Source organism: Pseudomaricurvus alkylphenolicus (assembly GCF_011683955.1).
GTDB lineage: Bacteria > Pseudomonadota > Gammaproteobacteria > Pseudomonadales > Cellvibrionaceae > Pseudomaricurvus > Pseudomaricurvus alkylphenolicus.
Genome location: NZ_JAAQPI010000012.1, coordinates 173,015 through 230,685 on the forward strand (window position 1 = coordinate 173,015; position 57,671 = coordinate 230,685).

A 57,671-nucleotide genomic window follows, 5' to 3' on the forward strand; every position below is an offset into this window, starting at 1 on the left:
CCCAAGTGATCATGTTGGACTACCTGTTCCCAAGAGACTTGATAAAAGCTGTGACGAAACACCGTATCACCGGATTGGCTGCGGTGCCCCCCCTATGGAACCAATTGGTAAAGTTAGACTGGCCGGAGGAAGCGCAGTCCAGCCTTCGATACCTGACCAATACCGGCGGAGCAATGCCTAAAGCGACTACGTCCAAACTGATACAGGCCTTGCCCAACACCTCAATTTACCTGATGTATGGTCTCACGGAGGCGTTCCGCTCGACCTATCTATCACCAGAAGAGATACACCACCGACCTGGCTCCATTGGAAAAGCGATCCCCAATGCGAAGGTCATGGTGGTGCGAAAAGATGGCAGTCCCTGCCTCCCCAATGAGCCTGGCGAACTTGTACACATGGGGTCTCTGGTGACTCTTGGGTACTGGAATGACCCGGCAAAGACGGCAGAACGATTCAAACCGGCTCCTTCTCAACCGGGTGAACTGCCTTTGGCAGAGACCGCAGTCTGGTCTGGAGACCGTGTCTACAAAGACGAAGACGGGTTTTTTTACTTTGTCAGCCGCAACGATGAGATGATCAAAACCTCGGGCTACAGGGTAAGCCCCTCAGAGCTTGAAGACGTATTACACCAATCCGGATTGGTTGAGGATGTTGCCGCACTGGGGATACCCCACCCGGAATTGGGACAGGCTATTGTTGTGGTCGCCTCCTCAACTTCCGCCACAGCAGATGATATCAAACAGGCCTGCTTGAGAGAGCTACCCAGTTACATGCAACCACATATCATTGAGTTGATGAGGCAGCTGCCGAAGAACACGAACGGCAAATTGGATCGCAGTGCACTGAAAAAGCAGTATTCCAAGCGCTCACGGGAAGAAAATCCGGAGACCAAATGAAGAAGTCACAGCGAACCCACGTCAAGATGCGCCAGTTTCCGGTTAGAAACAATGTTCTCTGTGTCAATGACACACCTATCACTGAGATCGCACGTCAAATTGGACATACCCCTTTTTATGTTTACGACAAGCGTTTAATAACGAGTAGAATTCAGGAGCTGCGGAAGGCGCTCCCTCCACAGCTGCAGCTCCACTACGCCATAAAGGCAAATCCCATGGCTGCTCTGGTAAATCACATCAGCACTCTCGTCGATGGACTGGACATTGCTTCTCTAGGGGAAATGCGCATCGCCGAGGGCGCATCCACGTCAGCAGAAAACGTAAGCTTCTCCGGCCCTGGCAAAAGTAACGAGGAACTTCGGGAGGCGCTAGCCTCCGGAATCACCATAAACATAGAATCACAGTGGGAACTGCAGCGTTTGCTTAGAATGAGCCAGGACGCCGGTAAAGTGCCCAGCATAACTATTCGTGTTAATCCTGACTTCGAGGTTATCGGCTCCGGCATGCGAATGGGAGGTGGCGCACGACCATTTGGTATTGATACTGAAAAAATACCCCAGGTCGTTCAAGAGGTTGAGGCTGCGAACGTCAACTTCCTCGGCTTTCACATTTACTGGGGATCACAAAACCTCTGTGTTGAGCATATTCTCGCCGCCCAAAAATCTACGCTGGATCTCGCCAGACGTCTTTCACAATTTTGCTCCAAACCTATCCGGTTGCTCAATATCGGGGGAGGACTCGGCATTCCATACTTCCCTGGAGACCAACACCTGGATCTAGAGAGCATCGGCAGTGGACTGGGAAAGATTCTGCAGCAATACCCTGAATTCAACGAATGTAATATTATTATTGAATTGGGCCGATATATTGTCGGCGAGGCAGGCTTATATGTTTGCGAAATTATTGATCGAAAAGAGTCGCGTGGCGAAACCTTCCTGATTACCAATGGCGGCCTGCACCACCACTTGGCCGCTTCCGGTAATTTCGGGCAGATAATTCGTAAGGATTATCCCGTATGCATCGGCAACAGAATGCAGGATAGCAACAAAGAAAAGGCCGTTATAGTTGGCCCTTTGTGTACACCTCTAGATATATTGGCCAATAAAATCGAGCTGCCAAAAGCAGGGCCTGGGGACTTAGTGGTTGTATACCAATCAGGCGCTTACGGGCTAACTGCTAGCCCACAGGACTTTTTAAGCCACCCACGAGCCGGCGAAGTGCTACTGTAGCCACCAAGTTCAAAGTAAAGAGTACTATTCTGTGAACGACATCAAGACCCAGGATCTATTTGGTTGGATTCAATTCGATTCAATGCCCCAAAAAGGAGCCGAAGGCATCACCGCCATGAAGCTGGCAGTTTCGTCTTCCGCTTTGGAAACCAGAATCGATCCCCAATTTTCACTTGCGACCAACGGCAGCACGCACTCATGCAAGGACACGCTGATTGTGGCTGCTATTGTGGGCTCTCCCTTTTGGAGCGATCCAGCGCTGCAAGACCTTCACGACCAATATGACGCTGCCCACAGCCTGGTACAAGCCTACCAGGCTTATGGTGACGAATGCCTCTGCAAACTACGAGGGAGTTATGCTCTGGCGCTTGTCGATCCCGTTAATAAACGAGCGCTGGTTGCCACTGATCGTTTCTGCCAGCACAGCCTATATTATCAAGTTATCGATCGGCAATTAATCTTTGGGACTTCAGCCAGGGTTGTAGTTGCACACCCTGACGTCAATGTGGCTCTCAATGCCCAAAGCATCTACGACTACATCTTCTTTCATATGATTCCCAGTCCTGTCAGTATTTATAAAGGGCTACATAAACTGCAGGCCGCCTCCGTGCTGACGCTGGAACAGGATTCTGTCTCTAGCCGCAGCCACTGGTCCCCGACATTCACTGAAACCAATAACCAACCCTTTGAGTCCAAGCAAGACTCCCTTCAGTCCGCCCTCAGACAATCCGTTAAACGCCAACTGCAACAGTACGAAGGCAAAAAGATAGGTTCCTTTTTGAGTGGGGGGCTGGACAGCTCCACAGTTACCGGACACTTGGCCGAACTCACCGAGAGAAGCGCTCCAGCTTTTTCCATCGGTTTTTCGGCCGAGGGCTACGATGAGATGGCCTATGCCAGAACAGTTTCCCGCCACTTCGGCGTTGAACTCCACGAGTATTACGTGACACCACAAGATGTCACCGACGCTCTACCGAGCATTGCCACCAGCTATGATGAACCTTTTGGGAATTCATCCGCGCTACCCGCGTGGTTTTGCGCTCAAATGGCCTCCAGGGAAGGCATGGATCTGCTGCTGGCCGGCGATGGCGGTGATGAGTTGTTCGGCGGAAACGAACGTTACGCAAAGCAGCTGGTATTTGAACGTTTTTATCATTTACCACCTATTGGAAGAAGTGCACTGGAATGGACTATTAATCGTCTCCCTACGTCGCCCAAATTGCTGCAGAAAGCGAAAAGCTATATTCAACAGGCGAAGATTCCGCTTCCAGACCGTTTGCAAACCTACAACTATCTTCAAAGGCATAACCCATCTGAGGTCTTCACTTCAGACTTTTTGGCAAATATCGAGACTGAGCATCCTTTTGCATTATTGCGGGACAATTATTTTCAACTTACTGACATTCATCAGCTTAATGCCATGATGCGCCTTGATTGGCAATTTACTTTGGCTGACAATGACATCCGCAAAGTAAGCCATATGTGTTCTCAATCAGGTATAGAAGTAGCTTACCCTATGCTTGACGATGACCTTGTAGACTTTTCATGCAAAATACCGAGCAGGGAAAAGCTGCTCAAAGGTAACTTAAGAGACTTCTATAAGCGGTCTCTACGGGGCTGGTTGCCTGACGCAACTATCGACAAGACAAAACAGGGCTTTGGTCTTCCCTTTGGGGTATGGCTCAAAGAACACACGACCCTGCGCAATCTGTCAGACGACTTACTTGAGTCGCTCAAGACGCGAGGCATCATCAGAATCAAATTTATTGATGAAATCAAACGACTACACCGATCGACCCACGCTCATTATTACGGTGAGCTTATTTGGGTCTTGATTATTCTTGAAGCATGGCTTAACTCTCAAGAGAACCTCAAAACCTAAGAAGATAGAACTGAATTGCTTTTGTCGGGATTGATACTAGAAAATAGAATAATTACCCACAAAATGATCACAATTCTTTGAATTAGACCTCGTGTGGCAGTTGACTGATCAAGAGATGGTGAGGATTCACAGCAATCTGGGGATTAAAAGGACAAACTTATGCTAAAGGGCATCAACTACTATTATTCTAGATTTGGTATTTCTGGAGTAATTAGCGCCATCAAATCAAAATTAACAGATTCCCACGACCTGTTGAAAGTTGAACTGGAGGACATCAAGGCTCCGTTTTATTTAAGACTAAGAACTAGCGATTTCCCAACCTTTGAGCAAGTCTTCATTCAGAAAGCCTATTCGTTCGATATAAATCGCCCTCCCCAAATTATAATAGACGCCGGAGCAAATATCGGTTTAGCCTCAATTTACTTCGCAAACAAGTTTCCAAAGGCGACAATTATTGCACTCGAACCAGAGAAAAAAAACTTTGAGCTACTTAAATCAAATACATCCACATACCCGAACATAACTCCTGTTCATGCAGCCTTGTGGCACAAGAATGAAGAAATAGATCTTATAGACCCCGGGCTCGGCAATTGGGGCTTTATGACTGAAATGAAAGCTGCGCCTCACAAATTGAAGGGCAGCACTTGCCACTCTGTTAAAGCATTAACCGTAGATAAAATAATGCAGATCTTTGAATTAGAGAGAATTGATATTCTAAAGATTGACATTGAAGGCGCAGAAAAAGAAGTGTTTAGCGACTCTGCCGCCTGGATAGAATGCGTGGACTCAATTATCGTAGAATTACATGAACGAATGAAACCGGGCTGCAACCGTAGCTTTTATAATGGCTCGAATGGCTTTAAAGATGAATGGGTACAGGGCGAGAATATATATCTATCAAAAGGAAATTGTTTGGCCATGCACTCTGGCTAGCTAGCATACAGCCGTCTCAGTTTGGAATACCCGTGACTCTACTGATATCCCACAAGGAAATTGAGAGGGGCCCGAGAATATAGATTTACATTCTCATTTACTGCTATTAGCTATTTGGCCATATCCGAATAAATTTTCTTCATCAGCGAGCTGAGCTCAAATTTATTACCCTTGGGCAGTGATGTAAAATATGTACTACAAAGCTCATATTCTTTGGAGGCAAAACATCTATCAAAATAATCTTTTTTCCATTCGGATAGTGCGTTCTTCGTCTTCTCCATATAACGCGATGGTATTTGTTCGTTATCAACTAGCATTTCCAAAATCTCAATTCTGTGCAGATAGTTCTTTAGAGCATTGGAGGACATATTTGAGCCATGCTTCCTGATATTGACAGTCACTTTTTTGTCACAAACCACCCTACCATATATCGCCAGACGCCTCGCAAAGTGCGCATCCTCAGATTGCCGCCTACCAACCCTGAGATCCATCCCCCCTATTTCATCATATGCCTTCCTGGAAAAAGCCATGGCGGAAGCGTAGCCCGGCTGAAATTCTAAAAACGCCAAATAACAGTGTTCATTCATGAGGTACAAGTCCTTTGATTCCGACTCCAGGTATCTCTCCCAATAGCCGGCGGGGGCGGCCTGGTGCCGTTCGTAGCCGGTCAAACCCTTGTCATCAAAATCCACGAAATTGGAAACCACAAAATTTACATTGTCAAAGGACTCTATTGCACTGCTCACACGTTTAAGATGATCGGGGAGCCATATATCATCACTATCCAAAAGCGCCAACCAGTCTGAACTTGAATTCTGAATTGCATTAAATCTGGTAGCTACAAGCCCTTGATTCTCCTGTTTAAAATACTTGATGCGAGCATCACCAATCTCTTCAATCAAGCCTTGAATATCATCCACCGAACCGTCGTCTTGTACAATAATTTCGACCGGCTGGTGGGATTGTCCCAAAGCAGAATTAATGGCCTCCCTTAGCCAATCAATTTGATTGAAGGTTGGAATAATGACGGAAAAGGTTGTATTCATTCCGATTTCCCTTGAGTTGAGAGACTATTTCTGACCAAGTTCCGCTTGACTTCCGTGTACAGGCTCTCCAACTCCCCAAGGAGATGGCTATCAAACGCAAAACCGGAATAGTCCGTAGTTTCCCGTTTGACCGTTGAGAATTTCAAATTCCCAGAAAGGTCACCCGTGTTTCCCACCCCCGTGAGCTTCTGTGTCTTGAAATTGGGCTCTAGGGGTTCATCCAAATCTAGGAAGTTCGTTATATCTGACAAGCACTGATCCGTTTCTTCACGAAGGGATTCTGCGTTGTAATATAGAAATTCATTAAGGTTCACTGAAAAGTCATTGAGGTACTTTAGTCTCCGAGAATAGTATTCAGAAGCTCCTCTGACCGTGCAGAATTCATGAGACGGATCTACCTGTTCATACAGTTTTATGATACTTGGTATAGTGGTATTGGGCTTTCGAAGCGTCAGAATAACTTTACACTTTGAATTGTTCAGCAAGCTTGAGCTGACAAAATGACCATTATGTAACACTTTATCGAACATGTACTTAGCCCCTCCGGATATTTTATGTTGAGAGGCATAGCGCAATCTCTGTCGCACAAAGCTTTTCCAGCTATAGTAGCCAATGTGCATTTCAAAATACCCTTCAATTTGGGGATTGCTCGCCAAAATATGTCCTATTAAGCTTGTATTTGCTCTCATATGACTAAGCAGCAAAATGGGCTTCAACGGCTTTAACACCCTTGGTTGACGAACAATCGTTTTGAAATGTTTGACTATCTCCAACGCTCAACCCGTCCAGCATGAAGTATGTTGATGAAAGAAAGCTCTGATGAGTAATCTACATCACCGCTGAGCCAATCCACGCCCCGCTACACCTGCCAATGTTTAAGCTACATGCGATCCCATTTTCGCCCCAGGCCTTATGCTCTCCAAACTGATGTATATATCAATATCTCTCACATTTTGGATTCTATAAATTTAGCCAAGCTACCCACCGTTTCGAATATCTCAGCTTCGAGTTCCTCATCAAATATTTCGCAATCAAGCCGCTCTTCAAGAGTAGTGACTATGGCAACAATCGTCAGGGAATTAAACTCCGGCATCGCTCCCATCAAAGGAGTCTCGGGTACGAAACTGTCTGCCCTGTCTCCCTGTTCGAGACAGACTTTCACTACGTCTTTTGCTATTGCTAAGGCGTTCATTCTATTGCCTATGGTACTTTGTGGGTTGCATGGAATGACAAGAATTCGATCGTTTTTTCGTATTCTTCTGTCGCTCGGCCAATCAGATCATCCGTTAGTTCAATTTCAGTGTAATCCGTCTTTTTTGTTTCAATTTTTCCTAAACTCAGCTTTCCAGAAAGATCGCCAGCGTCATTTTTGCCACTAAAATGGAAGTTACTGAATCGCGACGACAACGGACTTGATAGATCCAACCAACGAGTCATACTTTCCAGTAGTGCATCGGTGTCACTGCGAAGCTGATCGGCATTGTAATAAAAGTATTCATTCGCTGTCGCAGCTATAGCCCGCAATGATTCGAGCCGAGTGCAGTAATATTCACCAACTGTGGCAACATCACAATACTCGTGACCCGGCCTCTCTCTTCTAAACTGGCTTACTGCACTTTTGATCGTTTGAACAGGCTCACGAACAGTAAACATGATCTTAGCCCCTCTTTGATTCAGCAGATCCATATTGACATGATAATAGTCGTGCAAAACTTTATCGAAGATGTAAAGCGCATCAGACTTTATGGGGTGATGCCTGTAAAATAAGAGCTTCTGCCGAACAAAGCTCTTCCAACTGTAATATCCGTTGTGCATTTCATAATATCCGGAAATCTCATCATGAGAGCCCAATATGTGCCCACAAAGACTGGTATTGGCTCGCATGTGGCCGAATAAGAACAATGGGCGGTGATGCCGAAAAACAGCTGGCTTTGTCACAGCTGTATATAAATGATCTAATAGCTCCATCTGCCTGTTACTCAAATATTGCACGCAGCGTCAAGTAAGTCGACTTCGCCAGCCAGGGGAGGGTCGGCAAAATTGCAAACCCCTGCCAAGCATAACGAGCCGCCAGTTTATAACGTTTTTCAGATTCTAGTAACTGCGCCAAGTGCTTTAGTTGATAGCCTTTACCCCTGGAGCAAAACTCCCTGATTTCAGAGGATTTGGCGGTTAGGGCGCCCTTTTCATAGACCGACAACTGATAGATTCGTTTCCTATATTGAGGAAGCTTCGTCGATACGTTCTCAGATTTCTGCAAATCCGGCACCCGGTGATATGAGACCACGGCTGGGTTCAATAGAATGTGCTCAGCCACATCAATCCCCCTGAGATAGGCGTCCCGATCCTCTTCGTAGCCAAGGTTTTCATCTATTCCCCCAATACTTGTGTAAAAGTCTCTCCTAAATATTGTACAGTTTAAATGAGGAAAACCTCGACTTGTTAGTAAGAAAGGAGGCTGAACAACCCTCGTGCCTTCACTATCAATAGCTACTGGCAGCCGCGCCGTGAGATCATTAATCCATGGATTTGGTAAGATCTGAGTCCCCTGGACGTCAAAGGCCTCTTGATTGGTCAAAAAAAGATCAACCTCACCCTCGTAGTTCTGTATTGACCGTTTCGCTCTGGACAGGTGTCCATGATCGCTCCAGTAGTCATCATCGTCGAGAAAACACAGGTAGCGACCACTAGCTTGGGCTGCACCATAATTCCTGGAGTAGCCAGGTCCATGGCCGTTGGCACGATGAACCAAGTAGTGGAACTGCGCATTCTCGTACTTTTTTTCCAATTTCCGATATTCGGCCAAAGTCTCATTAGTGGCCCCATCATTCACCACGATGATCTCCGTGTCCGAACAGTCTTGGCCTATGGCCGACTCCAAAGCCTCACAGAAAAGTGATACGCGATTTCGAGTCGGAATGATAATCGAGAAAAAAGGTACTCGGGAGACATCATTTCTATAGCTTTTAGTCACTATAATGGTCCAATTGGAGAGTCTTTTTGGTAAGTCAGCGTCTTACCTGCTATAGCTTTGACGCAAGATTTTACACGGTTATAACACAGAATATAGTCCTGCTTCGATTGCCCATATGGATCTGATATCTCTATGTCTGCCGATTTATGACAATCCCCACCTCCCAACAGAAACGTATAGCCACGAGCCCACGGCTGATCCCTGATTATTTCCTCATAATGGGATTGTTCCATTACGAATATCAGATCTGCTTGGGCGATACCCTCTTTCGTCAGTACTGATGATTTGAATTTCTGAGTGGATAGCCCATCGCCTTGCGCGATCTCGCACATAGTCGAATCGATACTTCTACCTCCTGGGGAGTGAAAACCAAAAGACAACTGGGAAATTTCTGAACCCCTAGGTAATGCGCGGTCGAAAAGCAAACCCGCAATCGCACTTCTATTTATATTGCCATAACATACAAAGACAATATTCTTGGCTCTCGACAGAGCAGCCTCCACCTCCCCAGTGCGCCATCGCCTGAGCTGCCAACTAAGCCTTCTTCGCGTAGACAACAACGCACGCAGCCTTTCCACATACGAAACGAAAATGTCTATCACTTCTCTGATACCCGGCAGAGGATCGGTGTAACGCTGAACATCAAAGCGATGTCGGCGTGAAAAGATCAGGCGGAGGCTATCGTATAAATCATTCTTGGTCGGTAGGACATCTAGCGCTTTAGGGGCAGCCTTTCTGAGCACAAGTTCATGCCAGTGAATGTCACTGGTCAAACGCCGTCCAAAGACACCTGTAGAATAATTTTGGGGGAAATCGGTTTCGCCATTTACCCAATAGCGATATAGCATTAAAGGGAAATTGGCGCCAGAGGCCTCAGCCAGTGGAAGGGAGCCCCAAAATCGACCATTTACCTCCATAAAGTGCGCGCTTCCGGAGTTTCGATCTAGCTTATACTCCACCATTGCCACCCCATCCCATGACAGTCTGTCAATCAGCTTGGCAGTCTGTTGATAAAGTAATGGATCGAGATCTACACTCTTTCTTAGACTACTTCCCCCGCCAGTCAGTGGTACCTCATGAACACGTTCATGTTGAAAAGCGTAGAGAATACGCCCTTTGTCCGCCAACACCTCAACCCCGACACCAGTACCTTGCACATATTCCTGGAGAATGACTTCGCCATACTTCAACGCAGCGCCACTCAAGTTATGGAGATCAGCTGGAGAAAAAGCGTACTCGACCTTCAATTGGGAACGGTGATCAAAGGCTGCTCCCATTGAGCGCCCCGGTTTGACTACTACGGGAAATGAGAGTTTGTTCTCTATTGGCTCCAATTGGTTGATATTGGTGATCGAGTGATGCCTCGGCACCTCCATCCCAAGTTCTTGAGCGATGGTAAAAGTGACCTGCTTATCAAGTACGCTAGAGAGAGCTTCGCTCTTAGCCATCGCGATTGGAAAGGGAGAAAACTGCTCTCTCGAATCATGAATAAGATTTAGAGTTCTTTCTGTAACCGGTATAATCAAGTCATAAGCGTGTTGCTTTAAGTGACTAAGTAGCCAAAGCACAAAGCATTCCGGACTTGCCAAAGGGTTAGGATATTGCCATGAAAAGTGGCAATATTTAGACCGTGAGGCTATGGATTTGTCGATGTGAGATCCAACTTCTACTTCAGACACCTGTCCTGCAAATGACCGCACAATAGAGAGAGCGGATACCATGTCGCCATCTAAGACAAGAACTTTGCCGTTTGTCACCCCAATCTTCTCCTTCTACATTTAAGATGTGCTCTATTGCAGCATCGAATCATATGGCAACGGTGTTCTAACTCCGAGCTCGAAATCGTGCACGTAGCTTCTCGAATCTTTCCTGGACCACTTCCAGACAGAAGAACTCTATTGATTTTGGTCTGCCTACCAGTATCCAAAGTATCAATAGCAACCCAACATATACTGTTCCACCGACCATCACTGCGCCCGCCAGCATCAGAATTAAATTGAGCTCCGGCAATAGATTTTGCGCCAAATCTATATAGTATCGCACGGTTACCGCCATAATCAGCGATGCAAGTAGTGGCCTGGATACTACCTGAAAAAAATCATATACCGATAGAGATAGTCGCTTTGAGACCGGAAAAAACACAAGAGGTAAAACCACGAATGAGGTAATCGCGTAAGCCCAAACCACACCCTCAATGCCATTTAAAGGTAAAAGATACAGGCTCAAAGGCACAAATATCAAAAGCTTGATTGCCGTCAGGCGAGCCAACTTTGATATCGCACCTATGGCTACGTAGATGCCATATACCTCAGATAATGCAGTTAATCCTGCGGCAAAAGCTAGAACTTCCATTAACGGAATAGTCTCACTCCAAGCATCTCCTAGAGCTAGCGGAACAAGTAAATGAGTTATTGAATATAGTCCAAATGAAGCTGGAAGAACGATGGCCACAATGCCGGAAAATGTGCCAAGAAAGCTCTGTTTTAACTTCATGAGGTTGTTGCTCAACTTCGCGTAGCCAGGAAAAGCTGCCCTATTAATCGGCACAACAATGGCGGTGGTGGCGGCAGAACAGATATCTTTTGTAACAGTAAGGTGCCCCAGGGCAGCGGTCGGCAGAAATCTCCCAACGATAAATTGAGGTGCACTATTGTAAGCGAAGTTCAATAAATTATTTGCGAACATCCATAATGAAAAAGAGGTCAACTCACGATAACTCGCAAGGCTTAGTCTTGGCCGATAGTGATGCATATAATAGCTTAATGCGACAGTGTAAAAATTAGTCAATACAGAGCCAATGACCAGGGCCCAATAGCTCCTGAGGATTACTGCAGATAATACCGTCACCGTAAAGCTGACTAATTTACGACTGACCATGAAGGTGAAGTCCTTATTGAACCTCATCTCCTTTCTAAACGCTATAATTCCTATATTTTCAAAACCCGTAACTGCCATGCCAATGGCTAAGAATCTGAGAACCTCTGCCAGACGGGGTTCATTAAAAAATGATGCCGCTGAATCGGCAACAAGAGCCAACATGCTCGCGGCGAGCAATGCCATGATGATCTTGAATGTCCATGCTGTATCGTATAAGTTTCTGCCTGCATTTTGATTCTGGATTAATGCAGCGTCCACTCCAATGGCTCGAAACACATCAATAAAGCCTACGACCACCATGCCAATCGCGATAATCCCAAAGTCAGCGGGGATCAGCAGCCTGGCTAGTATTATGGTGGAAAATACACTGATAAATTTTTCAACAAAACGAAAGAGTACAGTCCAATAGGATCCCTTAGCTATTTGCTGATTAACGCTAACATCGGTCATTCCGCTTTTTCTTTGCCTCAGCAACTTTAGATTTACTGATTATTTTTATTTTTTAACAGTTTCGCCAAGCCGTCCAAAGGATAATTTAGCGACTTTGCGCGGCTCGCATAGGATGAGGCCAGCTCGTAGTTACCTAATTTATAGGCTGCTAATCCAGCAAAATACACGTTCTCTGCCACCTTTCCTTTTGCGAACTCATCAGCCTGTTGGAAATATTCTAGCGCCGATTGAAACTCACCACTGCTGTATGCAAGCATACCTCGAGTAGCGGCAATACGGTGGTGGTGAGGATGAAAGACAGCAATGCTATCCAGCACCTCAGAAGCTCCACCATATTTCCCAAGCTCCGAGAGCGCTATCGCCAGAGAACTAACCATTTCAACCGTCCACCAGTGGCTGGGATCCATCTTGCTGAAACTGTATTGTATATCCCGAATCGCTTTTTCCATTAGACTGCGCTTTTTCTCAAGCTCGGGTGTACTCTTTGCGCGCAGTATTCTGATTGCTCCCCCGCAGTAGTGCCACCCGCCCACCAGGGCGATTACGTGCATGTCTTCTTCGGGTAAATTTACTGCATACCCCCGGCGCACTGCCGGATCCTCAACTCGAGAACTCAAAGCGGCCCTGCACATTGGAGTCGATGCCATGTACTCCATAGAAGTTGGAGTAAACTTGTATGCATGCGCGGAAATTGTAATGCTTGACAGAAGTATCATTAGCACTGCATGTAGTTTTTGAGCTTTGACGGCTTTAAGACATATCCAGGTATGCATAATTAGACCCCAAGCACGGTTCTGCTCCTGCTTCCAAGGAGCAGTCTACCTAGTGATAGAATTTGGACACAGGCCACACTGACCAGTGCAACCAACAATATATATATCCAGAGTTCACCTGGAAAATGACTGGGAAGCCCTATTACCGGCAAACCCAATTTCAGGGCTGCAAGTACATAACCATGTATAAAGAAAATCCCAAAACTCAGATCGCCAAGCTTTCGAAAACTGCTCCTGACCTGCTGGTCGAATTTGAATAATGAAACCAGCAATACGGGTATAAATAGTATTTTGAACAAAAAGATGAAGTGTACTTGCTCTCGAAAATAAATGATGTTCATCGAGAAGCATAAAATTGATGCCCCCCAGAAAAATACAACTGACTTTCGAAAGAAATCCATGAACTCATCATGAAACTTACCAACCACCATTCCAAGCCAATACACTGAAAACAAGTAAAGCGCTTTTGATGGAACCGACGCGAACAACGGATCACCTATCATTGCCTGTAATCCACTTCTGCCTAATAAAGCCGAAAGCAGCAGAAATACGGGCAACAATAAATACACTTTTGGCCTTTTATCCAACCATAACAATACTGGCGCCAGCAAATAGAATAAGCTAATCGTTGGTACAAACCAAAATGGCGCCAAATGCTTGCCGGTAATAAGGAAAGCTAATGCTTGCTGCCACTTCTGGTATTCATAAAGGTACTCAGGTACATCTTGACGAATTAAGTAGATCGATGCGTACAAGGCAGGGATAGAGAGAATCAGGTAAGGTAAGATGACGTTTTTGAGTTTGTTAATATAGTATTTCTTCAATGTCACCTTTGCGGACAGATGCTGAAACAATAGTCCTGCGATAAAAAAGAACCAAATTGAAGACTGGTTAAACAAGGTGTCAAATAGCTTGTATTCAATAGCAGATGCATCCCAATCTAACGAGTGAATACAATGCGCACCAACAATACCAACAATAGCAAGACCGCGAAAGCTATGTACGTGAGATAAAAACATGGTCTTATACTCTTTGCTCTGCTGTGACGCAAACTGAATCCTTGGGACTCACTACTCTATAATCCTTATCGTATCCGAATGTATCGAAATCCGGCTTAAAACGAGTATAGATTTGATCGGATACCTCAGGGCTCAAATATTCCGCCAACTTCCCCCTACGTGACCTATTTTCCTGTGGTAGAGCAACATCCGAGAGACCAATTGCGCTCAATATGTCGCGCAGCTCGTCATCCATATCCATTTCCATGTATAGCAACCTATTTACCACCAAATTGTCCTTGTGACTGATAGCTTCGGTTTGCAATTGAGTAATATGAACCCAATCATGAAGAGAACTGGGCTGAGGAAGCTTCTTCAGCACTTCTCCGATGGACAAGTGCTGGAGTGACTTTAGATACTTCCAGGAAGAAATGAATTTATCATAGGGGTTACGAACTATTGCAAACCTGTCACACTCATAGAAGAAGTCCGGATACTTAGACGCGATAAAATCGAGGGGCCTAAAAGGTACTCCAGCTCTCGATCTCAAGCGATAGAGCAACGTTGATGCACTATTTAGTTCGTAAACATTGTTTTCCTGCTTTATTGGTGTTTTTCCGTACGGGAAAAGTGCCTCCCTCACGCAAATCACACGATTGTTTGGGTCTTCCAATTCAGCAAGAGAAGTTCTGGGGTGAACATAGTAAATAGCGCCTCTCTCCTTCAGAACACTCTCCAAGGATGTTCCGGCACATTTCGCCTTTTTTATCCAGATAATTTTCTTATTCATGAATCACCTAGAGGTATTCTTTATAGAAAACGCCAAACTGGTTTCGAAGGTTTCTTTGATCTTCACAGAACTGATGTTTTAGCGATGCTCGTACATCTGGCTCAAGTTTGGGGATGGGTTTCGTTATAAGGCGCTTTGCCGCATTTTTGACAGATTCCGGCAAGAGATCACTTGCAGCATTTGCAACATTGGAGCGGATGAGAAACCTTCCCATAGCCCCATAGTCTCGACTCGAATTTTCGTGCCTGTTCTCCTGCAATTTTTGCTCCGGAACACCGATAAATTGCTCGCAAACATTCACGCTATGGCTCTGATCCCTGATGAAGTCCTCAAACTTAAGAATCAAGAAGCTTTCTTTTGGGTTGTATTTGACGAACGAACAGAGCTGTTCAAAATAAAGACTGGTTTCAATATAGAGCGGATCTCTACGAATGGCATCAAGAAAATCCAATGTCTCATATCCAAACTTTCTGTTATGCCAGTAATTGGAGTACATTCGGCTCACTGGGTCTCTTATCAGATAGATGTATTTGGCTTCTGGATGATCTTCAGAGATTTTCGAGGCAACCTCCTTAAGCCTTTGGCGACCCGGCTTGAATTGCAATGACGCATCAGTGAGTGGTTGCATGGAATAGGTTGTCGAAGCATCCACGCAGACACGCTCGGGGTATTCAAACTTCGAAAGATACCAATCTTTACCACGCTCAAAGTTAACTGAGTAGAAATTCGGTTCTTTGGGTTCTGAAACGCAGACATTATCATTCTGACCAAGCAAAGCGGCTAACGTCGTTGTTCCGGCTTTTTGAGCGCCAAGAACAAACACCATGTTGTCCATCACATCTTTTTTCATTAATTAAATCTGCTATATTTCTTCAAGATCAACATTCTTCAACGACTTAATCAGCCTTTTGGATAATTTCAAATACAAGTCACGATCGAAACGGTTCGAGCCAATAAAGTGACACAGTCTGGAACTGGAATACTCTTCACTCTGATCCCCCTTATAAAAGGGATAATGTTCAAATGGAAGTACGTAGGCGTTATCCATTGATGCAATTAGGTAATTTGAAGCCACTTGCTCGCCACCCCATTCACCCCATTTCTGTGCACCGATATGAGATTCCATTTCGCGACTATAGTCCACTAATTGTTGCATGCGTACGCCATTCTTGGCAAAACCCGTAAATGCGGCGCACCCTCTGACGTATAATCGATTCGCAGCATTTTCAAACTGGCCCATGGCCTGCTCTGCTTTAACTTGGACATGGCTTTGCGTCCAACCTTTGACGACTTCAGCCAATTCCGTCATAGATACAACCTTGGCGGTGGGATTTGCCACCAATGTAAACGACCTCCCTTTTTTGACACAATCTATAACATCCACAGGTTCGTTCAGCGTCAATGTGTCCGCATCCAATTGGATTACATAGCTGTCGTCCAGATGATTGACAATAGTGGTCAGCCTTTCCCAACACCCTCCCTTGGGCAATCGTTCATCACGGACCTCATCAATAGGGAGAATCGAGACTTCCGGTACGCAACTACGAAGCACCTGACATCCTTTCTCAGAAATATGATCAGATACTACGATAATTCTTTTGGGAGACAGGAAACGACAGAATGAGGCTAGTGCCAGCAAATACATATTAATGTCGGCTTCTTGTAGCTGAGTTACCAAACTGAAGGTGGAGCTTCGATCGAGTTTGACATTCGCACATTGCCTGACAGCACGGGTCAACAGATTGAAACGCTTTGTCTTCAGTTGTTTGCGAGCATTGTAGAACATGGTTCCCCCTACCTTCGATCTTCTACACAGTCAATTGCTATAGTCTTATTGGGCATTGTGAGTATTCTTCAATAGTCGATACAGAAATTTTGATGGATGTTTATCCCATGGCGTAAATCTCGGCAATCTGAACATATCAGTGGTGGACGACGCCGCTCCCCAGTTTGTAGCTACGGCACCGGTAAAGCCCGAGGATCGGACGATATCTACATGTGTGTTATCAAAGTCTTCGGTATAGCGTCCGTTTGGATAGGCGAAGAAGTCAACAGGCTTTTGCAGTAGTTCTTCCAGAATCTGTTTGCTGCCCACAATTTCTTTTTTGGCATCGGTCTGCTGTAGTGTATTTAAAATTGGATGACTCATTGTGTGTGCCCCAACCTCGATATTGAATTCGTCAAGCTGTTGAAGTTGTTTCCGTGACATCATCAATTGCTTATTACAAGGAACTGCGAACTCCTCGACGATCTCAACTACCTGCGTCCGTTCCTTTGTAGGTAGGTGTTTGATTTTTTTGATCAAGTGCTTGGCTGCCAGATGCCTGCTATTCGGGGAAGACATGTCTAGGACACCTAACGAAGCATTTCTGAGATCCCAGGAATCATTCTTACTTGAACGAACCGCCTCAAGAATACGATCATTCCACATAATCCCGTCGCCAATAAAATCGGTGGCAACGAAAATGGTTGCCGGGATTCCCATTCGCTGCAAAATTGGTACCGCGTGAGTCAGGTTGTCGAGATACCCATCGTCAAACGTAATACACGCTGCGTTGGTTGGCAGTCTATTCTCCTGAAGAAGCTCCATCGCTCGCGACAGACTTAGCGGGACAAAATGCTCGCGAATCACCCGCATTTGCCTCTCGAACTGCGATATCGTGGGCTCATCTGGATGCAAATAGTCCCATTGTTCAAAGACCTGGTGGTATATGAGTATGGAAAGGCTAGAACCACCGGTACCTATGACTTTCTTAATAATACTATTAATCATGACACTGTTTCATCATCCGCTGGCCACCGAACTGTTTGGGGTGTTTGGGCAGCATTTCGGTCTTGTGGGAAGTGGGCAATGCGCGTTCAATTAGTACGCGCATAATCACCGCAATAGCAACCAAATGCCAGGGAAGGTCAAAATAAGAAAGGCTTAAAAATGCACCTCCACTGAAATATGCCACCAGACTCACCTTGATCATTCTCGCCAACATGGGCAGTTCCAGCTTGACTCGATCATCCAGTTGGGTCTCCGCACTCCTTCGTATAACAAACGTCAGGCTCGACCATGTCAATTTGAGTATCAATATAAAGAGTATAAATCCTATCCAGCCGTGATCCGCAAGGACACTGAAGTATATACTGTGCGCTACGAAAACGCCGATAGCATCCGGGTTGTAAATGTAGTAAGTTGCTTTAGACCAAGAGTTAAACCCCCCCCCCAGAAAACGATCATTTGCCACATTAATACTGTATTCCCAAGCATCGATTCTAGACATCGCGGAAGGGTCATTTTCGTAGTCCGCTATGCTATTCATCCTATCGTGCCAGCTTTGCGGCATAAGTATGGCTCCGATACCGAGAACAAAGCCCAGAACGATACCGCTGATCAATTTGGTATTACTTTGCCACCAAAAGTAGGCCGCAACTGCTGCCAGTGCAACTAAGGCCCCTCGCGATTGAGATCCAACGGCGGATGCCAGGCTGAGTACAGTTGCTACAAGCATGAGATGCCGCAGCCATTTCTTTTTCTCAGACCACCACAGATAATACATCAAGGGTATAATCATCAGAGTCGCCAGCCCTAACGCATTGTTCTCCCGGATAAAGCTGCCCTCTGGACCATAAACGCGGAATCCTCCTCCCGTCGTGATGGTAAAAAGCCCTCCTTTGATACTGTAGAAGCCAATAGAAAGCGTAATTACCCATATGAGCCACTTGAGGCGATATTCGCTCGTGATTAGCATCACTGTCAGAAACGTCACGAGCTGAATCTTGACAACCCTTGAGTAGTAATCAAATGCAGCGTCACCGTTAATGGCAAACATAGTTGACAGCGTCATCCAGAACAGAAAGAACACCCAGATAACCACGGTTTTATTCATCGGTAAGGTCTTCTTTTCATTGCTGAAAAGTAGCGCTACGAGTAGAGTCAGAGCAACTATTTGAGCAAAAGGCATTGTATATGCAAACCCCCACGTGAGCCGGTGGGGATTCATATAGCTCAACCATGCCCAAGCAAGGATGCCAATCCAAGGCCGTTTAAGAATAAAGGGCAACACTCCAAAAACAAGTGCTGTCACCAGGATGTCACGCACGGACATTCTCCCAAGGCCATAGAATAGCCCTATACATTTTTGTATTCTCTAAACCAGGTTACGAACTTGGCTATTCCGTCATAGATATCAGTTACAGGTTGATATCCCAGTTCAGCTGTTGTTTCATCGATATTTGCACAGGTCAGCGGTACATCCCCTGCCTGCATGGGGAATTGCAGCTGCTCTGCCTTCTTGCCACACGCCTTCTCAATTGCATCAATAAACACGCAGAGTTCAACCGCATTATTGTTGCCCAGGTTGTACACGCGAAAAGGCGGCAGATCATAGACAAAATCCGGTGAAGAAGCTTTATCTGGAACACTTTTACGCGGTACTTTCTCCGCTGCCAAAAGAATTCCTCCGACAATGTCATCTACATAAGTAAAGTCACGTTTCATCTTGCCGTGGTTAAAGACTTTGATTGGCCTGCCCGCCAGTATCGCGTCTGTAAACAGCCATGGAGCCATATCCGGGCGCCCTGCCGGTCCATATACAGTGAAAAATCTCAGTCCAGTCATTGGTATCTGATAGAGATGCGAATAAGAATGAGCCATCAGCTCATTTGAGCGTTTGGTGGCCGCATATAAAGACACTGGTTTGTCAGCCCTCTCCGATATAGAAAATGGTGCTGTTGCATCACTTCCGTAGACAGAGCTTGAAGAGGCAAAAACCAGATGTTCTATGTCTGCATGGCGACAGCCTTCCAGAACGGTCATCATCCCTACAAGATTACTATCCAAATAGCTGTAGGGCGAATCGATGGAATAACGAACGCCGGCCTGTGCTGCCAAATGTATGACGACTTTGATTTCAGTATTTCTAAACAAATCCGCCATTTTATCGCGATCAGCTATATCCAGCTTGACAAACTGAAAGCTCGAATAAGCTCTGAGCTTATCGAGACGATACTGCTTTAGAGAACTGTCGTAGTATTCATTTAGATTGTCGATCCCCAAGACCGTTTTGCCCTGTTGCAGGAGTCGCTCCGCTGTAGCCATACCTATAAAGCCGGCTACACCAGTTACGAGGTATTCGACACTTTTCATTTTTGCTACCTGATCCTAAGGATTAAACTTGTTTGCAGGCCTGCGAATCACTGCCGACCTTAGTGTTCGAAATGCGTTGGAATATCGAAAGCAGGCCTTTTACGGTTTCATCCCAGGAGTAACCCAGTGCATACTCTCTCACCAAGTCTCTATTTGGCGGGTTTCCTTGCATTGCCGATAACGCATTTACAATTTCAGTCGGGGTTCGATGAGGCAATAGAATGCCTTTCGACTCCTTCTGAACTACCTCCGGTGTGCCTCCGGTAGGAGCCGCGACAACGGGGCAACCACAAGCCATCGCTTCCAACAGTACGTTTGCCCAGCCTTCGTAACTGGAGGCCAGCACCATATAATCCGCTGCGGAATAGAGTTCCACCAACGCTTCCTGGTTAACCTCGCCCAGCATTCGGACTCGATCTTCCAATCCAAGATCCGCGATTTGGTTTTTGAGCTCTTGTTCCAGCTCACCTTTTCCTGCGATCAACAATTGGGCTTCAGGAATCTTGGACACTGCATCAATGACCAGCTCATGCCCTTTGCGACGGATCAGTCCACCAACGCTGACTACCGTAAGCGCTGTCATACTCCATTTTTTTCGAAGTTCTTCCCGACCTAAGGGCGTAAAAAAATTGACATCCACTCCATTTCTCATGACATGGATATCGGTTTTGATGGGACCCAGTCCTGCCAACTGATCCTTCAGCATTTGGCAAACCGTAATATTGGCATCCGCTGCATTGGCCGCCCAGAGGATAAGTTTTCTTGGGAGCCAGGATTGACCCAGCAAGTTAACATCACTGCCGCGAGCTGTTAGGGTTAGCGGTTTACCCAGCAATTTAGCAAACATGGCCACCGCAACGCCGTCGGGGTAGAAATAGTGGCCATCTACAATGTCATAAGTATGCTTTGGTATCTTTCTTGCCACCCACAAAATAGAAAGCAACATAAAAAACGGTGTCAGCCAAACACCAACTTTAGGAATAACCAGATAACGAGGATGCTCCAGTTCGATACCTTGCCTGACTTCCCGCTTGGGCACTCGGCTGTAGGCTCGGTATTTTTTCGAGACAAAAGGTAATTTCGCCAATAACTTTGGAAACCAAGGGACAGGAGCGATTACCCTGGCAGACACCTCGCCGGACTCAATGAGTTTACGCAGTCGGGCTTCCACAAAAATACCGTGTTGAGGCTGTTCTTGATTGGGATACAGACTGCTGACAACCAGTAGATTAATCATTCGCAAACAGACTCCTTGGTTTGGGTTGTCAACATCAGCTCGACAATCTTGTCTGCATTTGTCCGCCAATAAAGCTGTCGATCTTCGATTAGCATTGCTGCACCGGCACCCAGTTTGCTCCTCAGTTCATCGGACAAGCAAAGTGCCTCCAGCTTATTCGAAAAGTCTTCGTTATTCTTTGGATCAAATAACAGTCCGTTTTGTTCGCTGTCTAGAATTTCTCTGATATTTTCTGTATCGGGTGCCAATACCGGCTTACTCAGTGCAAGGTACTCAAACAGTTTGAGTGGGGAAGCGTATGCAACCACATCCGGTTGCAATGCGATATCGAAACTGCTCATGTAGCTGGAGACATTCTCTCTGTCCACAACACCAGTAGTAATCAGTTTATCTTCGATTCCGAGTGTCTGCGCTCTTTGCTTAACATCCTTAAGCGCGGGTCCATCACCAACTACCAACATAACCCAAGGTTTGTCTTCATGCTTCTTAAGCACATCCACAACCCGCTCAAGGCCGTGCCATTCTCTAACGAACCCAACAAACCCCAACACCAGCTTTCCACAAAGGTTCAATTGTCGGCAGATTTCTGCATTTTTTTCTACTTCATAAAAGTTCTTTTTGTTCACCCCATTAGGAATAACCACAATCTTGTTGGCGTCAGCACCGCTGGATTCGATGATTCTGCCTAAGACACCTGTAACTGGCAGGAGAAAGTCAGCGTTTTTCCAGCAATAGGTTTCGGACCACTTCGCCAACCGTGAGAGTGACAATCCGCCGTGTTTGCTTCTCTCGTCCAAGAGAGGGGAATTAACCTCCAACAGCAAAGGGATATCAAACAGCTTTTTGGCCCAGATGCCCGATGGAAAGAACAAGTTGTACCTTTCGTAGATCACATCGGGTCGGTGCTTAAGTACGGCAATGGAGATCTTTAAGAAGTCCCAGAAGCAGTATAGGAATTCCGCGACTTCGTGAAGCGAATCCGGCAACAGCCGGCGAATCCGTTTGACTAATGATGAGCTTTCTCCAAAGCTTTTGGCATCGGTCGACTCCGGTGCGACCACAATGATTTCATGATCGGATTCGGTTAGTGCACTAATGATTTCCTCAATATGCACATATTGGCCATCTTTTGATGCTATACGATGGTGGTAAAGTATCTTCATCTGAGCATCCTGTTAGCCGGCCATGACCGCAGGGCTTTCGGATTCGGTCCTGGTTTCGTTTTCCAGGAATGCTTCAAACATAAATAGGGTCCAAATTGGAGTACTGTGCTCGCCCATCCCCGACAAGTGCTCGTCGACCAGCCTGGTGACGGTATCCATATTGAATAAGTTTGAATCCGCTATGCAGCCATTTAACAGGCGCTGCTTTAGTTCAGCGCGCAGAGGCCCACGGAACCAATTAGCCAGCGGCACACCAAATCCCATTTTTTTGCGATACAGAACATCATGGGGCAAATGATCTTCCATCGATTTCTTGAGGAGATACTTGCCCATTGAGCCATTAAGTTTGAGTTTTGGATCCAGCGTCGCCACCCACTCCACCAACTTGTGATCCAGCAAGGGTACACGGACCTCCAAAGCATGGGCCATACTCGCCCTGTCCACCTTGGTCAGAATATCTCCGGGCAAGTAAGTCTTGATATCAATATATTGAATGGTGCTCAGGGGGTCTGATCTCGAGCATTGGTCAGCGTACTTCTTAAACACTTCAATTGCCTGATAGCCCTGAAGCTCACTCTTTAACGAATCGCTGTAAAGTGAATTTCTCAAATCATCAGACACGACAGAAACGGAATGAAGATAAGCTTCCAAGGAGTGTTTCGCCAATGCCTGAAACGTGGTTTTGGCTCGGAATATTTTTGGCGCCCAGTCCGCCTTGGGGTAGAAGCGCCCCAAGGTCCCAAACAGATTCCTGCGGAGAGGGTAAGGCAAGATACCTCTTAATTTTTCCTCTTTCATGTGCCACGTATGTCTTCGATAACCCGCGAAGTGTTCATCGCCTCCGTCACCGGACAGGGCTACCGTGACATGCTTTTTAGCAAGTTCGCACACTCTGTAGGTGGGAATGGCAGAGCTGTCAGCATAGGGTTCATCGTACAAGGATGCCAGGCGATCCAATAATCCGAAGTCATCACTTTTTACGATTTCTTCGTGGTGGTTTGTTTTATAGCGATCCGCGACTGTTCTCGCGTAGTCAGTTTCGTCAAAACTGCTGACATCGAAACCAATTGCACAGGTATTTACAGGATCGTCTTGCAGACCCGCCATCATCGCAACGACCGAGCTGGAATCAACGCCACCCGACAGAAATGCACCAAGTGGTACTTCCGATACCAATCTGATATCAACTGCCTCGCGAATCCTGTTGACCAGTTCTTCCTGAAGCTGCTGTTCTGTCGCCGTTTCGCTGTGATTGAACTCCAGGTCCCAGTATTGCTGAACCCGTGGTTGTTTACCCCGTTGCAGCGTTAAGGTATGGCCAGGGCTTAGCTTACTGACCGATTTGTAGATAGACCTCGGCTCAGGCACATAACCCAAAGCGAAATACTCTTCAATGGCATAGGGGTCTATGGCTCGCGGCAGCTCATTGATGCACATCAGCGCTTTCAGTTCAGAGGAAAATGCCAGCATGCCGTTTGGCAGCAGACTGTAGTAAAGCGGTTTGATGCCTAATCGGTCCCTGGCAAGAAACAGGGTTTGCTGATTACGGTCCCAAACCGCAAAGGCAAACATACCTCTAAAACGATGTACGCAGGACTCTCCCCACTGCTCCCAGGCATGAACGATAACTTCAGTGTCACAGTGGGTCCGAAATTGATGACCCAATGCCTGCAGCTCTACTGTCAATTCCTGGAAGTTATAAATTTCTCCGTTATAGGTAACGACAACGGTGTGATCTTCGTTAAACAAAGGCTGCTTGCCAGAGGCCACATCAATGATTGACAAGCGCCTGTGACCAAAGCCCAGACCTGGCTCAATATGCAGGTCGCCACCATCCGGCCCACGGTGATACTGGCTCTCATTCATGCGATGAAGCAAATCACGTTCGATATTTCTCATCGAATGTGTATCGCAGATTCCGACTATTCCACACATAGTGTCTTTCAACCCATCGCTTAGTGAATTTCTTTTAGATACTTGTCTTGAGCACGGCCTTGCAAGAGAGCATCGTATTGACTGCGGTAATCTTGCACGCAACGGCTCCAACTAAAGCGTTCTTCTATGAACTTCCTTGCATTGACTCCAAGACGATTCCGTTCTTCAGCAGAATTCATCAATTGCTGTAAGATTTTGGTGAGCGATTCCAAATCCCGACTCTGGAAGGTTTTCCCCCGCACATCATCATCAATCAATTCAGGATTGCCCCCGACCAATGATGCGACGACGGCTTTCCCGGAGGCCATACTTTCCAAGAGTGTGTTCGAGAGTCCTTCAGCCAGAGAGGGCAACACAAAAATGTCCATTTGCTGCAGCAGCTCCGGGACATCACTGCGATCACCCGCAAACCACACCAAATCACCTATTCCAAGCTGTTCAGCCTGGGCCTGAAGCACCTGCTTCTCCGGACCATCGCCGATTATCCAGAGCTTAAGGTGATCACGATTGTGGGACGATAGAGATACCAATTTGGCAACGGCATCGATAAGGAGGTTTTGTGCTTTGACAGGGTCCAACCTGCCTACCGTACCGACGATAATCGGTGGTTGTTCAGGCATTGAGCTCTCAGTATTGACCGAGGTCTCTCTTGGCATGAACTTTGTGAGATCGACGCCATTGTATATCTGCGTGAGTTTTTGCCTTGGAATTCCGACATCTTGCTGTAGCCACTGCTCCATATCCTTGCTGACAGTAATAAATCGATCTACCCAAAGGCTGCTCACTTTACGCAGTGCATTGTATTTCCAGTTTTGCCCATTCAAGTCGCCGATATCACGTCCGTGCTCACCGTGAATCCGTTTGATACTCCCAATGCCCAGAGTCACCAACTGCATTTCCAGCGCGGCAATATTTCGGCTGTGTATAATTGCCGGTTTCCAGCGCTTGAGGATACGTCTCAGCTCTAACATCATCGGAAAATCGAAACCGTCGCCCTTGTTAAGGGCAACAATTTCAATATCATCTCGCTTGATTCGCTCAGAAAACGCAGGGTTGCAATAACCCAGGCAGATTATCTTGTGGCGATAGGCGTCTGGTTCCATATGATTGATAATGTTAACCAAGCCATTTTCCAATCCGCCCGTGTCGAGGGAATAAATGATATGGACCACAAGGGGTGGCGCAAAAGAAGCGCTAGCCATCATTGTTGGCGCTCCTCAACTTGCCGTTCATAAATCTCCTCCAACTGGGATTCGATAGACGGTAAACTCGACGCCATCCACTGCTTGAGCTCGAATTCCAGGCTTGCTGGTGCGGTAAAAAGAATCCGGGCACCATCGTCACGCTGACTCAGCAATTTTGAGAAAATTCCTAACAGTTTGGCTTCGTACACGTCTACCGTGTAGCTATCGGCAATACGGTAAACCCCGAGCACCACCCATTCCTGATTGCCCCTCACCAGCCGGGTTCTCTCAACATCAATTGTCGAGCTTCCCTTTTTAATGGTACTGCTTCCTCTGTGAATTTGTACCCAGGCCTTGTTATCCTTCAGCATCACGAGGTGCTTATTAACGACTTCTCGACCCTGCTCTTGAGTGTGTAGATATTCGATAAAAACTTCGAAGGGTCCTTCATCTCCAACGCTGCCATTGTCAAAATATGCAGCCCTGATGCTGGTTGTTGCGCCTTTCAGGCGCGAATCCCAGACTGCCTGATGATCCCTGATTTGCTTCCATTGATGTGGCACCTCTGGAGCCTGCAGGGTTACCTCTAAATCGGGCTTGATATCTTTTTCTAAGGAACTGAACCATACAGGCCAGACTAGAGCGACAACCGCCAATAGTGCTAACTTTTGAACAGAGGACCAGAAGAAGGTCTTTGCTGGAGAAATCACCTCAAACTCGACCGAAGCTTCTTTCTGGTCCTTACCGGGTGATGCAATTTCATCATCACGAAAATAGGAACCGATCCAGAACATAATGGCCATAACAAATCCAAAGAAAACCCATCCGTAAAGCAAGTGATCTACTCCAGTGGCCAATTTCATATCGCTGAGATGGCCAATCATCACGATGCCATAGGCACGAAGATTATTCGCTACGATCGGTACCAGGATTGATAACAGGATAAAGTAGAATCGCTTGGAGACCGTAGAATAATTCAGGTAGGCATAAACCGAGCCCAAGGTCACAGATGCGATAAGATAACGAAATCCGCTACAGGCCTCCACAACAGACCAGTTGCCCGTAGGCAGCATCAGATACATCCCTTCACGATAGACCGGAATTCCCGTAAGCTGGATCAACCAAACCGTGGTGGATGCCGTAAGTTCCATCAGTGGACCAACCAGCACTTCCCCGGCTGGCACCATAAAAAACAGGAACCCTAGAGGAAATACGATTCTGCGTGCAATCTGATTTCCGAGTACACCCCATGTCAAGAAAGCTGATACAGCAACAAATGCAAATTGCTGAACGACCAGAATATCAACGAGGGCTGCTGACAGCCAGGCAAGCCCCGCGAACAAAATGGGAATCAAGGGGAACAGAGATGGTTCAGTACGAAGTCGAGACAGCTCGTGTTTTCTTTCCCAGATCATCCACACAGCCAGTGGCAAAACGACAAAGCAGTGAGAAAACGTACCGGATCGAATCCAGATGCTAGCCATAGATTCAGCAGTTGAGAAATAAGCAAGAATCAGTGCTGACTGAACGCAACTAAGCAGCGCCAACGAGCGAAACCACTGTTGCCGCTCCATTTGCAATTCTTTTCCTACGATCAATTCCACTCTCTTCATTTCAACTATCCATCGCCAACACTTCAATACAACGTTTATGTCGCCAACAATTTCCCTATTTTTGGCAGGCTCGCTTCCCAACTGTAGCTTCGAACCACCTTTTCTCGGGCAATGAAGCCCATGTTGGAGCCCCGGTCGGAAAGCAGCATGGGCACAAATTCGAGATAATCTTCAACAGTGTCCGCAAGAATAACCTCCTCTCCAACTTCAACATCGAGCCCCTCAAGGCCCAAACTGCTAACCATCACCGGTCTGGCCATCGCCATAGCTTCCAGCACCTTGTTCTGTATTCCCCGAGCAATTCGCATAGGCGCCACCGCGATATCAGCGTGCCGAATGTAGGGTCTGATGTCTTCCACCCCTCCTGTGACTACCACACCCTCCCTTTCAGCAAGCTTTTTGACTTTAGGGGTGGGATTGCGCCCGACAATATAGAACACCAAGTCATGTTGTTCACGCAGCTTCGGCAATACGCTCTCCGCAAACCAGGTAACGGCATCAACGTTGGGCCAGTAATCCATCGCCCCTGTAAACAAAAGAACCGGTTTACCCTGCGGGTAAGGATTACAATTCACTTTCCCCGGATCGAAAAAGTGAAAATCAACGCCATTGCAGTAATGCGCAATTTTATCCTGGTAGGTTTCCGGCACCATTTTGCGAAAAGCAGCTGCCTCAGTGGGTGACACAAACAGGCATTGGTCAAATTCTTCGAGAACTTCTTTTTCGAACGCCAAAAGTTTGTTCGCTTCACGACGATAAAGCCAGCTCATTGGCCAGGGTTTCTGTTGTGAGTACTGTCGCCACTTGTCAGAGTCGATATCGACACAATCCATTACGCTGTAATGAATTTCTCCATCAGTACTGGATGTAGAATTCGACAGGTGGCGATGAAGCAAGAATTGCCCCATGACAGAGGAAAAGATAACCGCTCGATCAATAGAATTTGCAGCAATGGTCTGATCCACCCAATTCTGCATTTCTCTACTTTCGTAGAACGGCAGGCTCAGAGCTTGCCCTGTCAGCAGTCCCTTTAGACTTTTTATTTTTGCCTGCAGACCTGGCAAGCCGATAAGTTTGCAACTTGCACACAGAGCCTCTACCTCTGGGCGGTATTCCCAATCGGCATTATCATCGACGAAAGCGCCCAGATGCACTTGATAGTGATCGCAAAGATAGCGCAGCAAATGATAGGAGCGAATCTTGTCGCCTTTGTTGGGTGGATAAGGTATCCGATGACAAAGAAACAGCAGATGAGGCTTGGAGTTCATTATCCCAGGCTCCGAGCCAACAGCGGGCCAAAGCAATTAGCCGCGGCAAGAGGAAGCCGTTTCCAGGCTTCGATAAACAATTGGTACTTGGGGTTGGCAGGATTAACCTCTGGAATTTCTTTTGACTTGACCAGGTAATATTCGTAGTAGAGCGGCTCAGGCTTAAAGCCCCAGTTTTTCTTGAAGCTGTAGGAACCGGTGCCAACCTTGCTGCGCCCATAGTCGAAGACGCGAACCCCTTCCTCTCCAGCTCTGCGCATCAATTCATAGTACATAAAACCATGCGCATACAGACCTCTTGACGCGGCTGTACTACCGGCATAATAAGGCAAGACCTGATCTTTAAAATAGAAACTTAATACGCCGGCGACATCTTTTGCTTCGTGGGTAATCATCAGAGAACGGCAATCATCCCCGAATACTTCCCGCAACACTTTGAAGTACTTTTTGGGAAAAACCGGTGTACCCAGATTACGCACGCTCTCCGAGTAGACACGGTAAATCCGGTCACAATCCCATCCCTGCTCACCTTGAAGCCCCGCTTTAATGCCTTTGCGAACGACTGCGCGCTGTTTGTTCGGAATAGCCAGCAAGTTGGCTTCCGCGTCTTCGACAATTTCTTTGCGAAAGGTTACGTACAGTTCTTTGGTGGGCCAGTTCCACCCCGATGGCCTGCAGTTGCGCATTTCCAGGCTATCCACTTCCAGGCTGTCAGCCAACTCGCAAGCGGTTTCTCTCAGAAGTTCAGCGGCGCCGGATGAATCCGCAACAATACCACCGTAAACCGCAAATGGCAGTGATGTGAGCGAATTGCCGAACAACAGGCTTTTTATGTGTCCGAGGGGTAGTATTCCGACCACCTGCCCATTCTGCTCAGCATAGAAAAAGTGCGCATCGTGACCGTAGGCTTTCTCCAAGACGGTTTTCCATCCCGCCTTGTGAAAAAAGGTAGCTTGTGCAGAACTTAGAACATAGTCATCCCAGCGTTTAAAATCCGAGGAAGTTAACTCCTTTACCACCAAAGACATATCAGCTCTCACCCTGCATAATTTGTTCGTTCAGCATTACATCCGAAACCTCTGTATGGTTCGCTTCTGCCAGAAAAATATCATCCATACGTCCCCAGCGAAAATCCGTTAACAGCTGCTCCAACCTCGCGTGGGTTTTGTCCAAATTCAGGTAATGCCGAAAGCGAGACTTGGCACTGGCACCATCAACTTTGGGCTGAGTATGGTCGATTTCCCAGGGGTGAAAGTAGAAGATGCAGGGCTGGCGCTCCTTTTTGTTGACGACATTCAAACACCAGCGTGTAAACCCGTAGGGAAACAACCTGAACCAACCACCGCCTGCGCAATTAATATTCTTACCCATTAATTTCACTGTGGTGATTGGAATTTCCAATATTTGGTGTTCGCCGTAGCGAAAGGGAAAACGCGAAGCCTCAGGCATGCCGTATAAATCGTGTTTGACCGGCGCAATGCTGGAGCTGTATAGGTGCCCGGTTTCAGCCAGTACGTCCAGTGCCCAAAGGTTTTGACTGCCGATTGAGTAGCTAGCGGCTCGGTAACCTTTGACCTGAGTCCCACCCAGGTCCTCTAGGAGCTTTCGAGTTCGATCGACATCCTCGCGAAATTGCATTGGATTCTGATTAACGACCCGGGTATGGTTCCATCCATGGCTGGCCAACTCATGGCCCTGTTCCACTATCCTTTTGAGCATTTGTGGAAATCGCTCTGCAACACAACCAAGGGTAAAAAAGGTAGCATGGGTTCCGGTTTCCGAAAACAGCTCCAGAATGCGATCCGTATTTTGTTCAACTCTATACGATATCGCACCCCAATCTTCGCGATTGATTACGCCTTCAAATGCGGAAACCTGAAAGTAGTCTTCCACGTCTACCGTCATAGCATTGACCAAGGCTCGTTGTGCTTTTGTCGATTGCTGTACTGTATTCATACTTTTTAATTTTACAAACCCGGAGACTTGACTATACTCTTGGCATTGTCGCCGCCTTAAGGATGCTCCGGCTGCTTAGCTGTTCTCATCGAGAAACAGCACTCTCCCCTGCATCCAGCAAGCCTTTGAAGTTTTAGGTTAGTCCTCACGCCCCCTTTCAAAATCAACCGCGGAAAGTGGAATTGACCTGTTTGGATTACTTTAAGTCCATATTGACACTCAGTGTTAAACGATCCTCTTCGTAAGTATCTTTCGCATTTGCGGACTGGCGCTCGGACTCACTATAGTTAACCGATACAGATGTTCTTGAGCCCAACTGATAGCTAACTCCAACGTTTGCTCGAGTTGTGTCGTTATCTTCCCCGAGACGACTGCCCGATTCAGCGGCATCCCTGTCGGAAATATAATATCCGGCGTTTAAGGTGAAATGCTTTGACACACGACGCTCAGCCGATATGGAATAAGCAATGAAGGTGCTTTCTTCATTGTCTTCCTCCCGCGTTTGAACGGAATGACTCGCTTCAACATTGATCGAAGTTCGGATGCCATTAAGACGATAAGCAAGAGTGGCACGTTCATCTACAATCGGATTGCGCGTGTCAGTTGTCAAATTGTTTGCCAGCGACACAGGCTGGCCCGTTACCGGATCAATAGCGTTGCCCTGAGAGTCAATTTGATCCAGCAAGGTTTGATCAACTCTGAGAGAGCGACTGAGCGTCAAGTCTTTATTGTACCTTAGCGAAAACTGGCTTCTCTTGTGGCGATAGCTGATATTCAAGCTATGGTCGTCACCATAAAAACGATCACCATATGCTAACTGCACAGTCGTACGAGAATTTGGCGTCCAATCAAATTGAAGCCGCCAAAACTCACCATCGATAATATTATTTACAGATTGAAAATCGTTGTCGTCTTCGCCCCAGATGAAGGTACTATGTAGTTGACTGCTGAATCGATAGCCGAGACTGAAGCTGCGGGAAGACATTTCAGTGTCATCGCGTGAGCCTGTTGCTACAACGTTTTCATCTCTTTCATCGTATTCGGTTTTGGCATATCTCCCGATGATTCCCCAGCTGATTGGACCAGCCAGTCTCCCACCGACACTTAGGCTTCCAGAATGACGATCGCTGTCTTCTACCGATCTATCCGAATTACGCTGTTGATCAAACCCGAACTTGAGCTCTGCTTTTGCAATATCTTTAACTCGCCAGGTAAGATAAGGATCGAAGCCATAGTGATAAGTGGTATTTTGATTTGCGGTAAAATTGAGATTGTCATCACCGGCGGTCAGGAATGGATTTACTCTATTTTGCTGAACCCTGGCGGACACATCTATGAATGCCAGATTTTCAATGAGTTCTAATTTTCCCTCCGCACTCATGCGAGGATTAAAGTTATCTACGCTGTTAGAAAACGCACCAGCCCCACTCCGGTTCTGCGAACACTGCTGCTGAAGTTCGTCATCCAGATCATTTAATTCCGCCGACACCGAGAGACGAAGTTGTGCACGACCACCTTCGCCTCGAATACTGGCACGAGGAGTCAGCTTATTTACCCACTCTTCAACCTCCTCCTCTTCGTCGAGACAGATATTGCTGGACCTCACCGTACTGACCGTCAGGCCCGCCTCTGTGGTCCAATCGCCTGCCGCCAGGTCAGGAGAAACCGCAGACGAAACCAAACCAAACAGAACCGCCAGGCAGACTGAAGCCCCGTTGGGTAAAGCCTTCGCCCTTTGTTCGGCAGTTCTAGTTCGATTCAGGAGAATCAGGTCTGCTGCCATATCCGTAACCATAGCCATATCCGTAGCCATAACCGTAACCGTGTTTATGCAGAATATTCTGTCGTGTCTTATTGAGGACCATCCCAATAATTTTGTCATGGCCCAGTTGTTGTACGGCTTCCTCCACTGCGCTCTGCGATGTTTGTTCTGCTGCAACCACAAAAACGATCTGCCCGACCAGATTAGCCAGGACCGAAGCCTCGTTCGTCAACAGCAGCGGCGGTGAATCAAAAATAATCACCCGGTCGGGGTACCGTTGTGACAGTTCCGACATCAGGTTGCGCATATTATCGCCGGCCAGCAGTTCGGTGGCATGTTCGTGAACGCGGCCAGCAGGAAGAATTCGAAGCTTTGGAATATCGGTGTGAATCAATACATCGGAGAAGCTTTTGTCACCCCCCTCCAAGATATCGATCAAACCGGACTTATCGTAGGAAATGCCCAGAGTGTGAGCAGCACTGGCTTTAGTGACATCGGCATCCACTAGCAACACCGTGCGATCCTGTTCCATGGCCATACTCATGGCCAGGTTGACGGCTGAAAAGGTTTTCCCCTCTCCCGGCAGGGCGCTGGTCACCATAATCAGGTTGGCATTGTCCACCTGATCCGCGCCCTTCTTCTCGATATTCATCAACAGAGGGCGTTTGATGGTTCGATATTCCTCGGCGATACGGCTGCGTGGCGCATTGGGCGTAATCATACCCAAATCTTCCAGGCGGTCCATTGGCAGGCAGTGAATCTCGGAGGTTGAAGTCGCAGGTACAGAAGAGGTCTCTTGCTGCACATCATCGCCATCAACTTTGAACCCAGACAGCGTCTCCGCATCTACTTCCTGACTGTCACGTAATTCCGGTTGCGAAGGCTGCCTGTCTTTAGCAGCTGTGATCTGATCTGCGCCTTGGGACTCGATCACCGGTTCGGCGTCAGGTTCCAGAACGGGCTGCGAGGCGGCAACGGGAGACTCCTTGACCTGTTGGTCAATTTCTTTCTCCAGCTTCTTAACCGCTTTTTCAATAATGCTCATGTTTTATTCCAGTTACTTCTGCCCTAATGCGCTCTCGTTCGTTGGTTAGGCCATCAATAGCTGATGACCGAGACTGATACCCGCAAATACCACTAGGAGAAACAATGAAGCTGAAGCAAAAACAACTTTTTGGACAAACTCCTGTCTCTGATCCTGCTCAGGAATAATCATGGTCACACACCCCAGAACTGGCAATCCCGTGACTTCCGATAATGAGTTACGATCCGTGAATACCGGGCGCAATAACGACAACAGGAAGGCCAACCCAACTCCAGCTCCCAATGACGCCACCAGCACCATCGAGTTAAGCAGTAATTTGTTGGGCTCTGTAGGTTTAAGGGGAACATAGGGAGGATCAATCACACGGAACTTTATGTCTTCCGCGTTTTTTTCCACCTTCTCCGACAACATGGCCGATTCCCGTCGTTTTAACAGAGCTGCGTGCTGAGCGGAAACCACCTGATAATCGCGATCCAGCTGTTTGAGTTCGACCTCGATCTCCGGAATATTATTGATCGTGTCTTCCAGGGACCGAGCACGCTCGCGGTATTCGTCCACCCGTACCTTCAGCTCTGCTACCCGCGCTTCGGCTTCTACCAGCATGGTACGCAAGGATTGATACATGGGACTGGTATCAAGGCCGGTAAAAGATGGGGATTGAGATTCCATGGCCTGTCGCAACTCGGCCTCACGCTCTTCTTCCAGGGTCTTTATCAGGCCTTTGATCTGCACCACCTCTGGATAGGCATCGGTGTAGTTCAAAAGCAGCTGGTCCAGCTTTCTTTGCAATGCCTGAATACGCTGTGCTATCGGGGATGAGGTATCTCCACTGCCTAAACCCGAAGAAAAAAACATGGGTTCTTCACCGGAAAGCTGTCGGCTCAACTCTTTGCGACGATTCTCCATCTCGTTGTAGGCCAGTTCAGCGTTACTTAGCTGAGCCTTGGCAGCCTCAAGCCTTTGGTAGTAGTTGCCAGTATCTCCTGGCAACAGCCCAACGTTACGCTGCTTAAAATCGGCGAGACGAGCTTCGGCTTCTGACAAACGCAGCTCATAGTCTGCAATCTGCTGATCGAGAAATGCCTGCGCCCCTGAACTGTCTTTTCTTTTTTCGCCCAAAGTGCCTTCAATAAAGATGGTGATCATGGACTGAACCACCCTTTTGGCAATATCACGATCCTCATGGGCAAAGGTCACTCGGTACAGCGAGGTATTGCGAGTGTCTCCCTTTAGGGAGATCGCCTTTTTGAGATCCGCTAGCAGCCGCTCCTCTTCCAGGTCCGTTTTGACGTTCAAATCCAGATCCGCCATTCGCATCAGCTTTTCCAGATTGGGTCGGCTTAGCAGAGTTCGGCTCATCAACGCCACACGTTGATTCAAATCAGGCTGAATCGCCAAGCCCCTGAGCAGCGGCCGTAAGACACTACTGCTGTCCACTTCCAAACGTGCGCTGGCAAGATAGGATTCGGGCAACTTCCAGACCCAGATCCACCCACCAATAGCTATAGCCCAAGCCAGCACCAACCCGGGCCAGCGATAACGCCATATGCCCCACAAGTACCGAAATACCTGGCCGATAATCTCCTGCATCAGTTATCCACTTACCATTAATAAAGACAGACGAAAACCGGGGGACATGCCCCCCTGTTGTTAAACCCCATTGCTGTTGGCAACAGCCACCCGTTGGACAGTCGCTATGGCGTTAATTTTAAAACCATGCTTCGGGGATAATAATAATATCGCCGGGCAACAGGGGCACATTGGCTGAGATATCACCGGACTTGAGCAGGTCATTGAGCCGGAGGTCAAAGGTCGATTGGCTGTCACCAGAGTCGCGACGTACCAACACCGCACTATTGCCGCTGGCAAACTCGCTAAGACCACCCACTTCGATCATCACATCCAGCAAGGTCATATGCTTGCGAAAGGGCACATTCAGGGGCTTTGCCGCTTCTCCCACCACCCGGACCTGCTGCTGGGGAATCCCAGTAAAACCATCGACAATCACCGTCACAATGGGTGTTTTGACGTATTTGGCGTAGGCCTTTTCAATATTGCGGGCCAATTGAGAGGAGCTGACCCCACTAGCTTCCAGATCTTCAACCAGGCGAGTGGTGATCTTGCCGTCCGGTCGAACTTTGACACTGGTGCTAAGTTCTGGGTTGCCCCAGACAAAAATATCCAGAGTATCGCCAGGACCGATCACATAATCGTAGTTTTGGGAAACACTCGGTGGCGCAGATTGATTGGAAGAACAGCCCACCATCAGGGCCACCATTCCCACCACCAACCCGGTGAAAGCTTTTTTCAGTAGAGGTATAGAGTTATACACGCATGATCTCCTTATCCCATCTGGTACTTTAAGTAAGCAATTCTATTATAGTTGTGTCTTTCGCACTTGGCGGGCACGCTGGATAGCCCACTATTAAGAACAAAAGATTATAAAATTCAACAACTTACCACTATCGAAAGCCAGCCTTACCGCCTCTCCACAGTGATTTCCATCGTTATACTGCCTATGACAGCCCAATCTTATCGGATGGCGCATTACTTTGCATGCACCTTGTTACATTTTCGGGACTCACCCCCACATAAAGTCTGTTCAGGCGCCTTTAACCCCAACAAATCGCTCTTAATCATCAACCAAAAGGTGATAAGATTCCATACTTTGTCATCCAATACCTCCCTGGGACACCAACAGCGCCATGTACGAAACGTTTTACGGTCTAAAGGAAGAGCCTTTTCGTCTAACCCCCGATTCGCGCCTGTGCTTTAGCCACAGCAGCTATAAGAATGCGAAGGCCTATATGCAGTATGCCCTGTACAGGGGGGAAGGGTTTGTCATGGTTACTGGGCATCCAGGCACCGGCAAGTCGACACTGATCAACGACCTGATCTCGGAGTTTGATGGCGGCAAGGTGGTTTTCACCAGTCTCTCCTGCACTCAGGTACAGGCCGATGATCTGATCCGATTGATCGCCCTAAATTTCAACCTGGATGGCACCACGGAGTACAAATCGCTGCTGCTCCACAATCTCAAGAATTTCTTCCTTAAGCTTTACAATGAAGGACGCCGCTCCCTGCTGATCATTGACGAAGCACAGGATCTCCCTGCGGGGGCACTGGAGGAGCTGCGTCTGCTGACCAATCTCCAGCAAAACAATCAGCCCTTGCTGCAGATCTTTCTGGTGGGCCAGGAAGAACTTCGCCAGACCGTCCACTCCCCGGCACTGGAGCAACTGCGCCAGAGGATTGTGGCCACCTGCCATCTGGAGCCCCTGGGGGTTGATGATACCGCCGGCTATATCAAATACCGCTTAAAAAAGTCTGGCTGGGAAAATAACCCTGCGCTGGATGAGGATATATTCCCGCTGATTCACACCTATAGCCGGGGCATCCCCCGCCTGATCAACCTGATCTGCAGCCGCCTGTTTCTACACGGAATGGTCGAAGAAAAACAGCTGCTGGAGCAAAGCGACGCAAAACTCGTTATCGATGGCCTGGTTCAGGAACAGCTGCTGCACAATCTGGAAGACCCGTTGGGGGGGAGCACGGTACTGCGCAGCATCTGATCCGCTGCAATTGGCTCGAAAAGGGATATACTCAAGATAATGGATTGAATAGAGCCTATGACTGCCAAACAACCCCCTGCACAAAAAGTCGTCCCTATATTTTCCGGTGGAGGCACCCGCCTGCCCGCGCACATTGGTATTCTGCGCGCTATGGAAGAACTGGAGCTCGGTTTTGACCACCTGGTGGGCGTCTCCGGGGGTAGCATTGTCTCCAGCCTGCATTCCGCCGGCTATTCACTCAATCACATCAAAAAGCTCGCCTTTGATACCGACTTTAATCAGTTTCGCGGCTTTTCACTGATCCGCCTGCTTAAAGACGGTGGCCTCTCCTCGGGCAATGAGTTTGAGCAATGGCTAGACGATCGACTGGAGGGGCGCCAGTTTAAGGATCTCGGCATCAATTTTCATGTATTGGCGACGGACGTCAATGGCGGTGGTCCGGTCGTATTTAACCGCGAACACACCCCGGATATGAAAGTGTCCCAGGCTGTGCGCTTCTCCATGTCGATTCCCCTGCTGTTCAGTTTCAAATCCTTTCAGGACCATGTCATGGTCGACGGCGCCATCTTATCCGAAGATGCACTCTTTAGGGATTGGGCCGGTGATCAGACGCCGGTATTGTGTTTCAGGCTTCGCAGTGAACAGACCGTTAACCGACAGTTTAAGAAACCCCTGTTTCCGCTGCGGATTTACCTGAATATGCTGATTCGCACCTTTATGAACGCCATCTCCCGGGAATATGTGCATGCCGACCATTGGCACAACACCATCATTATTAACACTGGCAAGGCCTCTGCTGTCGACTTTAAAATGTCCCTGGACCAGAAAGAAGCCCTGTATCAACAAGGCTATAAAACCGCCATTGAATTTATCCCCAGAAAAATACAATTAAATCAGTATGATAACGCCGAAGCAGGCCAATAAAACAAACTCAACCTCACTCGCCATTATGACTTTTAGCCTGCCCATCAGAAGCCTCGCGGCACTGGTACTGATTTCGCTGTGCCTCCCGTCTGGCACCCTGGCCCAAGAGTCCAGCCAGGAATACTATGAACACGCGCAGCAGTTGATGTTTTCCCGGGAATATCGCTCCGCATTGATCCAGCTGAAGAACGCCCTGCAGAAAGACCCCGAGCATGTTCCCTCCCTCTTGCTGCTGGGTGATTTGCAGTTACAGCTGAAGCGACCGGCGGCCGCAGAGGCCTCCCTGTTAAAGGCCCGGGTACTCGGTGCCGACCGAACCCTGATCAATCTGAAGCTGGCAAAAGCCTACCTCGACCAGGCGGAATATCGAGAGGTGATCAATAATGTGTCAAGCCGCGGACTCGCCATCAATGATCAGGCCGAGCTGTTGGGCTATCAGGCGCGTGCCTACCTGGGGCTGAACAAGCCGGCCAGAGCCGCGCAGAAGATCGGCGAAGCCCTCAGCCTGACGGATAACGGCCTGCAACCGGCTATCGCCCAAATCACCCTGGCACGCAGGTCCGGAGACCTAAAGGGCGCCCTTCGGGAAGCGGTAAGCCTTACTGACAGGCATTCCCGCAGCGCTGAAGCGTGGAATCAACGTGCTTCCGTCGAGCACACATCCGGCTATCTAGAAAAAGCTATTGATAATTACGACCAAGCGCTGGCTATTGAGCCAGATCATCTTGAAGCAAGGGCTGCCAAGGTGGGCATTCTTACCGATCTCAGCCGCTTTGAGTCTGCCATGATTGACCTGAAGTATCTGGAACAGCGCTTTCCCTATGATCCGAAAGCCGCCTACTTTAGAGCTTTGGGTTACAACCACTTCGCGGAAAACCCTCCTTCTGTGGATCTGTTAAAGCAACTGGAGATTGATGAAGCTGAGAATCCGGACTGGCTGGCAAAGGCGGATCTGGAGCTGCAGAAATGCACCACGGTGATTTCGAAATTACCTGAAAAGAGAGTTGCCGCCGATCGCCAACTGACCATGGTGGCGGCATTGGCCCACTTCAGCCTGGAAGAGTATGAAAGTACTCGTCAGTACCTGGAACAATACCTCAAACAGGGCAGCACCAACCTGGGTGCCAATCGCCTGTTTATCAAGACGCTCATCAAACTCGATGAGCCCAAAAAAGCGATACAGAAGATTGCTCCTGTGCTTGATGCACATCCCAAAGATGCCGCATTACAGCAGCTGCTGGTGGATGCCTACACCAAGGCCGAACTTTATGACCGCGCCACTCGCCTCCTGGAGCGCATGCGCAAGGAAGCGCCGGAGGATCGGAACATTGAGCTTCAACTCGCCCTCAGCCATTTGCGAAGCGGATCCAGGGACCGCGGCCTGACAAGTCTGATGGGCATATTTAAACGAGACCCGGAGAATGCAAAGGTCGGCTATCTTCTGGCGGCGTCACTTCTCAAAGCCAACAGAAACGCCGAAAGCCTGAAGATCACTGAGCAATTGCTAAATCAACAGCCCGATTTCGCCTCGTATCTGAACCTCAGAGGCATTGCCCTGCGAAACCTTGGAAAGCTGGACAAGGCAGCAGCCAACTTCGAGCAGGTTCTGAAATCAGATCCCGAGTCGGTAGAAGCGGGTATTAACCTGGCAAAAATTGAACGGGACCGGGGCCACATAGACCAATCCCGACAACGCCTTGCGGCACTGGCGGCTGCCAATCCCGACAACCCTCTGATTCCGCTGGCACAGGCAAGGCTGGAACACCAGCAGGACAATCTCGACCAGGCCTTGAAACTTAGCGAACATGCCCGCCAGCTGGATGACAGACAGCTGGAAGTAATGGTACTGCTGGTCCAGCTTTACCTCGAAAAAGAAGACTTTAAGAACGCTGAATTAATTGCCATTGAAGCCGCCAACAGCCACAGAACAGATTATGAGGCTCAAGTCCTTCTGCCAACGGTAATGACCGCCGCCGGCAGAACCCGGCAGGCCATTTCGCAGTACAAGAGGATGGTCAAGGAGGCTGGCTTCAAAACGGAGACACTCTACCCACTTGCTCAGCGGTTGCGTGCCGTGGAGGCCTATACCACAGCGCGGCATGCACTTTTCAAAGCGATAGAAGGAACCCCCAACCACCTGCCTTCGCTGGTGGCCTATATTGAAATCGAGATTCAGCTGCGCGAGTATCCCAACGCATTAAAGCGCAGTATTCAACTGACGGAGGAATACCCCAAGCATCCTGCAGGCTACCAGCTGGCGGGGGAAGCCTTGATGCTTTTGCTGCGTCCCGATGAAGCCGAGCGCTATTTCAGCCTGGGCCTTGCGAGAGAATTTCAACCGAGTCTTGCTGTCGGCAAGTATCAAGCCCTGATGGCACAGGGAAAAACAGCCAACGCGACCAAGCATATTGAATCCCAGTGGCGCCGACACCCGGAATCCACCGTGATTGGTGCCGCCTACTCGGAAGCGCTGATACAGAACACCCGCTGGAAAGAAGCCCGGGAAACGCTCGGCCTCTTGTTGGAAAGGAGTCCCAAGGATCCTGACCTGTTAAACAACATGGCCTATGTAGCCAGTCAGTTGAACCAGGAGGACGCCCTTCAATATGCACGGGCCGCACTGTCTGCGGCTCCTAATAACCCTTTCGTCAACGATACGCTGGGTTGGATACTTGTTAAGCAGGGCCAGGCCACAGAAGGACTGAGGTACCTCAGGGAAGCAGCAGCCCGCCTGTCTGGCCATCCGGAAATTCACTACCACCTGGCGCAGGCGTTAAACGACCTGCAACGCTATGACGAAGCGCTCAGTCAGGTTGAGGTCGCCCTGAACCATGCAAATGGCTTTCAGAACCGGCAAGCGGCCGAGAAGCTTCACCGGCGCCTCAAATTACTCAAACGTTAACTCCGTCACTTGTCATTTAAATCAACATGCCCCATAATTGTGCGGATTTTTTGAGGCCGATCAGGCCAATCTGCAAGCAAAGTGCTGTAGCCCCCTGATTTTGTTGGGTTTTTGGCTTGCCAATGGAATACAGGGAAATGGAACATGCAGACCAACCAGAAACGTAAACAGCCTCGCTGGCTCGGCGCTGTCGCCGGCGCCCTCCTTGCCACAGCCTCCGCCTCCTCAAAGGCCGTCGTTACCTATACCTATACAGGTGCTAATTCAGGCACCTTCAGCGAAGCCGGCCACAGCCTCGATACCAGTGGCTGGGCGCTTAGATCAGACGACTCGGTTATCAATCTGACCGCCGACATTCACAAATGGAACGGCGGTATCGGCATTGAGTATTGGGATGACCAGCGCCCTTACAAGAATTATGATTATGAGCACACCATCGACAATTTTGACGACTGGGAAAAGGTGTCTCGCCACTCTCAAGGCTGGACCTCTTCTCATGAATTCGTCATTTTGGACTTTGGTGCTGAGATGGTTTCACTGACCGGCTTTTCTACCGGCTGGACCGAATACAGCGGCGATTTCGACAGCACCATTCTGGCATTTGATGGCAGCTCAGGGGACTACAGTGACCCTACCAGCAAAAGCAGTATTTCCTCCAGCTGGGATACCATTGGCCACTTCTCTTCGATTGGTACGAAAAATACATCCAGCCCGGTCTCCGTTAATGTCGCCCCGGCAAACTCTGCCAACGCAACATTTTCAAGCCACTGGATTATTGGCGCCTATATGCCACAATTTGGCAGCAACGTTTTCGTGGACGATGGCGATGACGGTTTCAAGCTGAATTCGATTTCGTTTATTAGCAAGCCTGAAGACACCGTTCCAGGTGGAGAAGCTCCCTCGCCGGCGACAATGCTGCTTCTGTTGCTGGGGCTGCCTCTGCTGCGCTTACGGGCCCGATAAGGGCCCCCAAACGTATTCTAGAGCCGCCAAACTTCCAAGCCCGCCGCTGCCAGCGATTGGCGGTCCATACAGGATTTGACGTCCACCAGAACCCCTGCATCCGTCACCATGGCCTTTATGGTTTCAGCGTCGAGACTTTTGTACTGCTTATGGGGAACGGCGAGAATAACGGCATCCACCGGCGGCAGGGATTGCAGAGACTCCGCCAGTTTTACACCGTACTCCTGCATCGCCTCTTGCGGCTCCGCCATGGCGTCATGGACATGAACTTCGCATCCGTACTCTTTGAGCTCTTCAATAATATCGATAACCCTGGAATTACGCAGATCAGGGCAGTCCTCCTTAAAGGTTAAACCCAGTACCGCGACTTTGGCGCCGCCGATGACGCTGCCCCGCTGAGCCAGTTTTTTAACCGTTTGCTCAGCAACGAATTTGCCCATGCTGTCATTGATCTGGCGGCCCGCCAGAATCACCTGCGGGTGATAACCCGCCGCTTCGGCTTTGTGAGTAAGATAATAAGGGTCTACACCAATGCAGTGGCCACCGACCAGTCCCGGCTTGAAAGGGAGAAAATTCCATTTGGTGGAGGCAGCCTGCAACACATCGGCGGTATCGATATCCAGACGATGAAAAATCAGTGACAGTTCATTCATCAGCGCAATATTCAGATCGCGCTGAGTGTTTTCGATCACCTTGGCAGCTTCTGCCACTTTAATACTCGCCGCCCGGTGAATGCCTGCCTTGACCACCTTGCCGTACAGGTCAGACAATCTCTCCAATATTGGCCCTGTATCACCCGCCACCACTTTTACGATGGTTTCGAGTCGATGTTCTTTGTCACCGGGATTGATTCGTTCGGGTGAGTAACCGATATGGAAATGCCCTTTTGCAACCACCGTATCCTCGCGCAACGCCCAGGCCATGCCGGAATATTGCTCCAGCAGCGGTACGCAGTACTCCTCGGTGCAACCGGGATAGACAGTGGACTCAAATACCACAATTGCCCCGTCTTTCATATGCTGCCCAACCGTTTTGCACGCGCCTCCCAGGGGAGACAAATCCGGCTGCCGCGCTTGATCAATGGGCGTGGGCACAACCACAATAATAATATCCGCTACCGATAACTCTTTAGGGTCATTGGTGAAATTTAGGTGCGTCGCCTCTCTCAGCTGAGCTTCGTCCACCTCCCCGCTGGGATCATGCCCTCGGCGATAGGCCTCCAGCTTGGTTTCATTCAGATCAAACCCGATGGTCTTAATATGCCGACCAAACGCGGTTGCCAGGGGTAAGCCCACATAGCCCAGACCAACGACTGCAAGAGTTTCCATTCTTATTAATCCAGTTTGCTCAAATTATGAATTGTTCGCCAAATGGGTGGCATACCACTGAAAGGCTTCATCCAAGCCTTCCTTAGGGCCATGGGTTGGCGCATAACCCAGAAGCTGTGCTGCCTTACTGATATCAGCCAGCGAGTGGCGTACATCCCCTTGCCGAAAATCCTGATAGTCAGGATCCAGCTTATAGCCACTTTGCAGGTATCCATCGACCAGGTGACGCATATGGGCATGCAACTCGTTCAAGGTGGTTCTGGCTCCGTAGGCGACATTGTAAACCTGGTTGATGGCGTCGGCTTGATCCGCCGTTGCCGCCAGTATATTGGCCTGTACCGTGTTGCGGATATAACAGAAATCCCGCGAGGTTTCACCGTCACCATTAATCTGGCAGGGTTGCCCGGTCAACATCAGCTCGAACCACTTGGGTATTACCGCTGCGTAAGCGCCTTTGGGATTCTGCCGAGGCCCAAACACATTAAAATACCTCAATCCAATAAGCTCCATACCGTAGGTTTTTGCAAACACATCGGCGTAGAGTTCATTGACATACTTGGTGACCGCATAGGGTGAAAGGGGTTTGCCGATGCGGTCCTCTACTTTCGGTAATCCGGGGTGGTCACCGTATGTGGAGGAAGAGGCCGCATACACAAATCGTTTTACCCCTTCCTTCTCGCTGGCCACCAACATATTAACGAAACCATCGATATTGGCGGCGTTGGTGCCAATTGGATTCTCTATGGAGCGGGGAACACTTCCCAGCGCAGCCTGATGCAGCACGAAATCAACACCGTTGACCGCCCGCTGGCAGTCTTCCAACTGGCAAATATCGCCCTCAATAAAGGTAAAACGATCCCAGGCATCCTCGCCCACAACTTCCTGAACACTATCCAGGTTGTCTTGACTGCCCGTTGAAAAATTATCCAGCCCAACCACTCGCTGATTAGCGTTAAGCAGCGTTTCCAGCAAATTCGAGCCAATAAAGCCCGCCACCCCCGTCACCAGCCAACAGCGGGGATTGGCGCGTAAGTCATCCAGCGTTTTTTCGTAGGACATTTGTCATCCTGCCTTCATTTTCCTTGATCACTCCGGTCATCCAACCTCTGCGGAAACACCAAGGCTGGTAGATTACTGCCCCTCAAGTCATCTACAATGCTTTGGGAACAGGTACTATATTCCGGATAATACACGTTTCAAAGGCATAATAATTGTTAACCGGTGACCGGTTTCCATCCGGACCGAAATCGCCGACCCGTCGACATCCAATAAATGGCAAACTCAGAAAATGGAGACCTGGATCCCATGCAGCCCAACACCTCCATTACCAGTCTCTTCAAGGACTGAACAATGCCGCTGACCGTGCAATTTTATGCGTTTTTACTGGCATTGATTGGCTATCTGCTGCTCAGCGGTTTGCTGGCAATCTCCTATCTCGGCAGGCCTCGGGCCAGGGTCTTCTTATTGGCCACAGGGGTCACCGGTCTATGGGCCGGTGCAGAAGCCCTCAGGACTCTGGACGTTGCTATGCCGCCGGAATGGTTCAGTGTCGCAGAACTGATGCGCAATGTGGCGTGGTTGTTCTTCCTGTACAGTCTGATCAACGATGAGTCAGATGATGACCTGGAAACGCCCCTGCCAATGACGCGTGTCTGGATTGGGGGCACGGTACTGGGTATTTGCGTTCTTTTGCTGCTGCCCGTGATAGCAGAACAATTGGAACTGTCCGCAAAATCCCTGGCACTGGTAAGCGATTTAAAGTTTGTGGTCTGGCTGGGGATGAGCATCGCGGTTCTGGTCGTCACTGAACAGCTTATCCGCCACTCTAATGCCGAGCAGCGCTGGTCGTTGAAATACCTTTGCCTCGGCACCGGCAGTATCTATGCCGTCGACTTCTATATTTACGCAGACGCGCTTCTGTTTAAACATGTGAACCCTGAGCTGCAATCATTGCGCGCCATTGCAGGTATCATGGCCATTCCTCTGTTTGCCATCACAGCGGCACGCAGCAGTTCTCTTCAATCCCGCATCCACGTCTCCCGTCATATCGTCTTCCACTCATTCGCGGTGGTGGCGAGCGGCATTTATCTGATTGCGATGGCCGCCGCGGGATATTACATCCGCTATTTTGGCGGTATCTGGGGTGGGTTTCTGCAGCTGGTCTTTCTACTGGGGGCCGGGCTGCTGCTGGCCACCCTATTGTTTTCCGAGAAAATCCGGATGCAGCTGAGAGTTTTTCTCAGCAAGCACTTCTTCAGCTACAAATATGACTATCGTCAAGAGTGGCTGCGATTCACCGACAACTTGGCGAATATGGGCGGCAAGGTACCAGACCGCACCTGCCAGGCCATTGCTGAGCTGATTCAGAGCCCAGGAGCCCTGCTTTGGACAAAGAGCCACCAGGGCGACTATGAATTGGCCAGCAATTGGAATATGGCGGAGCCCGAAACGCCGCCGGGGCGACTCAATCAGGATCTGAAATCCGTCGTTCAGTTTCTTCAATCCTCCTATTGGGTGGTCGACCTGGAAGAATACAGCGAGTACCCGCAACGATATGAACAATTGGAGCTGCCAACCTGGCTGACTCAAATCGACCAGGCCTGGCTGATCGTGCCGCTGATCATCAACAATGATATTCTCGGTCTTATTCTCTTGAAGAAATCCAGCCTTCGGGACGACATCAATTGGGAAGACCGAGACCTGCTGAAGATGGCGGGTAAACAGGCCGCGATTCACGTTGCCCAGTATCGCTCGGAAATGGCCCTGGTTCACGCCCGCCAATTCGAGGCATTTAACCGGCTTTCCGCCTATGTTATGCACGATCTGAAGAATATTCTCGCTCAACAATCGCTGATTGTTGCCAACGCTGCCAAACACAAGAACAATCCGCGCTTCGTTGATGATATGATTCTAACGGTCGAGAACTCAGTCAATCGGATGAACCGTCTACTGGAACAAATGAAACAAGGTGCCCGCAGCAGTGCGACAGCACCTGTCGCATTGAGAGACCTCCTGCAACGCGCCGCTGACAGCAACAATGAACAGCAGCCAACACCCACTTTATTGCTGGACGAGCACCACCCCGTGGTAACCTGTGACCGGGAGCAGCTGCTTAACGTTGTCAATCACCTGGTTCAAAATGCGCAGGAAGCCACGCCGGATGATGGAAGTGTCAGCATCGCCTTGTCAGGAGAGGCCCACCAGGCCCACATCGATATCATTGACAATGGCTGCGGCATGACACCCGGGTTTGTTCGAGAGCGCCTTTTCAAACCTTTCGATACCACCAAGGGCCTGACCGGCATGGGCATTGGCGCCTTCGAAAGTCGCAACTACATCCAGTCGCTGAACGGCAGCCTTAGTGTGGACAGCGAAGTGGGGCAAGGTACAAAATTCCGGGTTACCCTTCCCTGCGTTGAAGATACGGAACATAATTTAAGTGTACAGCTCAATACAGCCAACGGAATGATGGAATAAGCTGAGGATTGACGACGTGAATGGAAATGAAAAACATCTTTTGGTCGTCGAGGACGATCCGGGACTGCAGAGCCAGTTGCGTTGGTGCTTCGACAACTACGAGGTCACCGTGTGCGGCAATCGGGAAGATGCCATAGCCCAGGTGCGGCGCTTTGAGCCCGGTGTTGTCCTGCTCGATCTGGGGCTGCCCCCGGATCCGGGTGGTGTCACCGAGGGTATGGCGACGCTGCAACAAATCCTGGCCCTTTCCCCTACCAGTAAGATTATTGTGGTGACCGGAGACCATGATCGCAACAATGCCGTTAAGGCGATCGGCCTTGGCGCCTATGATTTTTATCAGAAGCCGGTGGATCCGGATATTCTGCAATTGATGGTGGATCGCGCCTACCATGTGTTTGAGCTGGAGAATGAAAACCGCCAGTATCAAATGCTGCACAAGGATATGCCCCTGGAGGGCGTTATCGCCGCCAGCAGTGCCATGCTCAAAGTTTGCCGCACCATCGAGAAAGTCGCTCCCTCGGACATCACCACGCTGCTGCTGGGTGCCAGCGGTACCGGAAAAGAAGTATTTGCCAGGGCCCTGCACGACCTCAGCCCCAGAGCCAAGCAGAAAATGGTCGCCATTAACTGCGCGGCCATTCCTGAAAACCTGCTGGAAAGCGAGCTGTTTGGCTATGAAAAGGGCGCATTTACCGGAGCCGCCAAACAGACCCCCGGAAAAATTGAATACGCGGATGGTGGAACGCTGTTCCTGGATGAAATCGGTGACCTGCCTCTGGAGCTTCAGGCGAAGCTGCTGCGCTTTTTGCAGGAAAGAGTTATTGAACGGGTCGGCGGCCGCAAGGAAATTCCTGTGGATGTACGCATCATTTGCGCAACCCACCAGGACCTGACCACCCACATCAAAGAAGGCCGTTTCCGTGAGGACTTGTATTATCGAATCAGTGAAATCACGGTCAATATCCCGCCACTCAAAGACCGCGAGGGTGACGCCCTGGTGCTAGCCAGGCGCTTTCTGCAGCGTTTTGCACAGGAACAGAGCCGCCCCATCAAAGGCTTCAGTGCGGACGCCATTGCCGCGATTGAAACCTACAGCTGGCCAGGTAACGTGCGGGAACTGGAAAGCCGCATCAAACGGGCTGTGATTATGGCCGACAGCAGCCAGGTCACGGCGGAAGACCTGGAAATTGACCCGGAACAGGAGAATGCAGCGCCGCTCAATCTCAAGCAGATAAGAGAGGAAGCCGAGCGCAAGGCCATTCAGCGGGCTCTGAACCACGCCAACGATAATATTTCCGAGACCGCCAAGCAGCTGGGCATTACCCGGCCGACACTCTATAACATGTTGGAAAAATATAACTTAAAGACTTGAATTCCTGGACTTGAACTTCTGCCTGCAGAAATAAAAAAGGCCCCATTGGGGCCTTTTTTATTTCTGGATTTTTGTGTTCAGAAACTTAACGGGATCCCTTCTTAAACAGAACCACTTCAACGGTTTGAATCAGAATATAAAGGTCGAAGAAAAAGCCGTGATTTTTGACGTAGTACAGATCGTACTTCAGTTTTTCGATGGAATCCTTTTCTGACGCCCCATAGGGATAACACATTTGCGCCCAACCGGTCAGGCCGGGGGGAACACGATGGCGCTCCTTGTAAAACTTATTGACTTCGTAGAGGTCGTCGCAAAACTCCGGACGCTCCGGGCGCGGACCAACCAAACTCATATCACCTCGGAAGATGTTCCACAGCTGTGGAATTTCATCCAGGCGATATTTACGAATAACGTTACCAACCCGAGTAATGCGGGCATCCCCTGCGCAGGCCCATTTAGCCTTGCCGTCGGCTTCGGCATCTGTGGACATACTGCGGAACTTGTAGATGGTAAACTCCCGACCACCCTTGCCGACTCTCTGCTGACGATAGAGCACGGGGGCCCTAACACCACATTCAATCATAATGGCAACAGCCGTGGCCAAGGCCAGCGGTGACAAAGCAACCAATAACAGCGCACTGCCCACCACATCAAACAGACGCTTTTCCAGATAGCGAAAGAAATGGCTGCTAAAGCCCTGGGCATAAATCAACCAACCGGGCTGAATCAAATCCAACTGTATCAAGCCGCCTTCACGCTCAAAGAAATTGAGATCGTCGGATACCTCGATGCCACTCATGCGGCAGTCAAGCAAATCGTCAGTGGGTAAACCCGCTCTCCGATCATCCAGGGCGATAACAATCTCATCGACACGGTTGGCCAGAGCATAGTCCCTGAGACTGCTGCCAAGATCCAATAGCTTGGCGGAATCTACATAACAATGCTGGCAGGAGTTACAGGGAACAAATCCCAACAGATTAAAACCACGCTGATCGGACTTGCGACGCATCTGATCAATATAACGGGCACGCTTGCCAGTGCCCAGGACCAGCACCCGCCGTGGAAGCGCATTACCATCAATATGGTTGTGAAAGGTCGCCCGAACCAACATCAACAACAGCAACGAGACCAGGAAGGCTGCTGTAATACCGTACAGCCCTGGAGTCGGATCAGCACTTATCCCCACAAACAGAGCGATAGGGATATAGGCCATAAGGGATGCCAGAGTCAGCCGAAAGCAGATGCCGGCCAACTCATCACGCTGGCGGGCATCGTATAGCCCCAGAGAAAACAGACAAACCAGCATGGAGCCCATCATTATGGCAATCCAGCTCTGTGACGCTTCCGCCAGGGAAATACTGGCCATACTCAGTGTGGTATAGGCTGCCAACGCAATAATGGCCAGTTCGACCATCATCAGGGCAACCAGCTCAATATGGACGTAATGCCCCAATAAGCGGAATTTGCCCCGGAAAAAGTGCATCCTCGGATAGTCAACCGAGCCGTGACGCCCACGTCTGGCAGTCGGCTTGGTGGCTTCCTGACGAAGCTTTTCTTTGTTAATTGGGGACGAAGGGGCTGGCGCCTCTATGATCTGGGCAGCAACATCCCTGGATTCCGTGCTGAGGTTAACTCTCGTATTTGCCATGCTTCCACTCCGATTAAAGCCAGCTTAGCCATCCCTGACTCTTATAAATACCAGTTATAAGTGTCGCGCTTCATAATCCCCCAGCAACTGCTAATTCCCTGGGCGAAAAACCTACCCTCACCCCTATATTGGATGATTTAGCAGTCAAAAAGAAAATTTAGGCGTCAATGGCGATCAAACTTACTATAGTTTAGGCGCGTAAATTTACCAACCATTTTTTAAGGCTTATATCCTAATCGTTTAATAAGACAGAATGAATAACGAATTAGCTGCCAAGTAAAACGATTCGAAATAAGATCTCTCAAATTGTAAAGAAATCGGACATAAAACCGAGCTACAACGGAGAATCCGCCAGGGCTTTGGGGGGAGTGACCTCCTTCGGTTCCTGCACGAAGCGAATGACATTGGCCCCGTAATCCAGACTTCCTTCGGATTTTTTCAACTCCAACACCTGTCGAACTTCGTCCTCCCTGACCCTCGCTGTGCGCGCCAATTGCGCGGGGCCGATTCTAACCGAGCGGGTTCCCGGATATTTTCGATCCGGGGTGGCCGATTGCCATAATTGGTTGAGCGCGAAGACCACGCGACTGGTCTGGGGCGCAAAGGCCTGAACCATGGCCAGATTGTCCGTTTCCCTGACCCGTTTGGCGAAATGCCTGAGCAGCTGCAGTAAATGATCCGGATTGCGCTTGAGCGTGTCGAACATATGTTCACGCCCAATACAGATGATTTCGCTGCTCACTAACGCTGTTGCTCTGGCTGCGCGCTTTTCGCCGTCAAACACCGACAGCTCACCAAACAGAGCGCCTCGCGACAGATTGGCAAGCACCATCTCATTGCCATCCGGATCCTCACGGGAGATCGCAACCCAGCCGCTATCCACTGCATAGGTATCTTCGGCATGGTCATGTTCATCGAACAGGACCTCACCCGGGGATAACAACAGGCGCTCAAACTGACCGGAAAAGTTGTCCAACCAAAAGCTGTCCACGTTTTTCTGCAACTCGGAAAACGCCCAGTCAAAGACCTTGTCCATCGGTGCCACAATGGGGATCAGAGTATCCTGAACAGCCTCATTCCACTGCGCCTCACCTACGGCAACGAACCCCATCCGCCCGTACATCGATAGGGTTTCCGCACTGATCGTGCACATAACATGAGTGGCATGGCGACTGTGCATAATGCCAATGGCGGACTTAAACAGAGAAAAGGTGACATTTCTGCGGTTTCGCCAGCCCTCTTCCACCGCCAACATGCTGCAGCAGACAAATTTGGGACAGACTTCTCGCCGGCCGCTATTGGCATTGAAGTATTCATCCATGACCGTTTCGCGGGCACCCGAGAAATCAAGATACTGCTCGGAGGGAAGGCCCACCTCGGAATCTTCACTGACCCGGATGGCGCCAATCGGCGCGCCATTCTCGCAATACGCAATGACGTTTGCCACTCCCGGCATCGCATCGAAGTGGTCCATCATTCGGGGGTTATTGGTGGTAGTCGTACCGAACTTGCCCCGTTCTTCGACAAAGACCCGATGTCTTAGTCGATAGATATCATCAAGCTCATTGGCGCTTCGCGCTACCTTTACTCTAATTGCCATAGTCAGGAAGTAAAAAATGAATCGTGTTCAGCTCATTTGGCACTGGATTCCTTTCACTTTACGTCAATGCGCCTGAAAACCTTTCCGACGACAAGCCCTGTTGTCATACAACGGGATTTTTAGCTCATTTCGTGCTCCAGGCGCGCCTTGAATTACTCCTGGGCAATAAACCCCCGATGTTAACTTATTCCCAGGCATTCAGCATCCGGATTCTTTGTGACACACTTCACATCAAAGGTCTTTCAGAACAGACTAACGGCGTCACAAATCAAACCCGTTAATTGCCTTCAAGTTGAGCAAGCAACGTCTCTGCTTCCTTTCTCTTAGGAAAATCCCGGCTGACCTCAAGCAGTTTGAGCAACTCTTCAATAGCACGTTGCTTGTCTCCAAGCTTGCTGAGAATCATGGCTCGATGATAGGCAATGACAGAATTCGCAGGTTCCAGCCTGTGGGCCTGATCAATGACGTCCTTGGCTTTCTCCAGCTTGCCCCGATTGACCAATACAACGGCATAGGTATCTTGCAAACGCGCCATTTGCGGGGCCTTCTGCACAGCCTTGGCTGCATGCTTTTCAGCCTTTTCGGGAGAGTGGTCTTTTAGCAACCAAGCCAGATTGTTCAGCACAATGACATTTTCAGAGCCAAGCCCGATCAAGGTTTCGAACAGTTCCACGGCCCTCTTCTCGCTACTTCGCTCAAAATGGCGATTGGCCAGATCAAAAAGTACGATTTGATCCTTGGGGTGCTTGGTCAACCACCCTTCCAGCAACTCGACGGCCTTGTCCTGCTGCCCTCTATTCCACAGTGCGTTGGTCCAACGGATCAAATTGTGATTATTATTAGCCTCTTCAAATGCTTGTTCGAATAGCAAAGTAGCGGTATCAGAATTGCCACGAGCTTCATGCAACTCCCCTCTAAGGGCCAACGTGTCTGCTCTTTCGCCCGTGATCTTTTCAAGCTGCTTAATAAGATTCTCTGATTCCTCAAACTGCCCCCTTTGAGTGTTGACGCTAACCCACTCCTTTAAAACCGCAACATTCTGAGGGTTCGCATTATAGGCTTCAGCTATGCCCTCCGCGTAGCGTCGATAGTCACCCATCGTACCCTGTAACATCGCCAGCGAATATCGAGCCTGTGCATCCTTGGGATATTTCTGGATATATTGTAATAAGGTCGCTTCCGCCCCAGAGAGGTCTCCCGTTCTCAACTTTGCTTCAGCAAAAGCACTCAATAGATACGGGATTCGCTCAATGCTTTTCGCCTGCAATACACTCAGGATTTCTTTGTGCTGGTTGGTTTGCTCATAAAAGCGTACCAGCTTAGATAGGGCAGCTACAGAGTCTGGATGTTTGCCGGCTGCCCTCTCCAGCTTTTCTCCCGCCTCGCTTTCAAGACCCCTCTCAAATTGAAGCGTCGCGATATTGAGTAAGGTTTCTAAATCATCGGAGTCATGCTTCAGCGCTTGCTGATAATAGTCTTCTGCCCGGCCAAATTGACCCTGCGCAATAAATACAGCCGCTAAGCCGCTATAGGCGGAGAGATTTTTGGGGTCCTCCGACAGCACTTCGTTAAACACCCGTGTTGCCTCAGGTAAATTTTCCCAGTCCATATAAACTGAGCCGGCTAACAATAATGGCTCAATAGAATCAGGATGCTCCACCTTAAACCTGTCGGCGACTGCCAGTGCCTGATCAAACTGCCCGTTCTGCCTATAAGCCATAATGAGGTTGCGATTTGCCTCGATTGAAGCTGGATCTTCATCATAAATCGACTGAAATACCGCAATAGCGTCAGTAATTCTGCCTGCTTTGATATAGGCATCTGCCACCTGTACTTTGCGTGCTTGCGACTCGGGCTCCAACGCCAGAATTTTTTCCCTGATCTCTGAATTTTTTTGAAACTGCCCCTGCAGCAGATAGCTGTCCGCCAGCACCTCTAGAGCAAATGCATCATCCGGGTTTTGTTTCAGAATATTGTTGATCAGCTTCTCCGCAACTCCAGCATCACCCAAAAGAATGCTGTTTGATGCCAACATTTTTTGAGCTTCAATATTGTCCGCTTCCAGAGAAAGGTACTTATTCAAATAGTCGGCAGCTATGTCTGAATTTTTTAGCAAATAATGAGATGAGCCCGCATAAAGAAGAGCCGCCGGATAGCTGCTGTACTTAGCCAGCGCTTTCTCAAAATGTTCAACCGCACTTTGGTAGTTTGTTTTTTGATAGGCGATCAAACCTCGGGAAAAGAGCACTTGCGGGTGGCCGGCAAAGCTCGCGTCCAGAGCATTCAAGTCTTTTTGAGCTCCATCTAGATCTCCCAGTCTCACTCGCAATAAACTTCTGTTCATGAGTTCATTGGGTGCCCTTTTTTTCAGTCTAATCGCTTCCGAATAGGACTCATGGGCTTTTTCATCATGCTCCTGTACCGCCTCAATGTACCCCAAAAAGCTCCATACACGAGCAATATCACCCTCGCCCACCTTGGCTTTCTCGATCCATTCATAAGTCGATGCCAGGTCACCTTTGTAGTGGTGCCACATCGCGGTTCCAAGAGCAGCCTCCATATTGGAGGCATCGAGTTCCAATGCTTGATTCAAGTACTGCCGGGCCTGATCCGATACTTCCAGGGATAGAGAAGACACAGCTTTGTACGACAGTGCCAAAGACCGCATGGGTTTACTGAGCTCTGATGGCAATTCCAGTTCGATCAGATCCTGGAAGTCACCAGCTAGTAACAAAGATTTTGCCAACTTCGGATAAACGTCAAGCTCTCCAGGAGCATATTCAACAACCCTCAGAAATTCCTTTTTAGCGGACTGAGCATCTTCAAATAAAAGATATATGTCACCCAGTTTGTTGCGCGCCGAGACATTTTTGGGCTGCTGTTGTACTACGGCCTTTAAATCGGTCACCGCGGCCTTGTATTCGCCCCTGGAAATACTCTGATCCGCGCGTTCCAGCAATTGATCGACATCCAGCTGTCCTCCACACGCTGCGAGGAATACCAAAGAGAACAATACTGCCAAATTCCTTATTTTCGCCATTTCCATCCTCATTCAAATAATATGGCAACTAACATAGTGCACTTCCATCAATACTAAGCAATGCAGCCTATGAGTTGAAGAGAAGATTTGCAGTCCCTTAATCAAACACTACTGTATCGAGAAGTTCTCGCTCAACGTGCGAACATCGAAGCTTTCGAAAAACCTGGAAATGCGCCATCAAAGGTGGCAGTTCGTCACAGGATAAATAACTTCAGTGATAAATAAAAAAACCCCACCAGGATCGGCCCTGATGGGGTTTTTAAAAGGTATTTTAGTGAGCTGATTAGCTAGCCAGACGCTTGCGACGACGCACCATTCCCATACCCAGTAGGCCGGCACCCAGGATCGCAATTGATGCGGGCTCCGGGATCACTTCCGCGTTAGCGTCAGAGAAGTGATCGATAGTCAGCTGATAGCGCTGGTCAGCAACCACAGCAAATGATCCGCTGAACCCAGTCGCCACCACGCTGTAGTCAAAGTCATCTCCAGGTACGGTGGAGGAGCGAGAAGCTGCACCGTTAATAGCAAGAGGCTCGTGCGCGTGAACCAGCGCTCCACCAAGAGTGCTATTTGTTACAGTCAGGGTGAAGCCAATCGACGCATTGGCTTGGGTTCCCGCAACATCTGGGGTCAGGGCTGCACGTATGTAAGCATCAGCAATATAGCTGTAGTGCATGGTGCCTGTTGCTCCCGCGATCCAGGAGAAGCTGGTTTGTACACCCAAGTTATTACCGGCTGCTGTACCAACTCCTGTCTTTAGTCCCACCTCCGCCAAGGTTTCGGCGGTAACATCTGGAAGCACAACGCCAGGGAAGTTGACTGACGCGCCACTCAACAGTGCATCACCAACCACATAGTTACCAGCTGGCAGTGTCGGCTTGGTCAGGAAAGAACTGAAGTCGTTTTCACCGTAAGGGCAAGCGCCCACGCAAGATTGGAGAATATCCAAGCCGGCTGCAGAGGCTGGTGCAGAGTCGCTGTGGAATTCATTCGTGCCATTCAAGGTGGCACTGGTATCACCCTCGTTATTCACAGCAGAATTAAATATAAGATCCGTACCAACGGTAAGCTTGGAGCCGCCAGCGTCCGTGAATTTCAAACCGCTGATTTTCAAATACGCCGTCGCAATTCCATCCGCGAACACACCGCCAGACGCACCAACCAACAGTGAGGCCGCCAGCACCGATGATGCAAACTTTTTCAATTTCATAATTCCTTCCCTCTCTTGAATACGTAAACCCACGTATAACTCGATATAGCGACTGCGCTCACCTACGTATCACTTTTACAATGTAGCCAAGGCGCTTTCAAACTTTTATCGCAGCCATTCACCGCGAAACTGGTATTTACAAAGCAATAGCCAGGCCAAAATAATTTATTCCTTTAAATTCAGACACTTAACCCACAGCCACGAAAGATAGAACGACAGAAAGCATGTAACTGTAAAAGCCATTGACACCCCTCAAAAGCTCAACACTCAAAGCCCATACCGCCCAGAAGACAGCACCCCGGACGGATCCACCACCTGCTTCACCCCCTTAAGCAGATGCTTATAAGGAGAACCATCCCCGGCAACCAGCCCCATGGAGGCAATACTCAGCCGATACGGGTAATAACCATTGCTGGTCAGCTCCTTTAACAGCTCATCGTGACAGGCCATGGCTCTTTCATCCTCTCCCTCAATATTCCGGTCAAAGGAGATGTTGATAACACAGTCCATGGCCCTTTCGGTCAGCAAGGTAATGGACACAGTTGGCTCGAAACCGTGCTTGAGCAGCACCGTTTTAACGATATGCCACAGGTTCTTGGCATTAGCGCCGGAGGTGGCGGCAATGGGAGCCACCCAGATCAGGCCGCAGCCATCCCGATCGGGGTCCAGATCACCGGACGGCACCTCCTTCTTGCGCCAATAGGTGCTGGCGATCATGGAGTCCGTCGGCACGCCCTTGGTGAGGCCAAACAAAGGTTTGAGCAGTTTTAACATCTGTGTCAGGTCGACACCCGTAAACCACTGGTAAGGCTTGGCCACCATTTCAGCCAGCTTCAGGGTCCGGGCATCAATGAACTGGAGCTTTTTGACCCGTCCCTTAAGCGTACGTTTGATCAACTTGGTGGCCGCCCGCACCTCGGCCTTGCTGCCATAGAGGGCTCCAGAGGCATTCCAGGCCCCAAAGTCCCATTTTTTTGACAGCTCCTGCATCACCTCGGGGGTCAAAGGGGTTTTGCCCTGCATCACCTCCCATGGATAACCTTGCACCGAGCCCAGAACCTTGTAGTCATTGCCAATATGCATGGCGCTTTTCAGGGTACCGTTGAGACGTAGAGGCCTGAGGACTTCAATCAGCTCGGGCAGATCCTCTTCTCGCTCCAGGCTGCAGAAGAATTTCTTGTAGGCCTCAGGCGCGGGATCCAGCCACAGCGTCACCCGGGTAATGATGCCAAGGTTGGACTGAGTAAACAGGCCATCGACATAGGGACCCACTCCCCATTTGTAGACGCCCTCCCCCTTGGCGTTTTCGAAACGGCCAAATCCGGTTTTCAGCAGCTCGCCGGTGGGCAGCACCACCTCCATGCCGCCGACCTGCCCGAAATGGTCCGCCATACGAGTGTGCCCAAAACCCCTGTCAGCAATATTGCCAATCAGGCTGTGCTCGGTGAAGGACCCTGTCGCGTCCATCCACAGATTAGAGTCGCGGGATTGCAGAAATTCGTACAATTGCGCCTGGGAGACCCCGGGCTCAATCACCACGTAGGCCAGCTCTTCACTGAAATCGACAATGCGATTGAGCTTTCTCAGCTCCATCACCACCGCCTGGTCGCAGGTAGGCACCCTGGAGCCATAGCCCACATTTCTGCCCGTACTGATCACATAGACCTGGGTACCGGTTTCCGTAGCCACCTTCATGCAAGCCTGCACCTGCTCAGTGGATTCCGGGGTAATGATGGCTCGGATGGATTTATCTGTTTTGAAGGTCGCCGTTTCGTAGGCCGTAATCCTGTCCGGATCCTCACTGACGTTGTCAGCACCCAGAATAGCCCGAAACTGATCCATTGCGTTGATTTGCTCTATCGACATAGTCCCTACCTTAGCCAGACTGCTCGGTTAACGCTGAATGAGTAGAGACTGGCAGATTTTCTGACAATGGGGTCACCCCTGCCTGGTGACCTGTTCTTGCCCCGCCACCCTGGCAATTTTGCTGACAGCTGTCGTTCCTAGGCCTTCAGCAGTGGGTGATTTTCAAAAGTGTTATAGATGTGGGAATACAAGTCCTGAATATTGCTCTTGATCCCCTGTGCCGCCCTTTCACCACAGAGGTAATAGGGCGCCCGAATACCGTGATAGTCCATATCCTGGCCCGCACGCTCAACAATGATCCCGGACCGGGACATCAGCTTTGGCAGAAAAGGTTCTGTCATCATCAACATATTGCCGCGACCGGCCGCGTTGGACATGGCAATGGCCGCCAGAAACGCAGAAACGGCAATCAGGGGAAAGGTCCTGTACTCTTCTTCTGAGGCATCATCAACCGCACCTACGCGGCTCATGGATTCGCCGGGGCGCTTACGGAATTCGCCATCAACGGCCAGGCGGGAGATTTCGCACATCGTTTGCCTGGGCATTTCCAGGGATCGAAGGTAATCGTGATCGAGGCAGTGATCGCAGTACTTTTCCAGGGGCAGCGGGTCTTTGTCTTTG

General features: G+C 49.1%; 44 protein-coding genes (2 of these 44 running past the window's edge). 10 read left to right on the top strand and 34 right to left on the bottom strand.

Features of this window, described 5'->3' with window-relative positions:
- From HBA55_RS26125 to HBA55_RS26140, 4 genes are all read left to right on the top strand, one after another.
- A protein-coding gene (locus tag HBA55_RS26125; RefSeq protein WP_166997516.1) for an acyl-CoA ligase (AMP-forming), exosortase A system-associated crosses the window boundary here: on the top strand, nt 1–896 show its 3' portion. Its footprint begins 706 nt before the window's first position; only the last 896 of its 1,602 coding nucleotides appear in the window; its start codon lies beyond the left edge, outside the window; it ends in the stop codon at nt 894–896.
- The gene (locus HBA55_RS26130; protein WP_166997518.1) at nt 893–2,125 is read left to right on the top strand and encodes a pyridoxal-dependent decarboxylase, exosortase A system-associated; all 1,233 of its coding nucleotides are present in this window, start codon (nt 893–895) and stop codon (nt 2,123–2,125) included. The genes HBA55_RS26125 and HBA55_RS26130 overlap by 4 nt, the downstream gene beginning before the upstream one ends.
- Nucleotides 2,126–2,156: 31 nt before the next feature.
- Entirely contained in the window at nt 2,157–4,007 is a 1,851-nt protein-coding gene (locus HBA55_RS26135; protein WP_206019977.1) for an asparagine synthase-related protein, read from the top strand.
- A 159-nt stretch (nt 4,008–4,166) separates the two neighbouring features.
- Nucleotides 4,167–4,940 carry an FkbM family methyltransferase gene (locus HBA55_RS26140; protein ID WP_166997520.1) on the top strand — a complete coding sequence of 258 codons (774 nt, stop codon included), beginning with the start codon at nt 4,167–4,169 and terminating at the stop codon, nt 4,938–4,940.
- A gap of 110 nt (nt 4,941–5,050) precedes the next feature.
- On the opposite strand, the gene HBA55_RS26145 is transcribed toward HBA55_RS26140, so the two are convergent.
- From HBA55_RS26145 to HBA55_RS26270, 26 genes are all read right to left on the bottom strand, one after another.
- Nucleotides 5,051–5,986 (bottom strand): glycosyltransferase family 2 protein, encoded by a 936-nt coding sequence (locus HBA55_RS26145; RefSeq protein WP_166997522.1) that lies wholly within the window; start codon nt 5,984–5,986, stop codon nt 5,051–5,053.
- Nucleotides 5,987–6,932: 946 nt separating this feature from the next.
- Nucleotides 6,933–7,178 carry an acyl carrier protein gene (locus HBA55_RS26150; RefSeq protein ID WP_166997524.1) on the bottom strand — a complete coding sequence of 82 codons (246 nt, stop codon included), beginning with the start codon at nt 7,176–7,178 and terminating at the stop codon, nt 6,933–6,935.
- 8 nt (nt 7,179–7,186) lie between these two features.
- On the bottom strand, nt 7,187–7,954 hold the full coding sequence (locus tag HBA55_RS26155) for a sulfotransferase family protein (RefSeq protein WP_166997526.1): 768 nt from the start codon (nt 7,952–7,954) through the stop codon (nt 7,187–7,189).
- A gap of 7 nt (nt 7,955–7,961) precedes the next feature.
- Entirely contained in the window at nt 7,962–8,960 is a 999-nt protein-coding gene (locus HBA55_RS26160; RefSeq protein WP_206019978.1) for a glycosyltransferase, read from the bottom strand.
- Nucleotides 8,960–10,717 carry an arsenate reductase/protein-tyrosine-phosphatase family protein gene (locus HBA55_RS26165; protein ID WP_166997530.1) on the bottom strand — a complete coding sequence of 586 codons (1,758 nt, stop codon included), beginning with the start codon at nt 10,715–10,717 and terminating at the stop codon, nt 8,960–8,962. The genes HBA55_RS26160 and HBA55_RS26165 overlap by 1 nt, the downstream gene beginning before the upstream one ends.
- A gap of 67 nt (nt 10,718–10,784) precedes the next feature.
- Nucleotides 10,785–12,287, bottom strand: a complete 1,503-nt coding sequence (locus tag HBA55_RS26170) for a lipopolysaccharide biosynthesis protein (protein WP_166997532.1) — start codon at nt 12,285–12,287, stop codon at nt 10,785–10,787.
- A 32-nt stretch (nt 12,288–12,319) separates the two neighbouring features.
- Entirely contained in the window at nt 12,320–13,060 is a 741-nt protein-coding gene (locus HBA55_RS26175; protein WP_166997534.1) for a hypothetical protein, read from the bottom strand.
- 2 nt (nt 13,061–13,062) lie between these two features.
- Entirely contained in the window at nt 13,063–14,079 is a 1,017-nt protein-coding gene (locus tag HBA55_RS26180; protein ID WP_166997536.1) for an acyltransferase family protein, read from the bottom strand.
- Nucleotides 14,080–14,083: 4 nt separating this feature from the next.
- The gene (locus tag HBA55_RS26185) at nt 14,084–14,848 is read right to left on the bottom strand and encodes a sulfotransferase family protein (RefSeq protein WP_166997538.1); all 765 of its coding nucleotides are present in this window, start codon (nt 14,846–14,848) and stop codon (nt 14,084–14,086) included.
- A 7-nt stretch (nt 14,849–14,855) separates the two neighbouring features.
- Nucleotides 14,856–15,698 (bottom strand): sulfotransferase domain-containing protein, encoded by an 843-nt coding sequence (locus HBA55_RS26190; protein ID WP_166997540.1) that lies wholly within the window; start codon nt 15,696–15,698, stop codon nt 14,856–14,858.
- A 12-nt stretch (nt 15,699–15,710) separates the two neighbouring features.
- A complete protein-coding gene (locus tag HBA55_RS26195; RefSeq protein WP_166997542.1) occupies nt 15,711–16,634 on the bottom strand; it encodes a hypothetical protein in 924 nt (307 codons plus the stop codon).
- Nucleotides 16,635–16,679: 45 nt separating this feature from the next.
- Complete coding sequence (locus HBA55_RS26200) at nt 16,680–17,621, bottom strand: polysaccharide deacetylase family protein (protein ID WP_166997544.1); 942 nt, start codon at nt 17,619–17,621, stop codon at nt 16,680–16,682.
- Entirely contained in the window at nt 17,614–18,939 is a 1,326-nt protein-coding gene (locus HBA55_RS26205; protein WP_166997546.1) for a putative O-glycosylation ligase, exosortase A system-associated, read from the bottom strand. The genes HBA55_RS26200 and HBA55_RS26205 overlap by 8 nt, the downstream gene beginning before the upstream one ends.
- Nucleotides 18,940–18,968: 29 nt before the next feature.
- Nucleotides 18,969–19,985 (bottom strand): NAD-dependent epimerase/dehydratase family protein, encoded by a 1,017-nt coding sequence (locus tag HBA55_RS26210; RefSeq protein WP_166997548.1) that lies wholly within the window; start codon nt 19,983–19,985, stop codon nt 18,969–18,971.
- A 22-nt stretch (nt 19,986–20,007) separates the two neighbouring features.
- On the bottom strand, nt 20,008–21,222 hold the full coding sequence (locus HBA55_RS26215; RefSeq protein ID WP_206019979.1) for a glycosyltransferase: 1,215 nt from the start codon (nt 21,220–21,222) through the stop codon (nt 20,008–20,010).
- Nucleotides 21,219–22,385 carry a glycosyltransferase family 4 protein gene (locus HBA55_RS26220; protein WP_166997550.1) on the bottom strand — a complete coding sequence of 389 codons (1,167 nt, stop codon included), beginning with the start codon at nt 22,383–22,385 and terminating at the stop codon, nt 21,219–21,221. Before HBA55_RS26220 ends, HBA55_RS26215 begins: the two co-directional genes overlap by 4 nt.
- Nucleotides 22,386–22,397: 12 nt before the next feature.
- Nucleotides 22,398–24,320, bottom strand: a complete 1,923-nt coding sequence (locus tag HBA55_RS26225) for an XrtA/PEP-CTERM system amidotransferase (RefSeq protein ID WP_166997553.1) — start codon at nt 24,318–24,320, stop codon at nt 22,398–22,400.
- Between the two features lie 20 nt (nt 24,321–24,340).
- On the bottom strand, nt 24,341–25,525 hold the full coding sequence (locus tag HBA55_RS26230) for a TIGR03088 family PEP-CTERM/XrtA system glycosyltransferase (RefSeq protein ID WP_166997555.1): 1,185 nt from the start codon (nt 25,523–25,525) through the stop codon (nt 24,341–24,343).
- Nucleotides 25,522–27,117: an exosortase A gene (gene xrtA / locus HBA55_RS26235; RefSeq protein ID WP_166997557.1), complete on the bottom strand. Its 1,596-nt coding sequence runs from the start codon at nt 27,115–27,117 to the stop codon at nt 25,522–25,524. The genes HBA55_RS26230 and xrtA overlap by 4 nt, the downstream gene beginning before the upstream one ends.
- A 35-nt stretch (nt 27,118–27,152) precedes the next feature.
- Nucleotides 27,153–28,385, bottom strand: coding sequence for a TIGR03087 family PEP-CTERM/XrtA system glycosyltransferase (locus HBA55_RS26240; RefSeq protein WP_166997559.1), 1,233 nt, complete (start codon nt 28,383–28,385; stop codon nt 27,153–27,155).
- Nucleotides 28,385–29,413 carry a FemAB family XrtA/PEP-CTERM system-associated protein gene (locus HBA55_RS26245; protein ID WP_166997561.1) on the bottom strand — a complete coding sequence of 343 codons (1,029 nt, stop codon included), beginning with the start codon at nt 29,411–29,413 and terminating at the stop codon, nt 28,385–28,387. Before HBA55_RS26245 ends, HBA55_RS26240 begins: the two co-directional genes overlap by 1 nt.
- A 1-nt stretch (nt 29,414) precedes the next feature.
- A complete protein-coding gene (locus tag HBA55_RS26250; protein WP_240946299.1) occupies nt 29,415–30,341 on the bottom strand; it encodes an XrtA system polysaccharide deacetylase in 927 nt (308 codons plus the stop codon).
- A 196-nt stretch (nt 30,342–30,537) separates the two neighbouring features.
- On the bottom strand, nt 30,538–32,124 hold the full coding sequence (locus HBA55_RS26255) for a TIGR03016 family PEP-CTERM system-associated outer membrane protein (RefSeq protein ID WP_166997563.1): 1,587 nt from the start codon (nt 32,122–32,124) through the stop codon (nt 30,538–30,540).
- Nucleotides 32,090–33,148: an XrtA-associated tyrosine autokinase gene (locus HBA55_RS26260; RefSeq protein ID WP_166997565.1), complete on the bottom strand. Its 1,059-nt coding sequence runs from the start codon at nt 33,146–33,148 to the stop codon at nt 32,090–32,092. Before HBA55_RS26260 ends, HBA55_RS26255 begins: the two co-directional genes overlap by 35 nt.
- Nucleotides 33,149–33,193: 45 nt before the next feature.
- Entirely contained in the window at nt 33,194–34,738 is a 1,545-nt protein-coding gene (locus HBA55_RS26265) for an XrtA system polysaccharide chain length determinant (RefSeq protein WP_166997567.1), read from the bottom strand.
- A 118-nt stretch (nt 34,739–34,856) separates the two neighbouring features.
- Nucleotides 34,857–35,480 carry an XrtA/PEP-CTERM system exopolysaccharide export protein gene (locus tag HBA55_RS26270; protein WP_338109460.1) on the bottom strand — a complete coding sequence of 208 codons (624 nt, stop codon included), beginning with the start codon at nt 35,478–35,480 and terminating at the stop codon, nt 34,857–34,859.
- 373 nt (nt 35,481–35,853) lie between these two features.
- Here HBA55_RS26270 and HBA55_RS26275 point away from each other — a divergent pair, with 373 nt between their 5' ends.
- The 4 genes from HBA55_RS26275 (at nt 35,854) to xdp1 (ending at nt 41,509) form a co-directional block, all read left to right on the top strand.
- Nucleotides 35,854–36,720, top strand: a complete 867-nt coding sequence (locus HBA55_RS26275) for an AAA family ATPase (protein WP_166997569.1) — start codon at nt 35,854–35,856, stop codon at nt 36,718–36,720.
- A gap of 57 nt (nt 36,721–36,777) precedes the next feature.
- A complete protein-coding gene (locus HBA55_RS26280) occupies nt 36,778–37,644 on the top strand; it encodes a patatin-like phospholipase family protein (protein ID WP_166997571.1) in 867 nt (288 codons plus the stop codon).
- Nucleotides 37,645–37,669: 25 nt separating this feature from the next.
- Nucleotides 37,670–40,546 (top strand): XrtA/PEP-CTERM system TPR-repeat protein PrsT, encoded by a 2,877-nt coding sequence (gene prsT / locus HBA55_RS26285; RefSeq protein ID WP_166997573.1) that lies wholly within the window; start codon nt 37,670–37,672, stop codon nt 40,544–40,546.
- A gap of 144 nt (nt 40,547–40,690) precedes the next feature.
- Nucleotides 40,691–41,509, top strand: coding sequence for an exosortase-dependent surface protein XDP1 (gene xdp1, locus HBA55_RS26290; RefSeq protein ID WP_166997576.1), 819 nt, complete (start codon nt 40,691–40,693; stop codon nt 41,507–41,509).
- 17 nt (nt 41,510–41,526) lie between these two features.
- On the opposite strand, the gene HBA55_RS26295 is transcribed toward xdp1, so the two are convergent.
- Together HBA55_RS26295 and HBA55_RS26300 are read right to left on the bottom strand one after the other, a co-directional pair.
- Nucleotides 41,527–42,837: a nucleotide sugar dehydrogenase gene (locus HBA55_RS26295; protein WP_166997584.1), complete on the bottom strand. Its 1,311-nt coding sequence runs from the start codon at nt 42,835–42,837 to the stop codon at nt 41,527–41,529.
- 24 nt (nt 42,838–42,861) lie between these two features.
- Nucleotides 42,862–43,896, bottom strand: a complete 1,035-nt coding sequence (locus tag HBA55_RS26300) for an SDR family oxidoreductase (protein ID WP_166997587.1) — start codon at nt 43,894–43,896, stop codon at nt 42,862–42,864.
- Nucleotides 43,897–44,187: 291 nt separating this feature from the next.
- On the opposite strand from HBA55_RS26300, the gene prsK reads away from it, so the two are divergent.
- Entirely contained in the window at nt 44,188–46,314 is a 2,127-nt protein-coding gene (gene prsK / locus HBA55_RS26305; protein ID WP_166997589.1) for an XrtA/PEP-CTERM system histidine kinase PrsK, read from the top strand.
- 16 nt (nt 46,315–46,330) lie between these two features.
- Entirely contained in the window at nt 46,331–47,686 is a 1,356-nt protein-coding gene (gene prsR / locus HBA55_RS26310) for a PEP-CTERM-box response regulator transcription factor (protein WP_338109461.1), read from the top strand.
- An 85-nt stretch (nt 47,687–47,771) separates the two neighbouring features.
- Here the strand turns inward: prsR and HBA55_RS26315 are convergent, their stop codons facing one another.
- From HBA55_RS26315 to HBA55_RS26340, 6 genes are all read right to left on the bottom strand, one after another.
- On the bottom strand, nt 47,772–49,334 hold the full coding sequence (locus HBA55_RS26315) for a TIGR03013 family XrtA/PEP-CTERM system glycosyltransferase (RefSeq protein ID WP_166997591.1): 1,563 nt from the start codon (nt 49,332–49,334) through the stop codon (nt 47,772–47,774).
- Nucleotides 49,335–49,668: 334 nt separating this feature from the next.
- The gene (locus tag HBA55_RS26320) at nt 49,669–50,934 is read right to left on the bottom strand and encodes a Crp/Fnr family transcriptional regulator (RefSeq protein ID WP_166997593.1); all 1,266 of its coding nucleotides are present in this window, start codon (nt 50,932–50,934) and stop codon (nt 49,669–49,671) included.
- A 277-nt stretch (nt 50,935–51,211) separates the two neighbouring features.
- Nucleotides 51,212–53,974, bottom strand: a complete 2,763-nt coding sequence (gene prsT / locus HBA55_RS26325; protein ID WP_166997595.1) for an XrtA/PEP-CTERM system TPR-repeat protein PrsT — start codon at nt 53,972–53,974, stop codon at nt 51,212–51,214.
- A 283-nt stretch (nt 53,975–54,257) separates the two neighbouring features.
- On the bottom strand, nt 54,258–55,184 hold the full coding sequence (locus HBA55_RS26330) for an EDSAP-1 family PEP-CTERM protein (protein WP_166997597.1): 927 nt from the start codon (nt 55,182–55,184) through the stop codon (nt 54,258–54,260).
- Between the two features lie 267 nt (nt 55,185–55,451).
- Nucleotides 55,452–57,050 carry an FAD-binding oxidoreductase gene (locus HBA55_RS26335; protein ID WP_206019981.1) on the bottom strand — a complete coding sequence of 533 codons (1,599 nt, stop codon included), beginning with the start codon at nt 57,048–57,050 and terminating at the stop codon, nt 55,452–55,454.
- A 137-nt stretch (nt 57,051–57,187) separates the two neighbouring features.
- On the bottom strand, nt 57,188–57,671 hold the 3' portion of the coding sequence (locus HBA55_RS26340) for a PEP-CTERM/exosortase system-associated acyltransferase (protein WP_166997599.1). It continues 257 nt past the right edge of the window; the window shows 484 of its 741 coding nt (coding positions 258–741); its start codon lies off the right edge, out of view — the gene reads right to left on this strand; the stop codon is at nt 57,188–57,190.

Bases quoted from the DNA above. Each gene is read 5' to 3' on its own strand.
- HBA55_RS26180 (WP_166997536.1), bottom strand. From the start codon at position 14,079: ATGTTTTTATCTCACGTACATAGCTTTCGCGGTCTTGCTATTGTTGGT.
- HBA55_RS26185 (WP_166997538.1), bottom strand. From the start codon at position 14,848: ATGAATAAGAAAATTATCTGGATAAAAAAGGCGAAATGTGCCGGAACA.
- HBA55_RS26130 (WP_166997518.1), top strand. From the start codon at position 893: ATGAAGAAGTCACAGCGAACCCACGTCAAGATGCGCCAGTTTCCGGTT.
- HBA55_RS26245 (WP_166997561.1), bottom strand. From the start codon at position 29,413: ATGTCTTTGGTGGTAAAGGAGTTAACTTCCTCGGATTTTAAACGCTGG.
- HBA55_RS26240 (WP_166997559.1), bottom strand. From the start codon at position 28,385: ATGAACTCCAAGCCTCATCTGCTGTTTCTTTGTCATCGGATACCTTAT.
- HBA55_RS26265 (WP_166997567.1), bottom strand. From the start codon at position 34,738: ATGCAGGAGATTATCGGCCAGGTATTTCGGTACTTGTGGGGCATATGG.
- HBA55_RS26170 (WP_166997532.1), bottom strand. From the start codon at position 12,287: ATGACCGATGTTAGCGTTAATCAGCAAATAGCTAAGGGATCCTATTGG.
- HBA55_RS26175 (WP_166997534.1), bottom strand. From the start codon at position 13,060: ATGCATACCTGGATATGTCTTAAAGCCGTCAAAGCTCAAAAACTACAT.
- HBA55_RS26280 (WP_166997571.1), top strand. From the start codon at position 36,778: ATGACTGCCAAACAACCCCCTGCACAAAAAGTCGTCCCTATATTTTCC.
- HBA55_RS26335 (WP_206019981.1), bottom strand. From the start codon at position 57,050: ATGTCGATAGAGCAAATCAACGCAATGGATCAGTTTCGGGCTATTCTG.
- HBA55_RS26260 (WP_166997565.1), bottom strand. From the start codon at position 33,148: ATGAGCATTATTGAAAAAGCGGTTAAGAAGCTGGAGAAAGAAATTGAC.
- HBA55_RS26145 (WP_166997522.1), bottom strand. From the start codon at position 5,986: ATGAATACAACCTTTTCCGTCATTATTCCAACCTTCAATCAAATTGAT.
- HBA55_RS26215 (WP_206019979.1), bottom strand. From the start codon at position 21,222: ATGATTAATCTACTGGTTGTCAGCAGTCTGTATCCCAATCAAGAACAG.
- HBA55_RS26200 (WP_166997544.1), bottom strand. From the start codon at position 17,621: ATGATTAATAGTATTATTAAGAAAGTCATAGGTACCGGTGGTTCTAGC.
- xdp1 (WP_166997576.1), top strand. From the start codon at position 40,691: ATGCAGACCAACCAGAAACGTAAACAGCCTCGCTGGCTCGGCGCTGTC.
- HBA55_RS26190 (WP_166997540.1), bottom strand. From the start codon at position 15,698: ATGAAAAAAGATGTGATGGACAACATGGTGTTTGTTCTTGGCGCTCAA.
- HBA55_RS26210 (WP_166997548.1), bottom strand. From the start codon at position 19,985: ATGAAAAGTGTCGAATACCTCGTAACTGGTGTAGCCGGCTTTATAGGT.
- HBA55_RS26250 (WP_240946299.1), bottom strand. From the start codon at position 30,341: ATGAATACAGTACAGCAATCGACAAAAGCACAACGAGCCTTGGTCAAT.
- HBA55_RS26320 (WP_166997593.1), bottom strand. From the start codon at position 50,934: ATGGCAATTAGAGTAAAGGTAGCGCGAAGCGCCAATGAGCTTGATGAT.
- prsT (WP_166997573.1), top strand. From the start codon at position 37,670: ATGACTTTTAGCCTGCCCATCAGAAGCCTCGCGGCACTGGTACTGATT.
- HBA55_RS26275 (WP_166997569.1), top strand. From the start codon at position 35,854: ATGTACGAAACGTTTTACGGTCTAAAGGAAGAGCCTTTTCGTCTAACC.
- HBA55_RS26195 (WP_166997542.1), bottom strand. From the start codon at position 16,634: ATGTTCTACAATGCTCGCAAACAACTGAAGACAAAGCGTTTCAATCTG.
- HBA55_RS26295 (WP_166997584.1), bottom strand. From the start codon at position 42,837: ATGGAAACTCTTGCAGTCGTTGGTCTGGGCTATGTGGGCTTACCCCTG.
- HBA55_RS26315 (WP_166997591.1), bottom strand. From the start codon at position 49,334: ATGGCAAATACGAGAGTTAACCTCAGCACGGAATCCAGGGATGTTGCT.
- HBA55_RS26225 (WP_166997553.1), bottom strand. From the start codon at position 24,320: ATGTGTGGAATAGTCGGAATCTGCGATACACATTCGATGAGAAATATC.
- HBA55_RS26255 (WP_166997563.1), bottom strand. From the start codon at position 32,124: ATGGCAGCAGACCTGATTCTCCTGAATCGAACTAGAACTGCCGAACAA.
- HBA55_RS26140 (WP_166997520.1), top strand. From the start codon at position 4,167: ATGCTAAAGGGCATCAACTACTATTATTCTAGATTTGGTATTTCTGGA.
- HBA55_RS26300 (WP_166997587.1), bottom strand. From the start codon at position 43,896: ATGTCCTACGAAAAAACGCTGGATGACTTACGCGCCAATCCCCGCTGT.
- xrtA (WP_166997557.1), bottom strand. From the start codon at position 27,117: ATGAAGAGAGTGGAATTGATCGTAGGAAAAGAATTGCAAATGGAGCGG.
- HBA55_RS26330 (WP_166997597.1), bottom strand. From the start codon at position 55,184: ATGAAATTGAAAAAGTTTGCATCATCGGTGCTGGCGGCCTCACTGTTG.
- HBA55_RS26155 (WP_166997526.1), bottom strand. From the start codon at position 7,954: ATGGAGCTATTAGATCATTTATATACAGCTGTGACAAAGCCAGCTGTT.
- HBA55_RS26150 (WP_166997524.1), bottom strand. From the start codon at position 7,178: ATGAACGCCTTAGCAATAGCAAAAGACGTAGTGAAAGTCTGTCTCGAA.
- prsT (WP_166997595.1), bottom strand. From the start codon at position 53,974: ATGGCGAAAATAAGGAATTTGGCAGTATTGTTCTCTTTGGTATTCCTC.
- HBA55_RS26220 (WP_166997550.1), bottom strand. From the start codon at position 22,385: ATGAAGATACTTTACCACCATCGTATAGCATCAAAAGATGGCCAATAT.
- HBA55_RS26230 (WP_166997555.1), bottom strand. From the start codon at position 25,525: ATGATGGCTAGCGCTTCTTTTGCGCCACCCCTTGTGGTCCATATCATT.
- prsK (WP_166997589.1), top strand. From the start codon at position 44,188: ATGCCGCTGACCGTGCAATTTTATGCGTTTTTACTGGCATTGATTGGC.